At 59.9% G+C, this 57,046-nt stretch carries 51 protein-coding genes (2 of these 51 only partly in view); 12 read left to right on the forward strand and 39 right to left on the reverse strand.

The window, feature by feature from the left end; translation table 11 throughout:
* The 9 genes from ACYVAC_RS09080 to ACYVAC_RS09120 form a co-directional block, all read right to left on the reverse strand.
* Positions 1 to 3,955, reverse strand: the 5' portion of a protein-coding gene (locus ACYVAC_RS09080) for an amino acid adenylation domain-containing protein (RefSeq protein ID WP_461097309.1). It extends 2,723 nt beyond the left edge of the window; the window shows 3,955 of its 6,678 coding nt (coding positions 1-3,955); the start codon lies at positions 3,953 to 3,955; its stop codon lies beyond the left edge, outside the window.
* A 106-nt stretch (positions 3,956 to 4,061) separates the two neighbouring features.
* Complete coding sequence (locus ACYVAC_RS09085; protein WP_461097310.1) at positions 4,062 to 6,251, reverse strand: GumC family protein; 2,190 nt, start codon at positions 6,249 to 6,251, stop codon at positions 4,062 to 4,064.
* Position 6,252: 1 nt separating this feature from the next.
* Positions 6,253 to 7,017: a TolC family protein gene (locus ACYVAC_RS09090; RefSeq protein ID WP_461097311.1), complete on the reverse strand. Its 765-nt coding sequence runs from the start codon at positions 7,015 to 7,017 to the stop codon at positions 6,253 to 6,255.
* A 226-nt stretch (positions 7,018 to 7,243) separates the two neighbouring features.
* Positions 7,244 to 8,437 (reverse strand): glycosyltransferase family 2 protein, encoded by a 1,194-nt coding sequence (locus tag ACYVAC_RS09095; protein WP_461097312.1) that lies wholly within the window; start codon positions 8,435 to 8,437, stop codon positions 7,244 to 7,246.
* A gap of 336 nt (positions 8,438 to 8,773) precedes the next feature.
* Positions 8,774 to 10,696: a CocE/NonD family hydrolase gene (locus ACYVAC_RS09100; protein WP_461097314.1), complete on the reverse strand. Its 1,923-nt coding sequence runs from the start codon at positions 10,694 to 10,696 to the stop codon at positions 8,774 to 8,776.
* A gap of 459 nt (positions 10,697 to 11,155) precedes the next feature.
* Positions 11,156 to 11,482: an L-rhamnose mutarotase gene (locus ACYVAC_RS09105; RefSeq protein WP_461097315.1), complete on the reverse strand. Its 327-nt coding sequence runs from the start codon at positions 11,480 to 11,482 to the stop codon at positions 11,156 to 11,158.
* Positions 11,483 to 11,484: 2 nt separating this feature from the next.
* On the reverse strand, positions 11,485 to 12,876 hold the full coding sequence (gene fucP / locus ACYVAC_RS09110) for an L-fucose:H+ symporter permease (RefSeq protein WP_461097316.1): 1,392 nt from the start codon (positions 12,874 to 12,876) through the stop codon (positions 11,485 to 11,487).
* A 116-nt stretch (positions 12,877 to 12,992) separates the two neighbouring features.
* Entirely contained in the window at positions 12,993 to 13,817 is an 825-nt protein-coding gene (locus ACYVAC_RS09115) for an amidohydrolase family protein (RefSeq protein WP_461097317.1), read from the reverse strand.
* A gap of 237 nt (positions 13,818 to 14,054) precedes the next feature.
* A complete protein-coding gene (locus ACYVAC_RS09120) occupies positions 14,055 to 14,909 on the reverse strand; it encodes a fumarylacetoacetate hydrolase family protein (protein WP_461097318.1) in 855 nt (284 codons plus the stop codon).
* 194 nt (positions 14,910 to 15,103) lie between these two features.
* On the opposite strand from ACYVAC_RS09120, the gene ACYVAC_RS09125 reads away from it, so the two are divergent.
* The 4 genes from ACYVAC_RS09125 (at position 15,104) to ACYVAC_RS09140 (ending at position 19,448) form a co-directional block, all read left to right on the forward strand.
* Entirely contained in the window at positions 15,104 to 15,895 is a 792-nt protein-coding gene (locus ACYVAC_RS09125) for an OmpA family protein (protein WP_461097319.1), read from the forward strand.
* A gap of 197 nt (positions 15,896 to 16,092) precedes the next feature.
* A complete protein-coding gene (locus tag ACYVAC_RS09130) occupies positions 16,093 to 16,854 on the forward strand; it encodes an oxygenase MpaB family protein (protein WP_461097320.1) in 762 nt (253 codons plus the stop codon).
* A 39-nt stretch (positions 16,855 to 16,893) separates the two neighbouring features.
* Entirely contained in the window at positions 16,894 to 18,294 is a 1,401-nt protein-coding gene (locus ACYVAC_RS09135) for an L-serine ammonia-lyase (RefSeq protein WP_461097321.1), read from the forward strand.
* 86 nt (positions 18,295 to 18,380) lie between these two features.
* Complete coding sequence (locus tag ACYVAC_RS09140; protein WP_461097323.1) at positions 18,381 to 19,448, forward strand: AI-2E family transporter; 1,068 nt, start codon at positions 18,381 to 18,383, stop codon at positions 19,446 to 19,448.
* Positions 19,449 to 19,525: 77 nt separating this feature from the next.
* Here ACYVAC_RS09140 and ACYVAC_RS09145 read toward each other — a convergent pair whose 3' ends face one another.
* Entirely contained in the window at positions 19,526 to 22,057 is a 2,532-nt protein-coding gene (locus ACYVAC_RS09145; RefSeq protein ID WP_461097324.1) for a PspC domain-containing protein, read from the reverse strand.
* Between the two features lie 21 nt (positions 22,058 to 22,078).
* Positions 22,079 to 22,498, reverse strand: a complete 420-nt coding sequence (locus ACYVAC_RS09150) for a PadR family transcriptional regulator (RefSeq protein ID WP_461097325.1) — start codon at positions 22,496 to 22,498, stop codon at positions 22,079 to 22,081.
* 249 nt (positions 22,499 to 22,747) lie between these two features.
* On the opposite strand from ACYVAC_RS09150, the gene porU2 reads away from it, so the two are divergent.
* Both porU2 and ACYVAC_RS09160 read left to right on the forward strand, forming a co-directional pair.
* Complete coding sequence (gene porU2, locus ACYVAC_RS09155; protein WP_461097326.1) at positions 22,748 to 26,107, forward strand: putative type IX secretion system sortase PorU2; 3,360 nt, start codon at positions 22,748 to 22,750, stop codon at positions 26,105 to 26,107.
* Positions 26,104 to 27,333 carry a hypothetical protein gene (locus ACYVAC_RS09160; RefSeq protein ID WP_461097327.1) on the forward strand — a complete coding sequence of 410 codons (1,230 nt, stop codon included), beginning with the start codon at positions 26,104 to 26,106 and terminating at the stop codon, positions 27,331 to 27,333. The genes porU2 and ACYVAC_RS09160 overlap by 4 nt, the downstream gene beginning before the upstream one ends.
* Here ACYVAC_RS09160 and ACYVAC_RS09165 read toward each other — a convergent pair.
* The 16 genes from ACYVAC_RS09165 to moaC form a co-directional block, all read right to left on the reverse strand.
* A complete protein-coding gene (locus tag ACYVAC_RS09165; RefSeq protein ID WP_461097328.1) occupies positions 27,330 to 28,715 on the reverse strand; it encodes a cellulase family glycosylhydrolase in 1,386 nt (461 codons plus the stop codon). The genes ACYVAC_RS09160 and ACYVAC_RS09165 overlap by 4 nt on opposite strands.
* A gap of 69 nt (positions 28,716 to 28,784) precedes the next feature.
* Entirely contained in the window at positions 28,785 to 29,447 is a 663-nt protein-coding gene (locus ACYVAC_RS09170; protein ID WP_461097329.1) for a thiamine diphosphokinase, read from the reverse strand.
* 331 nt (positions 29,448 to 29,778) lie between these two features.
* Positions 29,779 to 30,534, reverse strand: coding sequence for a 3-deoxy-manno-octulosonate cytidylyltransferase (kdsB, locus tag ACYVAC_RS09175; RefSeq protein WP_461097330.1), 756 nt, complete (start codon positions 30,532 to 30,534; stop codon positions 29,779 to 29,781).
* An 88-nt stretch (positions 30,535 to 30,622) separates the two neighbouring features.
* On the reverse strand, positions 30,623 to 31,324 hold the full coding sequence (locus ACYVAC_RS09180; protein ID WP_461097331.1) for a phosphatase: 702 nt from the start codon (positions 31,322 to 31,324) through the stop codon (positions 30,623 to 30,625).
* A 49-nt stretch (positions 31,325 to 31,373) separates the two neighbouring features.
* On the reverse strand, positions 31,374 to 32,225 hold the full coding sequence (kdsA, locus tag ACYVAC_RS09185; RefSeq protein WP_461097332.1) for a 3-deoxy-8-phosphooctulonate synthase: 852 nt from the start codon (positions 32,223 to 32,225) through the stop codon (positions 31,374 to 31,376).
* Between the two features lie 72 nt (positions 32,226 to 32,297).
* On the reverse strand, positions 32,298 to 33,383 hold the full coding sequence (locus ACYVAC_RS09190; RefSeq protein ID WP_461097333.1) for an iron-containing alcohol dehydrogenase family protein: 1,086 nt from the start codon (positions 33,381 to 33,383) through the stop codon (positions 32,298 to 32,300).
* A gap of 5 nt (positions 33,384 to 33,388) precedes the next feature.
* Positions 33,389 to 33,562, reverse strand: a complete 174-nt coding sequence (locus ACYVAC_RS09195; protein WP_461097601.1) for a PIN domain-containing protein — start codon at positions 33,560 to 33,562, stop codon at positions 33,389 to 33,391.
* Positions 33,563 to 33,577: 15 nt separating this feature from the next.
* Positions 33,578 to 33,784, reverse strand: a complete 207-nt coding sequence (locus ACYVAC_RS09200; protein WP_461097334.1) for a type II toxin-antitoxin system VapC family toxin — start codon at positions 33,782 to 33,784, stop codon at positions 33,578 to 33,580.
* The gene (gene vapB / locus ACYVAC_RS09205; RefSeq protein WP_461097335.1) at positions 33,781 to 33,984 is read right to left on the reverse strand and encodes a type II toxin-antitoxin system VapB family antitoxin; all 204 of its coding nucleotides are present in this window, start codon (positions 33,982 to 33,984) and stop codon (positions 33,781 to 33,783) included. The genes ACYVAC_RS09200 and vapB overlap by 4 nt, the downstream gene beginning before the upstream one ends.
* Positions 33,985 to 33,995: 11 nt before the next feature.
* Complete coding sequence (locus ACYVAC_RS09210) at positions 33,996 to 35,201, reverse strand: DegT/DnrJ/EryC1/StrS family aminotransferase (RefSeq protein WP_461097336.1); 1,206 nt, start codon at positions 35,199 to 35,201, stop codon at positions 33,996 to 33,998.
* A gap of 91 nt (positions 35,202 to 35,292) precedes the next feature.
* Positions 35,293 to 35,775, reverse strand: coding sequence for a nucleoside deaminase (locus tag ACYVAC_RS09215; RefSeq protein ID WP_461097337.1), 483 nt, complete (start codon positions 35,773 to 35,775; stop codon positions 35,293 to 35,295).
* A 151-nt stretch (positions 35,776 to 35,926) separates the two neighbouring features.
* Entirely contained in the window at positions 35,927 to 36,307 is a 381-nt protein-coding gene (locus ACYVAC_RS09220; RefSeq protein ID WP_461097338.1) for a type II toxin-antitoxin system VapC family toxin, read from the reverse strand.
* Positions 36,304 to 36,519 (reverse strand): hypothetical protein, encoded by a 216-nt coding sequence (locus ACYVAC_RS09225; RefSeq protein ID WP_461097339.1) that lies wholly within the window; start codon positions 36,517 to 36,519, stop codon positions 36,304 to 36,306. Before ACYVAC_RS09225 ends, ACYVAC_RS09220 begins: the two co-directional genes overlap by 4 nt.
* Before the next feature lie 59 nt (positions 36,520 to 36,578).
* Complete coding sequence (locus tag ACYVAC_RS09230; RefSeq protein WP_461097340.1) at positions 36,579 to 37,202, reverse strand: DUF6992 family protein; 624 nt, start codon at positions 37,200 to 37,202, stop codon at positions 36,579 to 36,581.
* Positions 37,203 to 37,245: 43 nt separating this feature from the next.
* Entirely contained in the window at positions 37,246 to 37,851 is a 606-nt protein-coding gene (locus ACYVAC_RS09235; protein ID WP_461097341.1) for an NTP transferase domain-containing protein, read from the reverse strand.
* Positions 37,829 to 38,305, reverse strand: coding sequence for a cyclic pyranopterin monophosphate synthase MoaC (moaC, locus tag ACYVAC_RS09240; protein ID WP_461097342.1), 477 nt, complete (start codon positions 38,303 to 38,305; stop codon positions 37,829 to 37,831). The genes ACYVAC_RS09235 and moaC overlap by 23 nt, the downstream gene beginning before the upstream one ends.
* Before the next feature lie 224 nt (positions 38,306 to 38,529).
* Here moaC and ACYVAC_RS09245 point away from each other — a divergent pair, with 224 nt between their 5' ends.
* Both ACYVAC_RS09245 and ACYVAC_RS09250 read left to right on the forward strand, forming a co-directional pair.
* Positions 38,530 to 39,738, forward strand: a complete 1,209-nt coding sequence (locus ACYVAC_RS09245; protein ID WP_461097343.1) for a molybdopterin molybdotransferase MoeA — start codon at positions 38,530 to 38,532, stop codon at positions 39,736 to 39,738.
* Between the two features lie 48 nt (positions 39,739 to 39,786).
* Entirely contained in the window at positions 39,787 to 40,626 is an 840-nt protein-coding gene (locus tag ACYVAC_RS09250) for a maleylpyruvate isomerase N-terminal domain-containing protein (protein ID WP_461097344.1), read from the forward strand.
* A 21-nt stretch (positions 40,627 to 40,647) separates the two neighbouring features.
* Here ACYVAC_RS09250 and ACYVAC_RS09255 read toward each other — a convergent pair whose 3' ends face one another.
* The 4 genes from ACYVAC_RS09255 to ACYVAC_RS09270 form a co-directional block, all read right to left on the reverse strand.
* Positions 40,648 to 41,646, reverse strand: coding sequence for a glycosyltransferase family 9 protein (locus tag ACYVAC_RS09255; protein ID WP_461097345.1), 999 nt, complete (start codon positions 41,644 to 41,646; stop codon positions 40,648 to 40,650).
* A 127-nt stretch (positions 41,647 to 41,773) separates the two neighbouring features.
* Positions 41,774 to 42,853: a DUF4249 domain-containing protein gene (locus ACYVAC_RS09260; RefSeq protein ID WP_461097346.1), complete on the reverse strand. Its 1,080-nt coding sequence runs from the start codon at positions 42,851 to 42,853 to the stop codon at positions 41,774 to 41,776.
* Positions 42,853 to 45,225, reverse strand: coding sequence for a TonB-dependent receptor (locus tag ACYVAC_RS09265; protein WP_461097347.1), 2,373 nt, complete (start codon positions 45,223 to 45,225; stop codon positions 42,853 to 42,855). The genes ACYVAC_RS09260 and ACYVAC_RS09265 overlap by 1 nt, the downstream gene beginning before the upstream one ends.
* Positions 45,226 to 45,410: 185 nt before the next feature.
* Entirely contained in the window at positions 45,411 to 46,124 is a 714-nt protein-coding gene (locus tag ACYVAC_RS09270) for a membrane or secreted protein (protein WP_461097348.1), read from the reverse strand.
* 134 nt (positions 46,125 to 46,258) lie between these two features.
* Here ACYVAC_RS09270 and ACYVAC_RS09275 point away from each other — a divergent pair, with 134 nt between their 5' ends.
* The 3 genes from ACYVAC_RS09275 (at position 46,259) to ACYVAC_RS09285 (ending at position 48,618) form a co-directional block, all read left to right on the forward strand.
* On the forward strand, positions 46,259 to 46,789 hold the full coding sequence (locus tag ACYVAC_RS09275) for an L-threonylcarbamoyladenylate synthase (protein ID WP_461097349.1): 531 nt from the start codon (positions 46,259 to 46,261) through the stop codon (positions 46,787 to 46,789).
* A gap of 85 nt (positions 46,790 to 46,874) precedes the next feature.
* Positions 46,875 to 48,359: a CCA tRNA nucleotidyltransferase gene (locus ACYVAC_RS09280; protein ID WP_461097350.1), complete on the forward strand. Its 1,485-nt coding sequence runs from the start codon at positions 46,875 to 46,877 to the stop codon at positions 48,357 to 48,359.
* Positions 48,360 to 48,411: 52 nt separating this feature from the next.
* Positions 48,412 to 48,618 carry a hypothetical protein gene (locus ACYVAC_RS09285; RefSeq protein ID WP_461097351.1) on the forward strand — a complete coding sequence of 69 codons (207 nt, stop codon included), beginning with the start codon at positions 48,412 to 48,414 and terminating at the stop codon, positions 48,616 to 48,618.
* A gap of 172 nt (positions 48,619 to 48,790) precedes the next feature.
* Here ACYVAC_RS09285 and ACYVAC_RS09290 read toward each other — a convergent pair whose 3' ends face one another.
* The 7 genes from ACYVAC_RS09290 to ACYVAC_RS09320 form a co-directional block, all read right to left on the reverse strand.
* Complete coding sequence (locus ACYVAC_RS09290; RefSeq protein WP_461097602.1) at positions 48,791 to 49,582, reverse strand: M23 family metallopeptidase; 792 nt, start codon at positions 49,580 to 49,582, stop codon at positions 48,791 to 48,793.
* Positions 49,583 to 49,683: 101 nt separating this feature from the next.
* Positions 49,684 to 50,358 (reverse strand): type IX secretion system protein PorG, encoded by a 675-nt coding sequence (gene porG, locus ACYVAC_RS09295; protein WP_461097352.1) that lies wholly within the window; start codon positions 50,356 to 50,358, stop codon positions 49,684 to 49,686.
* 3 nt (positions 50,359 to 50,361) lie between these two features.
* Entirely contained in the window at positions 50,362 to 51,363 is a 1,002-nt protein-coding gene (locus ACYVAC_RS09300; protein WP_461097353.1) for a DUF6089 family protein, read from the reverse strand.
* Positions 51,364 to 51,492: 129 nt separating this feature from the next.
* Positions 51,493 to 52,368: an NAD kinase gene (locus tag ACYVAC_RS09305; RefSeq protein WP_461097354.1), complete on the reverse strand. Its 876-nt coding sequence runs from the start codon at positions 52,366 to 52,368 to the stop codon at positions 51,493 to 51,495.
* A 95-nt stretch (positions 52,369 to 52,463) separates the two neighbouring features.
* Positions 52,464 to 53,132 (reverse strand): CBS domain-containing protein, encoded by a 669-nt coding sequence (locus ACYVAC_RS09310; protein WP_461097355.1) that lies wholly within the window; start codon positions 53,130 to 53,132, stop codon positions 52,464 to 52,466.
* Positions 53,133 to 53,272: 140 nt separating this feature from the next.
* On the reverse strand, positions 53,273 to 54,049 hold the full coding sequence (locus tag ACYVAC_RS09315; protein ID WP_461097356.1) for an alpha/beta fold hydrolase: 777 nt from the start codon (positions 54,047 to 54,049) through the stop codon (positions 53,273 to 53,275).
* Complete coding sequence (locus ACYVAC_RS09320; protein ID WP_461097357.1) at positions 54,046 to 54,675, reverse strand: anthranilate synthase component II; 630 nt, start codon at positions 54,673 to 54,675, stop codon at positions 54,046 to 54,048. The genes ACYVAC_RS09315 and ACYVAC_RS09320 overlap by 4 nt, the downstream gene beginning before the upstream one ends.
* A gap of 217 nt (positions 54,676 to 54,892) precedes the next feature.
* Between ACYVAC_RS09320 and ACYVAC_RS09325 the strand changes: the two genes are divergently transcribed.
* The gene (locus ACYVAC_RS09325) at positions 54,893 to 56,203 is read left to right on the forward strand and encodes a protoporphyrinogen/coproporphyrinogen oxidase (RefSeq protein ID WP_461097359.1); all 1,311 of its coding nucleotides are present in this window, start codon (positions 54,893 to 54,895) and stop codon (positions 56,201 to 56,203) included.
* Here the strand turns inward: ACYVAC_RS09325 and ACYVAC_RS09330 are convergent, their stop codons facing one another.
* Positions 56,204 to 57,046 carry the 3' portion of an NAD(P)/FAD-dependent oxidoreductase gene (locus ACYVAC_RS09330; protein ID WP_461097360.1) on the reverse strand. 141 nt of this gene lie beyond the right edge of the window, so only the last 843 of its 984 coding nucleotides appear in the window; its start codon lies beyond the right edge, outside the window — the gene reads right to left on this strand; its stop codon occupies positions 56,204 to 56,206. It abuts the gene before it with no gap.

Raw genomic sequence — 57,046 nt, forward strand, 5'->3', positions numbered from 1 at the left:
CCTGGCCGTCGAGCAGGCGGGCGAAATCGGCAATATGTTCATCGGGGCCGGCCACCACGCACAGGCTGCGGCTGTTGACAGCGGCCACCGACAGCGTGTCGGGCAGCATAGCCCGCACGGCATCGGCCCCCAGCCGTACCGACAGCATACTGCCTGTGGGCTGTTCGCTCACCAGCTGTCCACGCGTGGCAATGAGCATAAGGGCATCCTCCAGCGTAAAGATTCCCGCCAGCTGTGCTGCTACGAACTCGCCCACACTGTGCCCACACAGGATAGTAGGCCGAATGCCCCAGCTCATCCAGAGCTGGGCCAGTGCATACTCTACCACAAACAGCGCGGGCTGGGTGTAGCGCGTGTTGCGCAGCCGCTGCTCGGCCTCTGCATCGGCCCGATCGGGGTAGATCACCGACCGGATATCGAGCCCCAGCCGGGTTTGCAGCAGAGCCGTGCACCGATCGACCGCATCCCGGTATACCGGTTCGTTTTCGTACAGCGCCCGCCCCATGTTCAGGCTTTGGGCGCCCTGCCCCGGAAACAGAAACACAACATCATCGGGGGCCGTCTCGGGCGATGCCCCCGCAGCCGGCGCCGACAGCTCGGTGGCGGGGTCGGTATCCGTATCAACTACGGCAAAGCGCCGAAACCGAAAATCGGCCCGGGTGGTCTGGAGCGTATAGGCAACATCGGCCAGCGCTACGGCCGGATTAGCCTTCAGCCAGTCGGCCAGGCGTTCGGCGTAGGCATCGCGGCTCGTGGCTGTCTTAGCCGACCAGGTCAGCAGCTGCGCCGGCCGCGCCGACACGCTGGGTTCGGATTCGGGAGTTGTATGGGCTTCCTCCACAATAACGTGGACGTTGGTGCCCCCCACCCCAAACGAACTGACACCCGCCCGGCGGGGTTGCCCGCTGGCTGGCGACGGCCAGTCGGCGAGCCGGGTATTGACAAAAAACGGACTGTCGACAAAATTGATGGCCGGGTTGGGCCGCTCGAAGCCCAGCGAGGGCAACAGTTGCCGGTGGTGCAGCCCCAGCAGGGTTTTGATCAGACCAGCGACCCCGGCGGCCTGCGTCAGGTGGCCCATGTTGCTTTTGATGGAGCCCAGGGCGCAGTACTGGTGGTGCGCCTGTTCGCCAAACGCCATGGTCAGCCCCTCGATCTCAATGGGATCGCCGAGCGGAGTAGCCGTGCCGTGTGCTTCGACATAGCTGATGGTAGCCGGTGCTACGCCGGCATCGTCGAGCGCCATGCGGATAGCGCCCGCCTGCCCATCGGCACTGGGGGCCGAGAATCCGGCTTTTCCGCCCCCGTCGTTGTTGACGCCTACACCCCGAATCAGGCCGTAGATCGTGTCGCCGTCGCGCCGGGCGGCCTCGGCTTCTTTCAGCAGTACCACGCCGGCCCCGTCGCTGAAAACGGTGCCCCGGGCATCAGCGTCGAACGAGCGGCAGTGCCCGTCGGCGCTGAGCATGGCCCCATCCTGATACAGGTGGCCACTCCGTACCGGCGTCGTTACGCTGGCACCACCGGCCAGGGCCAGTTCGCACTGCCCGCTCCGGATGCTCTGTACGGCCTGTGCCACCGCCAGCAGCGACGTCGAACAGGCCGAGTAAACGCTGACGGCGGGGCCTTTCAGGTTTAGCTGATAAGCCGTCCGCGACGCGATGTAATCTTTCTCATTGACAGTCGAAACCTGAAAGGCTCCCACCCGATCGATCAGTTGCCGCTGCCCCTGCACATTGTTGAGGTAGTACGTGTTATTGCCGCAACCGGCAAATACGCCCACCCGGCCGCTGTAGCGTTGAGGCAGGTAACCCGTCTGTTCGAGCGCTTCCCAGGCTATCTCCAGAAAGAGCCGCTGCTGCGGATCCATCAGCTGAGCCAGTGCCGGCGTGAGTCCGAAAAACAGGGGGTCGAACTCATCTACACCCTCGACAATGCCGCGCGCTTTTACGTAAAGCGGATCGCGGGTGAGGGCCGGCGGCAGCGAGGCATCGAGTTCGGCATCGCTGAAAAACCGGATGGTTTCGCGACCCGCCGTCAGTACCTCCCACAGGGCGTCGATCGTGTCGGCGCCGGGGAATCGCCCCGCCATACCGATCACGGCAATATCGGCCTGGGGCTTTTTGCGGGCCGTAGGCTGTTCGGCAACCGGCGCAGCGTTGGGCTGCAGGTACTGCACCAGACCGGCAATGGTTGGAAACTGGTAGAGTTTGGTGATGGGCATCGGCAAACCCGCCTGGCCCAGGGCCGCTACGCTCCGCTGCGCCAGCAGTGAATTACCACCCAGATCAAAAAAATTATCGTCGACGCCCACCGCGTCGATCTGCAGCAGTTCGCTCCAGATACGGGCCATGGTCTGCTCCAGGCCGGTTTTGGGTTTGCGGTAGGCAACACCCAGCTCGGGCCGTTTGCGGTCGGGGTCGGGCAGTAATTTGCGGTCGACCTTACCGCTCGTCGTTTTCGGAAAGTCGTCCAGCCAGACAAAGGCCGACGGCATCATAAAGTCGGGCAACTGCTGTTCAACAGCCTGCCGGACAGCCGGTGTATCCGGCACGCCGGCGGCAATCAGGTAAGCCAGCAATCGTTTCTGCCCATTGCTGCCTTCGCGGGCAATGACGACCGCCTGTTTTACGCCGGGGCAATGGTTGAGTACCACTTCGACTTCACCCAGTTCGACCCGGTAGCCCCGAATCTTGACCTGATCGTCGCGACGGCCCAGAAAGTCGACGTTGACGCCATCGGGCAAAAGCCTTCCCAGATCGCCGGTCCGATAGATGCGGACCGACTCCGGACCAGCCGGGCCGGGCACCAAAAGCTGAATAAACTTTTCGCGGGTCAGGTCGGGTCGGTTGAGGTAGCCCTCGGCCACGCAGACCCCGCCGAAGCACAGTTCGCCTACTTCGCCATCGGGCAACACGTTGAGTTGCTCATCGACCAGGTACATAGTAGTGTTGTCGATAAGCTTACCGATACTGGGCAGCCGTGGCCAGGTGCTGGGGTGGCCTTCCAGCCGTAGCTGCGTAACCACGTGGCACTCGGTAGGCCCGTACTGGTTGAACAGCACGCAGTCGGGCAGGGCGGTAAAAAACTGCTCGACCTGCGGAGTGATCTTGAGTTGTTCGCCCGCCGTCATCACTTCCTGCAGCGCGTGCGGAAAACGCTGCTGCCGGATAGCAGCTTCGGCCAGATACTGGAGCGCCACAAAGGGCAGAAAGAGCCGGTTGATGCGCTGCTCGTCGATGAACACCAGCAGACTATCGAGATCGAGTCGCTGCTCTTCGGTAATCAGCACGAGTGTACCGCCGGTGGCAAACGTGGCCAGAAACTCCAGGAACGAGGGATCGAAGCTGAGCGGAGAAAACTGCAGGGTGCGGGTGCCAAACCCGGCCACCGACTCACGGATCTGCCAGTGAAGCAGGTTAAGCAGGGGCGCATGGCCCATGCACACGCCCTTGGGCTTACCCGTTGATCCGGAGGTATACAGCACAAATGCCCGGTTACCCTGCACCGGCACGAGCTGATCTGGATAGCGGGGAGGCTGGTCGGATTCGATAAGCGTGATGGGCAGGCTGCTGAACAGGGCCTTGTCGTGCCCGGTGGTCAGACACGAGCGCATCCCCGAATCGCTGATGATCTGCTCGAGCCGCTGCGGGGGGTAGGCCGGATCGAGCGGCAGATACGCTTTGCCAGCCCGCAGAATGGCCATCACGCCAATTACCATCTCTACGGTCCGTGTTGTGCTGATGCCGATCTGCAGCGAGTCGGGATCCGTGTACAGAATAGCCTGACACAGCACCTCGGTACGTTCGTCGAGTTCCCGGTAGGTGATCTGCTGCCCCTGGGCCTCGATGGCGATGGCGTCTGGATGCTGCCGAACGGTTTGCTCGGCCAGCAGGTGAACAAAGTGGGGCTCACCGGATTCCGGGTTCGTATCAACGTCTGTAAAAACCGACATAGGCCTTTTCAGTTTAAGGTGTGTTCAGGCGGGAACGTGTTTTTATGGCCACGTCCCGTTCTTCACCAATCGTCCCACGCCACCATGCTGTCTGGCTTTCGTTGGCTCAGCGTTCGTAGCGGGTCGGCTGCAACGTCCGTTCAGACCGGGGCGATACCTCGCTGGCATCGGCCCGTCCCGGCACATCGACGTAGTTATCATCGACCCGGTTCAGCACCGTTAGCAGGGGCTGATTGGTAACCCGAATGTATAAACTCAACAGTTGCTTCTCGGCCCGGCCCCATGCGCTCTGCGCATCAACGACCAGGACCGACAGCACACTCGATTTCAGCAGGTAAACCGGAATCTGGTGGCTCATCAGCGACGGCAGTTCGAGAATGATCCGGTCGTACTGCGACGCATCGAACGACTGCTCGGCGTCGATCAGGTAGTCGATGCCGGTCACGTTCATAAAGTCGGGGCGGATGGTATACGGGAAATACGTGACGCCGGGCCGATCCTGCCGGCGATCCCGTGCCGACGCCCGGGGGTAGCAATAGGCCACCTGCTGATCGGCGTTGGCGTACAGATCAATCAGCCCGTTGGCCAGCCAGGTTTTGCCCTGTTTGGCCCGTACGCTGAAAATGGTCATGATGGGCGGATAGGGCTTGCCCGATGCCTGCGCGATTTCGATGTTGATGGCGTTGAGCAGTTGCTCGAACATGGCCCGCGAGGCCCGCGTAACCTTCGAATACACCTGCGGCTTGCGCACCGTTGGGAACAGGGCCGTTACGGGCCGCCCAATCAGACGTTCGGCCTGCTCGGGCGACTGAATTCGCTTGTCGAGCCAGAACCGGATAGCCATCAGCAACAGCGCCAGAAAAATGCCCACGCCAGCGCCCAGCCCTACCAGCTGCATCCGTTTCGACGACAGGGGCACCAGCGGGTAGTCGGGCGCATCGAGTACTTCGAGCTTACCCCCGACGGCTACATCCTGCCGACGGGTGCGCGACTGCTCTACGTTCTGGAGCAGCGCAAAATATTCCTTTTCAGCTACTTCCACATCCCGGTTCAGCTGCCGAAGCTGCGAACCCAGCGGGCTGTAGGCATTTGTTTTAACCTGGTATTCGCCCCGCTGCTTCTCGTATGATTTAAGCCGCGCCGACGATTCTTCGTATTCGAGCGTCTTCTGCATCCACTCGTTCACCATCGTCTGCTGCGGTACAGCTTCGGGCGAGTTGTTGGCCGAGTAATACTTCTGTGCGCTGGACTTCAGATCTTCCGACATCTGATCGACATTGGCCTGCAGCCGGGTCAGCACTGATCTGGGCTGTCCATAGGCTTTGGCGTTAGCCAGCTGGCTTTCGGCCTGTGTCAGTTTGCGCTGCTTCTCGTTCAGATCGTTGGTTACGGTCGAGAGCTTGCCCTGCTGGGCCATTTGCCGGGCCAGCGCATCCACAGCCGCTTTGGCCGCGTTGCGTCGCATCAGTTCCTGGTTATAGGCCTGATCGAGCGATTCGCGTCCGGAAGCTACGGTCCGGGCCTCTTCGTCGTAGTCGAGCACCTTGTGCTGCACCTGAAACGCGCGGAGCCGACCCTCAGCTGCGTCCAGGGTCGCCTTGGCTTTTTTCAGCCGGTCTTCGTAGTAGGTGACAACCGAGTTCGTTTCGGAGGTTTTGAAGAATGAGTTCCGCCGATTGAGCACGTCGATGGTGTAGCGAAGCGTTTGCTGGGCAACAGCCGGATCGTTGGCTTCGTACTCCATCAGCAGCACGTCGTTGGTATTCTTGCGGGCTTCGGCTTTCAGCTTGTCGGCCTGCGTATTGATCGAATACGGCAGCGATGATTTGAGCAGCAGCTCCTTCACAGGGTTATCGCCCGGCGTTTTCGACAAACTGTCGAGCCGGGTCCAGAGCCGAACCGAGTCGCTTTCGTTCAGCAGAAACGGCTGCCAGTCGGCCGGAATGGCTTTGTGCAGCGCGTCGAATCCGGCGGCACCCAGCACAAGCGTATCGGGCTGGCGCAGGCGGAGGTGGTCGTTGAGGAGGCTTACCCCTACCTGCAACCGGTTCTCTTTGGAGTACAGCGTTGAGAGCAGGTTATCGAAGGCACTGGCCGAACGGTCCATCGACTGACCGAGCCGGTCGGTCAGCAGCGTATAGCCCGAGGCCAGCCCGGTATACAGCGACGCATCGGACCGGTAGGTTTTGAGTGTGTCGCGCGTCACAAACCAGGCCGTTCCGGCCGTGATGACCGGAAACAGGATAAACCAGAGCAGACTCTGTTTAAAGAGACGCAGTAATGCCTCGAATGTCATGTTAGTTGACGCGTTTCAAACGTTGGATCGGAACACCCATCAGGGTTTCAAAATAATGCACATTCTTCAAAAATTCGCCCTTCACCTGTTCCGATACCGATTTCGTTTCGACGTAGCGGTTGGTGGCGCCGGCCAGTAGTTCAGCCGTACCGCGCCCCCGCTGCAGCTCAACCTCGGCAATGCGGTAAGCCGCCAGCGACGCCTGCTCATCGAGCAGCCGGGTCTTGAGCACCTGCTGCGCCGTAATCATGTCCTGATAGATACCGATCAGCTGCCGTTTCAGATCCAGAATCGCGATGTCGCGCTGAATCAGAGATGCTTTGTGGTTGGCGGTCGCCTGCCGGATCAGGTGTTTGCGCCCAAACACTTCGTAGATCGGCAGCCGCACATCGACCCCGACACGGTAGCCGTTGGCGATCTGGTTGCCCCGCGTATCGGCGGTGGTTCCTCCCGTCGACAAAATCGCCTGGTTGCCGTTGGAGTAGGTCGCGTAGCCCGATACGTTCTGCAGAATCTGGGTCTTGGTCACATCGGTTGCGGCCGACAGGGCGTTCGACACCTCGTTGTAGTATTTCAGCAGGGGCGAATAGTTGGTGGCAATTTTGACCAGTTCATCGAATGGCAGCAACTGTACGGCAATGTCTTTATCGATGTCCAGAAAAAGCGTATCGCCCGCCAGACCCGCCGACTGACCGAAGGAAACCAGCCCCCGTACACTGCGCTGCTGGGCCTGCGCCCCGGTTAGCGTCAAACCACCAAGCATCATACACAGTATCAACCAGCCACTACGTTTTGTCACTCTCCTACCCCAAACCGATTTCATACTCCTTGTTTTGTGATTCACGTGGTTCAGTCCGATTCATTGCGGACTGGTTCAATGCTGGTTTGAGGATTTTGCTCTATTAGTTCGATAGGCGTATCTGCTCTTATGACGCTTGTTCCCTACACCTGTCACACCTGGTCTCTTTTTTACCCTCCGGCGGGCGAACCCCTCAGGGAACCCGTACGTCGGGCGAGCCCGTGTGTGGCGTGTGCATGAATCGTTTGAACGCCTTTCGCATATTCAGCACGGCTCTGGCGAAGCTCAGCATGAGCACCGGAATCAGCAACAATTCCCGCAGCGTCAGCCGTTTCCAGAGGTAGGCCGGTACCGACAGCAGCAGGGCCATACCCAGCAGCAGCAACAGGACAGGCGCCATCAGTTGCACGGTGGGGTTTGGATCAAGCAAACCGATTACCGAACAGATTCCCATTATTCCCAGCAGCAACACTTTAGGCAAAATTAATGCCTGTAGCATTTTAAACCCGCCGTGCAGCCGGCCCGCAGCCAGTTCGATCAGGCCGGGGCGGAAATAATGGGTCAGAAACTGCCACTGTGCGGCAATCCAGCGGGTACGCTGGTTTTCAAACACCGCCTTGTTGGCTACTTTTTCATCGAAGATATACGCATCTTCGAGATAGCCGATGGGGTTGCCCGCCAGAATCACGTTCATTTCCAGTTCCTTGTCGTACCCACCCATGGTATGCAGGCTGGCCATACCGGCCCGCATCAGTTCAGCCTCGAACGCCATGCCCGAGCCGATAATCGACGACGACAGACCAAGCGCCCGGCTTCCCTTGCGCCACATGTGGTTGTTGATTTCTTCGCTGATCGCATCGAGAACGGCCACGCCCGTATTGGTATTCTTGGCCACGCGGTGGCCCTGCACGGCCCGCCAGCCCTGGCTGAAGGCCGTGTTGATACGCTCCAGAAAGTCGGTAGCCATGTGGTTATCCGCATCGGCAACCATCAGGATATCGTACTGCCCGGCCGGAATCTGCGCCAGGGCAGCATTGATGGCTTTCGATACGGTCGATACCTCAAACGAAACGGGAATGACGCGGATGGGCATGTCGGCCAGTTGTTTCAGCACGGCGGGCTGGATCGAATCGGCAATCACAATCAGTTCGAACCGATCGGCCGGGTAACGCTGCCGCAGGTTGGCCGTCACGGATTCGACAATAACGGCATCTTCTTTGTAGGCCGGAATCAGCACACCGATTTTGCGGTGCGTCACGGGCAGCGTGGCCGGGTAGGCATCATCGGCGCGGCCCAGCCGACCCGCCATGGCGAATACAGCCAGGTAAAGCACGTTGAGTGCCAGAAACGTAAGAATGAGCAGGTAAACGCAATGAAGTGCAAACATGGCTAAGGCCTTTCGGTTCGATGGGTTTGGCGCCGGCTTTCGTCGTCGGCATGACGCTTAGATCAGATCAGAATACAAGCACTAACGCGGGGCAGTAACGACTTCCAATTCGAAATTTGGACTTTTATTTGGCACCGAACCAACAAAATCTGCTAACCGGTCTCTGCAGCGGCTCCGTATGAGTAAACGGTGCCTTGGTCTGTCCTGAAACTATCATTAGGACTTTACATTCGCGTCCAGGTTACACAAATCCCGTTTTCAGACAAAAAATAGGCAGGAAGCTCCAATTGTGGTGCCCCCTGCCTTGTCTGTAGCCGCCAAAGCGGTCCTTTTATGTTACTTCAGCACCGAAAACTCGACCACCGAGTTGTCGTAGACCCGGTGCGTAGCTTTTTGAAAATCAGCGGCATCGGCCTTGTAGATATTCTCGACATACTTCTGCGGGTTCCGGTCGATCAGCGGGAACCAGGTGCTTTGTACCTGCACCATCATGCGGTGTCCTTTCCGGAACGTATGCAGCACGTCCTGCAGTTTGACCGTCACGGGGGTTGGCTGGTTGGCTACGAACGGTTCGGGTTTTTCGAACGAATTGCGGAACCGACCGCGCATCACTTCCGACCGTACCATCTGCTGATAATTGCCCAGCACCACGTTCTTGTTAGGCATATAGGGGTGGTTGGGCTCGTCGGGCGGATACACGTCGATTACTTTCACGACCCAGTCGGCGTCGGTGCCGGTGGTGCTCACGTTCAGTTTGGCCAGAATTTCGCCCGCCACGGTCATGTCTTCGGTCAGCACGTCGGTCTGGAACGTCAGTACATCGGGACGCCGGCTCGCAAACCGCTGGTCTTCCGACATGTAGTTGTGGGGGGTGAAGCCCGTAGTGGTGGTGTTGTCTTCGGTATACGGCACCGGCTTCATCGGATCGCTGACAAACTCCGAAAACGTACTGGTACTGCCGGTGTTACCGGTCTGCAGCCGGCCGCTGCTGCTGAGCGCGAACTGCATGGGCTGGGCAGCCGCAGCCGGCCATTTATCGAAGGTTTTCCAGGCTTTGGCCCCCGTGTCGAACAGGTAAGCTTCGGGTAGGCCGGTTTTACCATCGCCCGCCCCTTTCAGGAAGTGGTCGAAGAATTTCGCTTCGATGTTGCGCTGATAGAAGGTGGCAATGCTATCGCCAAAATACACGTTGCTGTGCAGTGTGTGGCCCGTTTCGCGCGACCAGCGGCCGTGACCGAAGGGCCCCATGACCAGCGTGTTGTAGGTATTGGGGTTATTTTTCTCGACCGTTTTGTAGATCGTCAGCGGACCGTAGAGATCTTCGGCGTCGAACCAGCCACCCACCGTCATGAGCGCCGGCCGCATGTTGTTCAGGTGCGGAATGATGCTGCGCTTCTGCCAGAATTCGTCGTAGTTGGGATGCTCCACGGTCTCCTGCCAGTAAAAGTTGTCTTTGTAGTATTTGTCGGCGTTTTTGAGGGGGCCAAGGTCATACTGCCACTGATAACCGTCTTTCGTGCCAGTATTGATTACCTGACTGGCGTACCAGGGCTTAGTGGTTGGCCCAGGGTGCTGCACGCCGAATACGGGGAAGGTGAACAGATAAGCCTGAATGAAAGCGCCATTGTGGTGGAAATCGTCGAAGAAGAAATCCGACACGGGGGCCTGGGGCGACGAGGCTTTCAGCGCCGGGTGTGCGGCCACCGCCCCGGCAATGGTGTAGAAACCAGGATAGCTGATACCCCACTGCCCGACCCGGCCGTTGTTGTTCGGCACATTTTTGAGCAGCCATTCGATGGTGTCGTACGTATCCGAGCTTTCGTCGACGGCCATAGCCGACTGCCGGGCCGGGGCTTTACCCCGCTTCTTCTGCGTAGCATCCGACGGGCCATCCGTTACGGTCGGGGTCATGTTGGTCCAGGTGCCTTCCGACATCCAGCGGCCGCGCACATCCTGGTACACAAAAATGTATTTGTCGCGCATCAGCGTACCCGACGGGCCCAGACTGTTGGGGTAGGCATCGGCCCCGTAGGGAGCCACGCTGTAGCAGGTGCGCTGCATCAGAAACGGATACTTGTTGCTGCCCGACGCGTCTTTGGGCACGTAGATATTGGTGTGCAGCTTGACTCCGTCGCGCATGGGAATATCGACTTCCATCTTCTGAAAGTTGTCGCGTACGAAGGGGTTGGCGGGAGGGGTCTGCGCCCGGGCTGTCACAGACAGCGCGAACACCGACAGGCTAAGCAGCCATCGTTTCATGGAGTTGATGTTTTTAGAGGGTATTGGATGGGGGGTAAAGATAAGACGCCCGCCCGGTTTCGGTTAACAAATAGCGCCGGCTCACCCGGATAAATGGCCGTTCATCCTCAGTCTGTCTCGTCTAACTGGAACAAGGCTTCGACGGGGCACTCGAAAACCGGGGCTAGTTTGAGCGCCAGCACTGTCGACGGTACATAGCGGCCCGGTTTCGATTGAGTTGATGGTCTGGCGGCTACCTTTCATTGAGGAGGTTAGTATACTGGTGCTGCGGTTTGTAGTCAGTAATCACCGCCGAGGGGATAACCAGCCAGTCGATAGCGAAAACCCCAAAAGTGCGCTCACAGGCCAGCAGTGGGGTTTATACATGACATGGCCCGCAGATTGAGCGAATGGTACGGATCGTCGCTGCTACATAGCTACGTTACTCCGCACCATCTGCCCCCATCCGCGGGCCAACGATCAAAGCGAAAAAATCGGCTGCATCAGCACCCACTTCTCGCCGTCTTTGGCGAAGGGCAGACGCTGCTGAAACTGATCGACGAAGGTTTCCCAGGCCTGCACGGCGGGGTTGGCTGCGTCCATGGCGGCCTTCCGTTCGAACGAGAACGTCTCGTCGGTTTCCATAATCATGAACAGCCGCGTGCCGACCCGGAAAATCTGCATATCGGTGATACCCGCATCGCGGATGCTGGCTTCAATAGCCGGGCTGATTTTCTCGTGCTGGCGCTCGTATTCGGCAATAAGGGCCGGATCGTCTTTTAGGTCGAGAGCAAGACAGTAGCGCATACTTACGGAACGAGTTCGGCCGGACTATCGGCGTTAAACACATCACCCGACTTGATCTGCGAGCCGTTGGCCGCAAAAAACACGATGTAGGCAAAGCACACCAGCGGCACGATCAGCGCATACACAGCCCCACTGGCAAACAGGGCACCGGCCACCAGCGGCATAACAGCCCCGCCCACAATGCTCATGATGACCAGCGATGACGCAATTTTCGACTCGACGCCCAGATTTTTGGTGGCCAGCGCGAAGATCGTCGGGAACATGATGCTCTGGAAGAAATAAGTGAAGCTCAGCGCGATTACGGCTACCAGCCCACCAAACGCGATGGCAATGGCCACCATGACCACGGCACCAATGGCGAAGATGGTCAGTACCCGGTTGGGCTTCATGCGGGTCATCAGAAACGTACCGACAAACCGGCCAAGCATGAGCAGCACCAGCGCAAACGACGCGTGGAAGCCGGCGATCTGCGTGGCCGACAATTCATTCGATCCGCCCGTCAGGCCATTGATCAGGTGCATGTAGCCTTCGGCCAGCGCCCAGTGGGTATCGCGGGAGAAGTCGAGTTTGAGGTCGACGAAATAGCCCCACAACACGGCCTGCGCACCCACGTTGGCAAACTGCGCGATCACGCCGAGGGTCAGGTGGCGATGGCGAAACAACCCCAGAATGGGGATATTGCCCGCAGCCTGCTCTTCTTCGGCACCCACTTCGGGCATCTTGGTAATGGCAAAGAGCAGCGTTACGAGCGCGATGATGGTTCCGATCACGAGGTACGGCCCCTGCACCGACAGGGCCTCCTGCACCCGAATGGCTTCGGCTTCGGCGGGCGCCATGCTCGTCAGCATCTCGGGGGTGTATTCGGTTTTAGAGAAGATAAACAGCGCGCCGATGATGGGGCCCATGATAATACTGATGCCATTGAACGACTGCGAGAAATTCAGTCGCCACTCCGATTTAGCCGGATCGCCAAGCACCGTTACGTAGAGGTTAGCCGCCGTTTCGAGGCAGGCAATGCCACAGGCCATGGTGAACAGGGCGACCAGAAAAAAGCCGTAGACGCGGGCTTCGGCCGCCGGGTAGAATAGAAAGGCTCCGCCCCCGTAGAGAATCAGGCCCAGCAGAATACCCCGCTTGTAGCCAAACCGACGCATGACATAGCCCGCCGGCAACGCCATAAAAAAGTAACCCAGGTAAAACGCGAAATCGACGATACCGGCCTGGAACCGGTTGAGGTCGAGCGCAATCTGAAACTGCTTGATCAGCGAGCCGTTGAGGCTGTTGGCCAGGCCCCACAGAAAAAACAAACTGGTTACAAGCGCGAACGCCAGGCCATAGTTGCCGCCGGCACCCGACTTGAGTTTAACTGGCGTTGTTGGCGTTGGTAATGCCATAATCGACCGATTGGTTTAGGATGAGTAATTTGGGTAAAAGTAATACGTGCGCACTGGGGCCACGCGGATCGAACTAATGCGATCCGGCCAGCGTGGCCCGGCCAGCGTGGCGGGTGCTACAACCGATAAAAGGCCATAGCGTTGTCGCCGAATATCCGGCTCCGTACGTCGTCGCCCCAGGGTGCGAGGTAGTCTTCGATCAGGGTTTTGACCTGCGTGTAATCGGCTGCGACCAGACAAACCGGCCAGTCGGAACCAAACAGCAGCCGGTCGGGGCCAAATTGCTCGAAAACCACGTCGAGGTACGGAAAAAAGGTTTTCTTGTTCCAGTGCTGCCAATCGGCTTCGGTAACTAGCCCCGACAGCTTGCAGCTGACGTTGGGTTGACGGGCCAGTTCGGTCATGAAATTCGACCAGCGGTTGATCTCTCCCGTCCGGACATACGGTTTGGCCAGGTGGTCGACCACGAAACGCACCTCGGGCAGGGCCCGAACGAGGTGCAGGGCGGCTTTCAGCTGGGTCGGGTAAATCAGAATATCGTAGCTGAATCCGAACGGGGCCAGTTGCCCGATACCGGCTACCACAGCAGGGCGGGTCAGAAAATCGACGGGCTCACCCTGCGCCACGTGCCGGAACCCTTTTAGCTTCGGGTACGTCGACCAGCGGCTTAGCTGTTCGCTCAGGTCGGGCGCCTGCAAATCGACCCAACCCACCACGCCTTTGATTATGTCGTACGCACTGGCCAGGTTGAGCAGAAATTCGGTTTCGGCCGGCGACTGATCGGCCTGCACCGCTACGCAGCCATCGATCCCATTCTGAGCCAGCACCGGCTCCAGATCGGCCGGCATAAAATCGCGTTGAATAATCGCCATATCGTCGGTTATCCAGCTGTCGCGTACCGGATCATACTGCCAGAAATGCTGGTGAGCGTCGATGGTCATGAGCAAAGAGCGAAAGAGTGAAAGAATGAAAGAGCGTAAACAGGCGAACGAGTGAACGGGTGTGAGCTTGGTGGAGCGGTCACCGGTGGGTTTTTACCCGACAGGCGTCGAGTTTACCAGAAGCCCAATCGCAACTACCGATGCCGGTGACCGAGCAAGCCAGAGGATAAACAAGCGACCAGGCACGAAACAGGAAACGGCTACTTTCGCTCATTCACTCTTTCGCCCGTTCACTCTTTAGACGTAACCTACCGCAACCTGCCGTTGCTGGCCCAGGCCATCGATACCCAGTTCGACCACGTCGCCGGGTTTGAGGTAGCGCTGTGGTTTCAGCCCCAGACCAACGCCGGCGGGGGTACCGGTCGAAATCACGTCGCCCGGCAGCAGGGTCATAAACTGACTGATGTAACTGACGAGCGTTGGCACGTCGAAAATCATATCGTCGGTATTGGAATCCTGCAGCCGCTCGCCGTTCAGCGTGAGCCACAGTGGCAGTTTGTTCGGATCGGCAATCTCATCGGTCGTAACCAGGTAGGGGCCCAGGGGGGCAAACGTATCGGCGCTTTTACCCTTCACCCACTGGCCACCGCGTTCGAGTTGCCAGGCCCGTTCGCTGTAGTCGTTATGCAGGGCGTAGCCGGCAATGTAATCCATAGCCTCGTCGCGTTCGACGTAGCTGGCTTTCTTGCCGATGATGATGGCCAGCTCGACCTCCCAGTCGGTCTTCTCTGACCCTTTTGGAATCACCACATCGTCATTGGGGCCACACAGGGCCGTGGTAGCCTTAAAGAATAGAATGGGTTCGGCCGGAATGGGTGCGTTGGTTTCAGCCGCGTGTTTGGCGTAGTTGAGGCCCACGCAGACAATTTTGGAGGGGCGTTTGACGCAGGGGCCAAACCGCGTATCGGGATCGACGGCCGGGCAGTTGGGGGCGTGGGCCGTGAGCCAGTGGGCCAGCCGGGCGGGGCCGTCGGTGGCGAAAAACGACTCGTCGTAGTCTTCACCGAAATGCGTTACATCGATCGATTGACCCGTCGACAGGACCACACCCGGACGTTCGTGCCCCTCGGGGCCAAAGCGGAAAAGTTTCATGCGTAAATTCAGGCTTTTGCCCAAAAGTAAACCAGCCGGATGCTTTAACCATAACCGGGTCAATAATCTGAGGAAGCAACCCGCCCGGGCACACGGGCGCCGGTGGTCGGTCCGGCTTTTTTTACCGTACTTAGGTGCCTGATTCAGACGGGCAACCGAACCGCGCCGGGCCCGCGCAACCAACACGTGCCGTTATGCTTGTTTTTTACCGTTTCCGGTTCGACAGCCGGATGTTCTGTGTGTTACTGGCTGGTTTCCTGCTGGCGTTTGCGGCTGGTGCTCAGCCCAGGAAACCGGCCCGAAGCCAGCCAACAACCTTTTCGCTCAAAGCAGTCGACAGCCAGACGGCCGCCCTGCTGACGGCTCAGTTCTCGGTAACGGCCCTGCAGGCCCATAAAACATTTTCGGGCCGCAGTCAGGGCAACACCGGCTTCACGTTTGTACTTACCCGAACCGATACGCTGAACGTGGTGGCCGCGTCGCCCGGCTATCAGGAGGCCGAAGAGCTGATGGTCGTGTCGTGCGATACCTGCCCCGACTACGAATACATTATCCGACTCGACCGGGCTACGGCCGTAGTGACCAGCAAAGCCTCGCCCCCACCCGCCAGACCCGACTCGGTATTTCGGAACCTGCGTGTCAACGCAGCCGTCCGGCTCGATAATGTGTATTTCGACCAGAGCAGCTACGTACTGCGCCCCGAATCGTACCCCCAGCTCGATAAACTGGTGAAGACCCTGCGCAGTCAGCCCACGCTGGTGATCATGGTGGCCGGCCATACCGATAATGTAGGCGATCGCCGGCTGAATCAGGCCCTGTCTGAAAACCGAGCCAAGGTTATCCAGTCGTATCTGATTCGGGCGGGCATCGCCGAAAAGCGACTGGAAGCCCGGGGCCTTGGCGATACCCAGCCCGTAGCCCCCAACGATACCGAAGAAAACAAACGTATGAATCGGCGGGTCGAATTCGTTGTATTAGCCATGTAAGGTCGGTTTTCAGTGTGCGGTACACGGTATACTGTATACAGTTTTCAGTATACCGTTTTCGGTTCTTCGGGCGTGGTCAGGCGCGCTGCGCTACCCGGCCACTACCCTGCCCCTGCCAACACTGAAAACCCCAAACCACAGCCGAAAACCGTAAACTGAAAAGTCCAAACTAAAAACTGTAAACTGAACCCTGCCCCATGACCTACTTCGTTCGGCCCGGCTCCATTGTACGCCGTATCTGGGGCGATGCCGATGTGATTCTGCTCGTTTTTGCCGGATCGGCCGCTGAGTTTGCGCTCAATAAGGCTGTCGACTGGCTTTTTTTTACCGGTAAACTCCCCGCTGACCCGATCGCCCGGCTTTTCTCAACGGTTCGTTACGCGCAGGAGATCGTGTTTGCGCCCGACGCGCAGGCCCGGCAGGCCATTGCCCGCATGAGCGCCATTCATGCGGGCGTAGAAACCAAACGCGGGTACGCCATTCCCGACTGGGCCTACCGCGATGTACTGTATATGCTGATCGATTATTCGGAGCGCGCCTACACCCTGCTGCACCGCCCCCTGACCGACGCCGAACGGACCGAGCTGTTCGATACCTTCCGGGCGGTTGGGGCAGGCATGGGCGTTCCCGACCTGCCCATCACCTATGCCGACTGGGTAGCAGACCGGGCCATTCACCTGCAGCACGACCTGGCGCCCTCAGCCTTTACCGACCAACTCTTCGCGCGCTATCGCGAGCAGCTAGGCAGCTGGCGCTATAACCTGCTGCGGCAGGTACAGTCGATTCTGGTGCCCGATGTTGTGCGGCAACACCTGGCCATGCAGCCCGATCCGGTACTGCCCCACACCCTTGGTTTGTATAAACTCCTGAATGCCCTGCGACTCCGGTCGGTTGTACAGCGTATCCTGTTGCCCACGGCCTATCTGGCCCAGATTCGTGACCTTGACCGGGCTGCCTGACGGTGACCCGGCAAGCATTTACCCTTTTCTCACTTCATCATGACCCATTTACCCATTACCACCTCGCTCTTTGACCTGTTCAAGGTTGGGCCGGGGCCATCGAGTTCACACACGATTGGCCCCATGAAAGCAGCCTTCGATTTCCGGCAGCGACTGGCCAGCCTGCCTGCCCCGGTGCAGGCCCGCGCTACGGCCATCCACGTACATCTCTACGGCTCCCTGGCGGCCACGGGCAAAGGCCACGGCACCGACCGCGCCGTAGTGGCGGGGCTGCTGGGCTGGCAGCCCGAGTCGACCGATCCCGCTGCGCTCATGGACCTGCTGAGCGACCCGACCCGGCAATACTCCGTGCCGGTGGGCGATCATACGCTGGGCGTTGGCCCGGCCCACATTCACTTCGAACGCATTCGTTACGACTCGCCCTTTCACAACACGCTGGTGCTGCGGCTTACGGCCGACGATACCGAAACCCTGCATGCCGACGAATATTATTCGGTGGGCGGGGGCTTCATCAGCCGCAAGGGCGAGCCCGAACCCGACCCTTCGACCCTGCAGGTACCCTACCCCTACAGTACCATGGCCGAGCTGAAAGCCCAGCTCACGACCCACAACATCGGGCTCGACACGCTGCTGCTGGCCAACGAGATGGCGCTCACCGGCGCCAGCCTGCGCACCATCAACCAGCGGCTCGATCAGGTACTCGACTTCATGCACAAGGCCGTTCGGCGGGGCCTGCGCCAGCAGGGCACACTGCCCGGCTCCATCCGCCTGACCCGCAAAGCCCCCCAGCTCTACAGGCAGGCCCGGGGCATGCTGCAGCCCGGAGCGGCCCTCCGCTCCGACAGTTTCCTGATTTTCCTGAACGCCTACTGCCTGGCCGCATCGGAAGAGAACGCGGCTGGCGGCATCGTTGTCACGGCCCCCACCTCGGGCGCATCGGGCGTGATTCCCGGCATTACGTATCTGGCCCGCCAGCACTTTCACTACGACCGGGCCCGGCTGCGCAGTGGCATGCTGGCTGCGGCTATGATCGGCTTTCTGGTCAAACACAACGCCAGCATTTCGGGCGCCGAGATGGGCTGCATGGGCGAAATCGGTACGGCCTCGGCTATGGGAGCCGCTTTTCTGACTCATTGCGCGCAGCCCGACGGCCCCATTCGCTCCATCGAGGCCGCGGCCGAAATCGCCATCGAGCACCACCTTGGCATGACCTGCGACCCCATTGGGGGGTACGTGCAGATTCCGTGTATCGAGCGCAACGCGATGGGCGCCGTTAAAGCCTACAACGCGTATTTGCTGGCCACCGCCGGCTCCGCTTCGGCCCAGAAGATATCGCTCGATGCGGTGGTAAAGGTGATGAAAGCGACCGGCCGCGACATGTCGACGCGCTACAAGGAAACCTCCGAAGCCGGGCTGGCCCTCAGCGCAACGGAGTGCTGACGAGTAAGGCATTTAAAACAATTAGCGGCTGGCCAAGGGTTTATAGGGATAATTCAACGCAGGCACCGGGCTTGTCATCGTAACACATGGATAATATCTATACTCCCAGGCAGCAGCGCGTGCTGCTCATCACCAGCCTGATTATCATCGCTGGTTTCATTATTTTCGGGCTTAGCGGCTACATCTCCGCTTTTCTGGGCGCGGCTATTCTGTACGTTGTGCTGCGCCCCTGGTTCGAAGCGCTGGCCATCAAGCGGGGCTGGAACCGGTCGCTGGTGGTAACGCTGCTGATTCTGTTCTCGCTGCTGGTCATCATCATGCCGTTTCTGACGCTGAGTCTGCTGCTGGTCGGCCGGATTCAGTACTACATTCAGCATAGCGACGAAATTCTCGGCCTGGCCAAGAAACTGGAAGATTTGACGGGCTTCGAGATTACCAGCCAGGCCAATATCAAGGCGGGGATACAGCAGGCCGGTACGTATGCCAGCAAGCTACTACCGTCGGTGGCCGGTAGCGCACTCGACTTTCTGGTGATTATGGGTCTGATGTTCTTCACGATGTGGTATATGTTTACCCAGCAGGAAGACTTCCAGAAGGGTTTACAGAAATACCTGCCTTTCAAGCGGGAAACGCAGCGCGAACTGGGCGAATCGCTGAAAAACAACGTCAATGCCAACGTGATCGGTCAGGCACTGGTTTGTCTGGTTCAGGGTGTACTGACGGGATTGACACTATGGATCTTCGGCGTACCCGATGCGCCTTTCTGGGGGGTAGTATCGTTTTTCATGGCCTTTATTCCGGTACTGGGCACGCCACTGGTCTGGGTACCAGCCGGTCTGATCCAGATTTCGCAGGGCAATACCACCCAGGGTATTGGCATTCTGGTAGTCGGCGCCGTGGTCATCATCAACATCGACAACCTGCTGCGGATCGCACTGGCCAAACGCATGGGCGACATCCACCCGCTTATCACGCTGGCCGGTATTGTGCTGGGGGTACCCATTTTCGGTATTCTGGGGCTGGTGATGGGGCCGCTGCTGCTCTCGTACTTTGTGGTACTGATGCAGGTATTCGAGCGCCAGAACCGCGCGCAGGAAACAGAAATCAAACGCGATGAACTGGCCGTGACTAAAGAAGCGGCCCGCGAAAGCTGATCAGCTCATCAGACATAAAAAACGGGGGGAGCCAGTTTCGACTGGCTCCCCCCGTTTGCGTATAGCCCGTAGCGGTGTTACTGGCGCGTCACTTTACTGGCCCCCGACGTCTCAGACTCCAGCTGGTCGACTTTGCCCATGGTGGCGTGGCTGGCCCCCGAGGCATCGATCGTCGCGCGGGTCACGTTCATGCCCGTTCCCTCGATCTTGCTGGCCCCGCTCAGTTCGGCTTCGAGTTCATCGGCCTGGCCGCGCAGCTGCAGGTTCGACGCCCCCGACAGATCGATCGTCAGCTTTTTCACCGTTCCGTTGAACACCGTACGGCAGGCACCACTCATGTCGATATCGAGTACATCGAAGTTGCCGAAGCCCGACAGGTTTGCTTTCGACGCTCCCGACAGATGCAGCTCGTCGATCGCTGGCAGGGTAATGGTCAGGCCAATGCGTTTGTGGTTGTTCCAGTCGAACACGCCGGTTCGTTTCAGCGACACGTTCAGCGTGCGGCCGTCTACGTCTACCTCTACGTCGTCCAGATCGTCTTCATCGCCATCGGCCACCACTTTGTAGCTCGTGCCTTTCCGGAACCGCACAATGAAGGCCCCGCTCACGTCGACTTTCGAAAAATTGTCGGCGGCAAACTGCCGGGTGTTTGTACCCACCTCATCGAAATCGTCGCCCAGTTCGGAGGCTACCGCGTCCTGCACCTCGTCGGTCAGGTCGGTAACATCGTTGTCGTCGCTGTTGCCATCGCGTTCCCGTTCGCGGGGGTAGTTGAGACACACCAGTTCGTTTTCCGGCGAGAACATCCACACGCTCGACGCCATCCGGTCGAGTTCTTTCCGGCCAAATATGTTGCGGATGTAAAGCGCAAAGGATTCGGTCATGCGGAACGGTTTGTTATAGGGAATTCGAACTTTGATATCCAGATTCTGCGCCCGGAAACGAGCGCCCGGTACCAGTGTCATGCTGTTGTCGAACCGCACGGTCGAATCCTTTACCGTGTAGGCGTAAGCCAGTTGCCGGGCATTGGCCTGCGCGTCGGCGCGGGTTGCGCCCTGCGAACGCCGATCCTGAACGACTTCGATGGCCGTTCCTTCGTAGCCTTCCAGCTCGATCGAGGGCTGCCAGTTGTCGTTATCGTCGTTATCTTCATCGAGCGCAAATGTCGGAATCCGACCGCTCACGTTCAGCGTTCCCCGTTCTTCAACGTGCCCACGGCGCTGGAAACTCTGCAGAAGCGGCACGGCTGTGCCCGTGAATACCACCAGGCTCACCAGCCACACACCACCCAGCGTAAGCGCCGTCCGGCTGCTGATAATCGGACGCGTGGTAATCAGCATGATCCCCAGAATGGCCATTCCGAACGACGGCAGCAGGATGCCCAGCACAGCCGACAGCACCATGGGCAGCGTTACATCGGCCCGGAATACGTCGAGCGGAAAGTCACCGGTGTTGATGGGCAGGCCCGTTCCGAACCCGATACCGGCGCCGAGCATGGCCAGACTTACAATCATGCCGGCAAACGCGAAGACCAGGAGCAGAATACCGGCAAACACCCGGATAATCGATACCACACCGCTCAGGAAAGGGCCGAACGCTGAGCCAAGGCCTTTCAGAATCATGGCAATGGCCCGGAAGGGAAACAGCAGCGCGCGGGTCAGCCCACTTTCGTTGCTGGGCGTTTCGTTGATGTTCAGACTCTGCTTGATCGAATTTTCGATGTTATAGAGCGTGATGGGCTGTCCCTGCATCTCCATTTTCTCGGTGAGCGTGTTGGCCGCCGGCGAAATCATCCACAGCACAATGTAGAGCAGAAAGCCTACGAAGAACACGATGCCCAACACGAACAGGAGCCGTACCACCCCGATGTCGATACCGAAGTAAGCCGCGATACCGGACGCAACGCCCCCCAGGACCTTGTCGTCAGGGTTGCGGAAAAACTTCTTCACCGACTTATCTTCCTCGATGCCGACCGAGCCGGGCAGCGCAATCCACATGGCAATGTAGGCGATGACCGTGAAACCCGACAGCCCGCCGAAGAACCCGTTCTCGTGATTCGATGCGCCCACCAGCGCCGGCAAGCCCACAACCAGGGCCACGAAAATGAGCCGGATCCAGACAACGTCGACGTTGAAGTAGTGGGCCAGCCCAGCCGCTACGCCACCCAGCGTTTTCCGGCGCAGGTCGCGTACCAGCCGGCGCGGTCCGCTGTCGGCAGCTGCCGACGACGGGGCGGGTGAGCCAAATGCGGCCGAGCCGGTGTTTTCGGCCGGGCCCGTACCGGGACGGACACCCGTAGCCGAGCCGCGGCCGCCGTTGGTTACCAGCACTTCCTCTTCCTCAACGGCTTCGAAGTCGGCTACCGTGCCCATGGCCGTCACCAGTTCGTTCACATCCTCGAGCGAAACGGCCTGTTTGCTGGCAGCTTTGAGCTTGGCCCACAGTTTTTCGGCAATGCGGTTTTCGATGTCGGTAATGATTTCCTGACTGTCTTCGTAGGTCGAGAAATACTGCTGTACCGATGATAAATATTGTTTGAGCTTATCATAGCCATCTTCTTCGATGTGGAAGATGACTCCACTGATATTGATGCTGATTGTCTTTTTCATGGCGTTTCGTGCAGGAAGATGTCAAGCGTTGGAGGAGGAAGAAGAAGGCAGCGATTCGGGCGTTGGTGGTATGCCAACCGTAACCGCTTCGGTGCCGGGTCGGGCGTGCTGCCCGGTTTTACTGATGATGGCGTCGACCGATGCGGCCAGTTCGAGCCAGGTATCGTTGAGCGCATCGAGCGAGTTGCGGCCCAGCTCGGTGAGCAGGTAATACTTGCGCGGGGGCCCCGAGGTCGACTCAACCCACTTGTAATCGAGCAGGCCGGCGTTCTTAAGCCGCGTCAGCAGCGGGTAGAGCGTTCCCTCCACCACCATAATGCGGGCGGAGGTCAACTCATCGAGCATATCGGAGGCATAAATTTCGCCCCGCGATATGATGTGTAGAATGCAGAATTCCAGAATTCCTTTCCGCATCTGCACCTGAGCGTTTTCTATATTCATTTTGCCTACTATTGAAAGTGTGAAGGAGCGGAAAGAGCCAGTGCAGTAACCGAAGCGCCAGTGGTCGCTCCGTTGTTTGCGCTTTCCCGCTCTGATGAATCAAAGGTAGCATAAGGTACTATGCAATGCAAAGTACCTTATAAATATTTTTTTTGCGTGATGACAAAAGGCGATTTTTAACGCCAGGCGGTCGAAAAACCGGATAATCCCGGCATGAAGTATGTAGCTTTTTTGGCAACACCCAGCACAATGTATCGCCTTCTCGTCCTACTGCTTGTTTTGGGGCTGGCGCAACCAGTAACAGCCCAGCCCAGCCGACCCGGCAATGAATGGATCAGCTACCGGCAACCCTATATCCGGATACCGGTTGTGCGTACCGCACTCTACCGCCTTCTCCCGGCCGATCTGCAGCGGGCGGGGCTGCCCATAGCGACCCTCAACCCCACCACGCTCCAGCTCTTTCACCGCGGTGTCGAACAGGCCATGCTGGTAGCGGGCGAAGCCGACGGCCGGCTCGACGACACCGACTACATCGACTTCTACGGGCAGGGTAACGATGGCGCGCCCGACTCGCTTCTCTACAGGCCGGCGGGCAGTATGCCCCACCCCTACTACAGCCTCTTCAGTGACACAACGGCTTATTTTCTGACCTGGCGCACCGACGGCCGGCCCGGCAAACGTATGGCTGTGACCACCGATGCCGACGCAACGGGGCTGCTGCCCGAACCGTGGCACTGGCAGGAAGAACGTCGGGTGTTTACGGATACGTACCCGGCCGGCACCATCTACCCGCTCGGCGCGGGCTACGGCAACGGCGCCATTCTGACCAGTTACGATACCGGCGAAGGCTGGACCGGACCGGCCATTAAATCGGGGGGGCAGTACGACCAAACGTTTACACTGACCAATGCCCTGCTGTCGGCCGAGGCCCCGCCCCGCCTGACCGGTCTGGTGGTGGGCCGCACCCCCACCGCTCACCGCGTGGACCTGCTGTCGGGACGTAATGCGGCTACGCTGAAGACTACCCAGACCACTACGTTTCGCGACTATACCCTGGGCCGCATCGATGCCGATCTGCCCACGGCCGATATGACGGATGGGCAACTGCTGGTGCGGATGCAGCCGCGCGAACCGGGCGAAGAAGCATCGCTGTCGTACCTGACGCTTCGCTATCCGCAGCGGCCCGATCTGGGCGGAGCCGCGCAGGCCGGACTAACCCTGCGGGCCAACCCCACCGGCCGGTCGCTGATCGATCTGAGCGGAGTGCCCCCCGGCAGCCGGCTCTTCGACATTACGAACCCCGATGCACCCATACTGCTGACCGGTACCAGCACCGGTACGCGCTGGCGCGGCCTTGTCGCGAATACCCAGACCGAACGCCGGCTGCTGACGACCAGTCAGGTGTTGCCGGCTACGGGCCTTCGACTGGTACGGTTCCGGCTTATCGACCCGAAACGCCACAACTACCTCATCGTTACCCACCCGCTGCTCCGGCAGCCGGCAGGGGGCAGCGCCGATCCGGTGCAGACCTACGCAGCCTACCGGGCGTCGGCAGCGGGTGGCAGCTACGATACGCTCACCATCGACATTGGCCAGCTGTTCGACCAGTTCAGCTACGGCGAACGACATGCCCTGGCCATTCGGCGCTTCGCCGACTACATGCTGCGGGGTAATCCGGGCGCAACGCCCTATCTGTTTCTGGTTGGTCAGTCGCGCGACCCGCAGGGCATCCGAAAAGCCGCCAATGGCCCCCTGCTCGATTTGATCCCCAATGCCGGCTGGCCTGGCTCCGACCTGGGGCTGGTCGAAGGGCTCAACGGCGAACCGGCCAACGTGCCGGCCATGCCCGTCGGCCGGCTCAACGCCCTCCGGTCGCAGAGTGTGCTCGACTACCTGAACAAGGTAAAGGAACACGAGAATACGGGCGAGCCCGCGCTCTGGCGCAAAAACAACCTACACCTGAGTGGCGGGGCCAACCTGGCCGAACTGCAGCTGTTCCGCTCGTACGTCGACGACTTTCAGCGCACGGTGTCGCAGCGGTACGTGGGGGCCCGGGTCACCACAATCGCCAAACAAACCGACAATCCGGTGGAGATCCTGCAGGTGACCAGCCTCATCAACCAGGGCTTCGGCATGATCTCCATGTTTGGCCACTCCGGGCTCGACGTGTCGGATATCGACATCGGCTTCGTAAGCGACGATCGGCTGGGTTACCGCAACAAGGGGCGATACCCGTTTCTGCTGGCCAATGGCTGTGCGTCCGGCAATTTCTACTTCGGTCGCCCCACCTACGGCACCGACTGGATCCTGACGCCCGACCGCGGAGCAGTGCTGTTTCTGGCGCATACCTACAATGGATTTCCCTTTGCGCTGAAGAGCTACAGCGATCAGCTGTATGCCCTGCTGGCCGACAGTCAGTACGTGGCCCGGCCGATTGGCCTGCTGCAGCGCGAAGCTATCCGGCGCTACCTGCGCAGCAATGCTACAATTTACCACGTTACTACCGCGCAGCAGCTTACCCTGCAGGGCGACCCGGCCGTGGCGGTGTTCCCCTTTTCCCGGCCCGACCTGGCCGTACTGCCCAACACCCTGCAGGTAAGCGGGCGGGGTGGTCAGCCCGTCGCCACGGCCGACTCGCTGGCCATTACTGCCGTGGTGGCCAACTACGGCCGTACAACCGGCCTGCCGCTCAGCATCCGGCTCCGGCGCTTCGATGCCAATGGGCTGCTGCTGCGCGAGCAGCGCTACATCCGCCCGGCTCCCCTCTACGCCGACAGCCTGCGCTGGACCCTGCCCAACGATCGCAGCACCACCGCCACCACATACGTCGAACTGGTGCTCGACCCCGACGACCGCCTGGCCGAACTCCTAGAAACCAACAACAGCGCCCGCATCGGTTCCGACGGACAGACCGACGCGCTGCCCTTTCCGGCCGATGGAGTGGCACCCCAGCTCGAAGTCGCCTTCGACGGCCGGCGCCTGGCCGATGGCGACATTGTGGCCCCTCAACCGCTGATCGATGTGCTGCTGCAGGACGACAACCGCCGGCTGCTGCGTACCGATACCACGGGGCTCGACCTTTACCTGCAGTACCCCTGCGCCAGTCAGCCCTGCCCTTATCGCCGGCTGAGCCTGCGCACGCCCGGCACCCACTGGCAGGCCGCCGGCCCCGACAACCGCTTCCGGCTGACCTACCAGCCGGCTACACCCTTGCCCGATGGGCCGTACACCTTCGAGGTGCGGGGCAGTGATCTGAGCGGAAACCAGGCGCCCCCCTATCAGATTCATTTTATGGTTCAGACCGAACCGGGTGTGCAGCAACTGATCGCCTATCCAAACCCGTTTGGCAAACAGACCCGTTTTTCGCTCATCCTGACCGGTGTCGCGCCACCACCCGCACTGCGTATCGTGCTTACCGACCTTGCCGGCCGCCCTGTCCGCACGCTGCAGCAGCCGGCCCGCGTGGGCCTGACCGAATGGGTCTGGGACGGCACCGACGACCGGGGCGCTGCGCTGCCGGCTGGTGCCTACCTCTACCGCGTCGACGGGTACGCCGGTTCACTGACTGAGGGCACCCGTGCCACCGGCCGAATCGTACTGAACCGATGAGCCGGGCCGGGCAGCTGCTGAGCCAGTTTGGGCTAACGGTGGGCCTGGTGCTGATCCTGTGCTGGCTCAACCCAAACCGCGGCACCAGCCCCGACTCAGTTTATTACCTGGCTTCGGCCAAACACCTGCTGGCAGGCAACGGCTATACGGTGTTGCAGGAAGGCAAACTGTTCTGGAACAGCATCTTCCCCCCGGCCTACTCAGCCCTGATTGCCGCCGTGGCGGGTATGACTTCCTTACCCCTGCTGTGGGCGTCGAAGGTGGTCAATCTGCTGGCGCTGGGTGCGTCGGGCTGGCTATGGCTACGGCGGCTGCAGAGCCGGCGGGCCACCTGGTTACTGTCGATCTGGTGGCTCGGCAGTTTCATTAGAATCAGTACCTACACCTGGTCAGAAACCGTTTTTCTGGTCCTGCTGGCCGAATGGACCTGGGCACTCTACCGCCTGTTCAACAGGCCAGCCTTCGGGCGCATGCTGGGCCTGCTGGCGCTGGGCAGCGCGCTTTTTCTGGATCGTTATGTGGGGGGCTTCGTCTTCGGCCTGGCGGGGCTGCTGGCGTTTGCCGCCTGGTGGCAACCGGCGTGGCTGGGCCAGCAGCTGGGTCTGCCGGTATCGGCCAGGCTGGTTCGGCTGCTGCTTATCCTGTCGGTGGCCGGCCTGACGCTTATCCGGTTCTATTTCAGTCTCAACGCCCACCTGGCCGGCTCCATGTTCGGGGGAGAGCGCTTCGTTCCGACCGAGCCTCTGCCTGCGTTGCTGACCCTGCTTGGCCGATCAGTGCTCAACGAGCTGCTGCTCCTGCGCGACATCGTACCCGGCGAGGCCGACCCGCTGGTGTGGATGGGCGTGGCGGTGGAAGCACTCGTGCTGGGGCTGGCCATCCGGCGGTGGCACCGCACGCCGGTCGAGAAACCGCTGCACCCGGTCGTCAATTCACTGAGCCGGTTTTTTGTGCTGACGGGTGGACTCTATATCGTTCTGCTGCTGGGGTTGCGCGTGGTGAGTCCGTTCAGTGGCCCCAACCTACGGCTTATGGCCCCGGGCACCTACTGTCTGCTCATGGCGCTCCTGCTCTGGATAAGCCGATTACCAGCCATACGCCAGCGTTCGCTGCGTCCCTACTGGCTGCTGCTGCTCATGGGATCGTGGTTACAGCTGCTCCCTCAGCTCGACAGCGGGCGCAAGCTCAGCCAGGTCTGGCACCAGGTGCAGGCCCACTGGCCTTAAGGCTTCAGGAGCCGATGTGTCCCCAGAACGGTACCGTTTCGATCGTACACGGTCAGGAGATACGTGCCGGCGGGTACAGTACCGATCGACACCTGCCCCTGATGCAGGGGCGACGACAGTACTCGGCGACCATTCGCGTCGGTGAGCAGCACAGCCGCAGGCGTAGCCCCGCCCGATACTACCCGGATTGTATCGTACGTAGGGTTCGGATAAACCTGTAAAGCCTCACCCTGACCCGGCGCGGTGCCCAGCACATGTAGCTGCCCGGTGGCGTAGGTTTCAAGCGCTTGTTCCATACAGGGCATGAGCTGCCTGCTGTTGGCGCCAAACATGGAAAAGCCCCCGTCCCACTCCCACCAGGCCGACGGTATCTGCAGTTTTCCAAGCGCCAGGTAGATGGCTTCGGCGTGGCGGCACCGGCTGTCGGGATCGGCGCGGAGATTATACGAGCCAAACTCACCCAGAAAAATCGGCACCTGCTTCGCTACCGACCAGTTTTTGGCAGCTGCCAGACTGTTGTAGAGCGCGGCATACGTAGCCTCAGCAGGGTACTTGTTCAGTGCGTTCTCGATCCAGGTGCCTTTGGCAGCCGCTGGAACCGTCAGTGATTCGGCCGGGTTGGCCGGAAACGGTACGCCTTTCAGATCGGGCAGTCCATCGCTCGACCAGGTAGCGCCCTGGTGGGTAAATACAAACGGATCGTAGAAATGAAAGGTGTAGATGATGTTCGGATCGGCGAAAGGCTCCGACTGCTCCATAGCTGCGCGGCTGTTCCAGTCGTGGAAGCCAACGATCAGCGTATGCTCGGGCACAATGGCCCGCACCGTCTGAATCAGCTGGGTGGCCTGCGCCCGCCAGGCCGCACCCGTCATGTTGTGGGGCTCGTTGCGCAGTTCAAACATTACCCGTTCGGGATCGGTGTTGCGGTAGCGGGTGGCAATCTGCTGCCAGAGCCATACCAGCCGCGCCGTAGAATCGGCGCCCGGCACCGATCCATCGAATTCAACATGGTGCAGGTCGATCACGACCCGGAGGTTATTGTCCAGCGCCCAGCGCACGAGGGAATCGGGGGCGGCCAGGCCGTCGGGCGCGTCCCAGCGGTAGGGTGCATTGACGTTGGCCCAGGCCCCGAAAGTAACGGGAAGCCGCACGGTCTGGAAGCCGGCCCGGGCCATAGCCGCCAGTTCGGTTTTGCGCCGGGCCAGCTCGGCCGGCTTCACAAAATCGCTGAAATGACGGGCTTTGGTGCCGTTCCAGTACTGTTCGAGGTACGACAGGTTCATACCCAGCCCCAGTTCAGCCGCCCGTTGTGAGGCAACCGACTGGGCGAAAACGGGCGACAGACACAGGGCCAGCAGCCATACACTACCAAGAATACGCATGCACAGGGCCCTTGCCGGGCGAACAGGTAAGTCAGGTCGTAAACCAGAAACGGCTCCGCTTTTACCCATTTAATCCCAGCACTCCATAATGAGCAGGTCGCCTGAGCGGGCTTCGATCCGGACAAAGCCGTCGCGGGCGGCTTCGTTGCTGCTGCCGGTGCGATACCCCAACGTCAGGGCTTCGTCGGCCAGGTTATACGTTAGCCCGTCGGTTACGATGCCCGACACCGTGCCGACCGGAATTAGTGAGATGGGGGTGCTGGCTTCATACCATTTCTCGAAACGGCCCACCAGCGGAAAAATCCTGGAGTGATCGTCAAACATCACCGTCCGGATCCGGTCTTTATAGCGCACCAGACTGGTCATGTTGGTGATAGAATGATCGGCGCGCCGACCCGTGGCCCACACGATGTTGACCGCCGGATAGCCGCGCTCGATCAAAAACTCGATGCCTTTGTCGAGATCGGTTTTGTTCTGGTCGGGCGTATGAACGATCTCGATGGGGTACTGCCGTTCCCGCACGGCGTCGAGGTCGAGCCGCCGGTCGAAATCGCCGAGCAACACATCGACCTTGATCCCCAGGTCGAGTACCCGCCAGATGGCACTATCGAGCACCACTACGGTCGGGCTCCACTCCAGCAGCTGCCCCAGCAGTTCGGGCTGGCAGGCTTCGCCATTGGCAATCAGCAGCGCCGGCTCCTGTTTCTCACGAACGATGTGGTGGGAGGACATGGGAAATTCGGTTTGTCGTTTTCAGTATTCAGTTTTCAGTTTGTGGTTTTCAGTTTACGGTATACGGTATCCGGCGGGGATTTCAGTTTACGGTATTCAGTCTACGGTTTACAGTATCCGGCGGGGATTTCAGTTTGTGGTTTTCAGTTTACGGTTTACGGTATCCGGCGGGGATTACGGTGGGGTTTTCAGTGTACCGTAGGGCAGGCTTTCGTAGAGACCAGGCTTGCCCTTCGCAACGAGCCTGCAAACCGAATACTGCAAACTGAATACTGAATACCGAATACCGAATACTGAATACTGAATACTATAAACTCAATACTCTCCCACCTTACAACGCGCTGCGCAGGGCTTTTTCGACATCGTCGGGCTCGTCGACGGCCTGTGCCTGGTATTGGGTTTCGACCAGTTTGATGCAGTAGCCCGCTTCGAGCCACCGCAGCTGTTCGAGCGATTCGGCCTGTTCGAGGGGCGAAATGGGCAGTTGGGTGATCTGGGCCAGAATATCGGCGCGGTAGGCATAAAGCCCCACGTGCCGGTGATAAACGTGGTGCTGGTGCCAGTTCATGGGGTTGATACCCCGGAGGTACGGAATAGGCTGCCGGCTGAAATACAGGGCCTCCTGCCGGGCATTCATCGTAATCTTGACCTCGCTCGAACTGAGCAGAATCTCGGCCGAATCGACCGGGGCCATCTGCGTAGCCAGTTCGACCGAACCATCCAGCACCGAAGCCAGCTCGTCGATCTGGTTCGGATCGAGAAAGGGTTCATCGCCCTGGATGTTGATGATGTACGTCGTCGGATCGTCGGGCAGCGTACCGTCGGTCACCAGTTTGCGGTAAGCCTCCTGGCAGCGATCGGTACCGCTGGGCAACTCGGTGCGGGTCATGACGGCCCGCCCGCCCACGGCCCGCACGGCATCGACAATGCGTTCGTCGTCGGTAGCGACCACCACCAGGTCGAGCTTTTTAGCCTGCCGGGCCTGCTCCAGCACCCGCTGGATCATGGGTTTCCCCCCGATATCGGTGAGGGGCTTGCCGGGAAAACGCGTCGACCCATAGCGGGCGGGAATGATGCCAATGATCATGGTTCGTGTTGGATTTGAGGTGGTCCGGTTGTGCAGTACGCCGGGGCAAAAACGGCCGAAAACCGGCTACGGAAAAACCGGGAACGGATTATTGCTGAACGGGGCCATCGGGCCCAACTGTCCAGTATGTGGGTGTAATGGCCTGCCGCTGCCGGTAATACTGGTCGTAGACGGGTCGGTAGCGCAGCCGCTCGGCCATAACCGTATCGAACTGTCCCAGCAGCCCCAGCAGCACCTCGCAGCCTTCGCGCACGGCCCACTGACCGCTCTCGGCGCCCGTTACGTAATCGACCAGCCCGTGGCGCACCACGTAGTCGATCAGCAGCGGGTTGGCGCGCCGACGCACCATGACCCGCACACCGGCCACCTCGGCCACCGACAGGTCGAGCGCATCGTCGAAGAAAAAAGCGACTTCGTGGGGTTGCAGCTGGTGCTGTTCGAGCAGGTGGTGCAGCACGTCGATCTTATGCTTGGCCTGCGAGTAGCAGGCGTGAAAATGCTCGCGGCCCACCAGCGTATCGGCCAGCGTATTGGTCACACCCGTAATCACGGCCATCAGCGGCAGCCGGCCACCGTGGTGCAGCCAGAAGCCAAACCGCAGCAGGTTGGTCCCCATTGAATCGACCTCGCTGAAACTGCTGCTGCCGGCTTCGGTCTTGACCCCGTCGTTAAACACCCCGTCCCAGTCGAACACCACGGCCCGGATGTGGCGCAGCTTGTCGGTCAGCACATCGACCGGGGTGATAAACTGACCGCCCAGGGCGGTAAACGTTTGTTCGGTAGTGGTCATAAAATAGCCCCTCTCCGGGCTGGAGAGGGGTTTAGGTAGTCAGCAGCCGTTAGGCCAGTTCGGGCAGCGTATTGCGGTATTTTACTTCTACCGCGTGCAGTTCGAGCAGCGGTTTCAGGAATTCCTCGAGGTACTTGATGTCGAGCTGGCTGGCCGCGTCGCACAGAGCCTCCGAAGGGCAGGTATGCGTTTCCACAAACAGACCGTCGACCCCGGCAGCCACCCCGGCGCGGGCCAGTACGGGCAGGTATTCGCGGGCACCCCCTTTGGCATCGGCAGACGGGATACCGTATTTCCGGATCGCGTGCGTCACGTCGAACACCACGGGGTAGTTGGTGCGGGCCATGTGGTAGAACGACCGCGGATCGACCACCAGGTCATTGTAGCCGAAGGTGAAGCCGCGCTCGGTCAGGATAATCTGCTCGTTGCCCGAGTCTTCGATTTTCTTGACCGGGTGCTTCATGTTCTCGGGCGCCAAGAACTGACCGTGCTTTACGTTGACTACCCGGCCCGTCTGGGCAGCAGCCACCACCAGCATAGTTTGCATGCAGAGGTAAGCCGGAATCTGAATCACGTCGACCACGTCGGCCACAGCCGCGCACTGATCGGGATAGTGTACGTCGGTCAGGATCGGGAAGCCAAACTGCTCCTTCACCCTGGCCAGCACCTGAATGCCTTTTTCCAGGCCGGGGCCGTTGTAATAGTTCAGGCTCGAGCGGTTGTCTTTCTGGAACGACGATTTGTAGATGATCTTGATACCGACCCGCTCCTGGATTTCGCGGAGCTGCTCGGCCACCGTCATCATGATTTTTTCGTCTTCAATGACGCAGGGCCCCGAGATGAGAAACAACTCATCCGAACCACATTCGATCTCGCCAACGCGAACGATTTTCTGAGACATAGTTTTTTGCTGATTTGAAACATGACCGGCCACTGAACCCTCAGCGGCCGGGACTAAACCACGGGGCCGACCCTACATCCGGCGGAACAGGTCTTTCAGCACGTCGATCGTGATGACCTCTTTCCAGTTATCGCCGATGGCGTGGAGCCACATGTGGGGCAAGCCATACGATACGTGGGCCATCTGCGTGAGCACCTCGTCGCTCCAGTCGTTCGACAGGCCCTGCGGCAGGTCGATCTGGTGATAGGCTACCATCTCCTTGAACTCCTTCACACCCTCCGGGTAGTAGTCGCCGAGGTGGTTCATGGCAATACAGTTGGCGTAGCAGTGGCGCATGCCCAGAATTTTCGACAGACCGTAGCTCAGCGCGTGGCATACGCCCACCTCCGAGTACGTCAGGCTCAGCCCGCCCATCAGCGAGGCTACCATCAGCTTGTCGTCGTTTTCGGGCGTTTGCCCCGAGGTCGGCCCGAGGTAGATTTCGCGGCAGAGTTTCATCGACTGTTCGGCGAAGGCATGCGAGTAGGCATTGTTCAGCCGTCCGTTTTCCGATTCCACGCAGTGGATGTAGGTATCCATACCGGTATAGAACCACCAGTTGCGCGGCACCGAGGCAATGAGTTCGGGGTCAAGCACGATCTGGTTAAAGACCGTCCATTCGCACTTCAGACCCAGCTTTTTCTCCGGCCCCGTCAGCACGGCGGTCATCGACACTTCGGCCCCCGTGCCCGAAATGGTGGGCACGCCTACATGGTAGATACCGGGCTTTTTGATCAGATCGAGGCCCTGGTACAGGGTAGACGAGCCTTCGTTGGTCAGCATTAGCGACAGTGCCTTGGCAATATCCATGATGCTGCCCCCGCCAATGCCGACCACCCCCGACGGCAGGCCTTTGGTAGCCAGAATCTCGTCGCGCAGGCTGTCGATCTGTTCGGTGGTAGGCTCGTGTTCTTCCACGCTGATGTAGTACACCAGATCGTGGGGATGGGCGGGCACCCGGTTTTCGAGGGGCTGGCCTTTAAAATAGTTGTCGACCAGAAAAACGAAGTACTGGTTGTTGTCGGCCCGGCGGGGCGCCAGAATATCGTCGAGCTGGTTGAAGCTCCCCCGTCCGTAGACGGTTTTCTCGACGCCTTTGAAGTTTTTGTGCACTGTCATAATTACTACGTTAGCGACCAGCTGTTTTCTACGCCATAGAGGCCAAACATCCGGTCCCGGCTGGCAATGGGTACTGTTTCGGTGAGCGCCTGGGCAATCAGCATCCTGTCGAACGGATCCCGATGATGCAGCGGCAGCTGACTCAGGGTAAGCAAATGACTGGCTTCTATGCCCAGTATCTCGAACCGGTTCCGCTATAAAAACCGAAAAAACTCCGGCAGGGATGTTCCCAGATCGAGTTTGCCCAACCCACTCTTTATCGTAATCTCCCAAAGGCTGGCTACGCTCACGTAGCATCGATTGGCGGGATTAGGAATGAACTGCTGAATGGCTTCGGGTAGCTCGTCGCTACCGTCGTAAAACCAGAGCAGCGTATGCGTATCGAGCAACCAGGGCTTCATTGGTAATCAGCAAAGTCATCGAGGGGTGCATCGAAATCGGCAGCCATCGTTACTTTACCGTTCGCATACCCAAATTCACGTTCCCCGTCCGGCTGGCGCTGCCTTTGTTTCAGCCGTAAGAACTGAACAAAATGCTCCACCTCCTGACGCAGGTCCGGCGGTAATGCCTGAATTTCAGCCAGCAAACCAGTTGTCGACATGAGTAGGTTGTTTACGCTTCAACGGGCAACGCTTTGGTTACAGCGGCCGCAATTGCATCGGCCAGGGTGCTTACCTCATCGGCGGTCCAGCTCGCCCGGATGCCGAACGAAATCAGCCGCCCGATGGTCTGCTGCGCGCCGGGCAGATCGAGGGCATTGTAGTCCTGCGGAGCGCCCAGTTTTTCAATAGGCAGCGCCGACGCCGTCCGCATCGCCTTAATATGGTCCCACTGGTTGATGAAGTGGTACATGTTGGTGTACCAGTAGTTGAAGCCACCCACGCCGGCCGCATTCAGCTCGGCCACCACACGCCCGGCCGACTCGGTATCGGGCAGCAGCATGTTCAGGAACGTAGCCGAATCGCCATCGGGATCGGGCAGGCGGGCAAACGATACGCCCGGTACCTGACCCAGTGTCTGCATCAGTTGTTTCTTGTGCCCGTTGTTTTTCCGGATCACCTCGGGCACCCGGCGGGTCTGTACCAGCCCAACGGCCGCGTGCAGTTCGCTGATGCGGTAGTTGAAGCCCAGAATGGGGTGCTGCTCCATACCCCGGTTGCTGCCGATGTGATCGTGTCCGTGGTCGGAATAAGAATCGGCGTTTTTATAGATGGCCTCGTCATTGGTGACCATTACGCCCCCTTCGCCGGCCGTGGCAATCTTGAAGAAGTCGAACGAGTAGGCGCCGGCCTTACCCCATAGACCCGTATAAACGCCTTTGTAATGGGCTCCCATGGCCTGACCGGCATCTTCGATCAGCACCAGATTGTGCTCCTCGATAACGGCCATGATCGCGTCCATGTCGGCCATCTGCCCGCACATGTGTACCAGACAGACACCCTTGGTTTTCGGGGTAATGGCTTTCCGGATGCCTTCTGCGCTGAGGCAGAGCGTATCGTCGATATCGGCAAATACGGGCAGAGCACCGGCCATCAGCACCGCTTCGATGGTGGCGATGTAGGTAAAGGGCGGCACGATGATTTCGTCGCCCGTGCCAACGCCGGCGGCTACCATGGCACATAGGGCGGCCGTCGACCCGCTCGACACGGCGTGGGCGTAGTTGGCCTTGACCAGACCGGCCACTTCGGCTTCAAATTCGCGGGCTTTATAGATATTGTTGCGTTGCGCTTCGTGGTTGTAGCGAAACAGAATGCCGGTTTCCAGCACATCGTTGATTTCGCTGCGCTCGTCGGCGCCGAAAAACTCCATTCCAGGCATAATCAGGACGGTTTACGTTGGTTTGTTGTCCGTAAAATGATTCGGCAAAAGTACGGCATTTTAGCGACTTCACCCGACCAGCGCCGGAACGTCAGTACGGAATGCGCTTGTCGAGCCGGTCCCACTCCTCGAAAACCATGTTGGCTTCCTCGCGCAGGGCCTGCTGCATCGGAATGTGGCGCTGCTCGCGGGGCTTGTCGAGTTCTTCGTAAATAAACTGATCATCGAAGCCGGCCTGGGCAGCGTCGGAGTGGAATGCCCCGTACACAATGCGGTCGGGCCGGGCCCAGTAAATAGCCCCCAGACACATGGGGCACGGTTCGCACGATGCGTAGAGGGTGCAGCCGTCGAGCTGGAACGTGCCCAGCCGCTGGCAGGCGTCGCGAATGGCTACTACTTCGGCATGCGCCGTAGGGTCGTTGGTCGAGGTAACGCGGTTGCAGCCCTGCCCCACGATCTCGCCATCGCGCACGATCACGGCGCCGAACGGGCCACCCTCGTTGGTAGTCATGCCAGTGCGGGCCAGTTCGATAGCCAGCCGCATAAACTCATCGTCGGTTTTCAAAGACGTCATCGGTAACAGAATATACAGGTAAAAGAAATCAGGGATTCGGGCCTGCCGGATGGGCATCACCAGGCCCACGCCGTCGGGCCCTGCCCCCAGCAACAGCCCTTCCTGCCGGTCGCCCCGACATTCAGTAGGTAGGTGGCTAAAACGCGACGGTTTACGTACCAACCAGCTGGATAGGGTACCGGCCAAATTTCGCATCGTCTGACATAATAGGGACGTTACGGGCAATGGCCTGGGCAATAATGAGCCGGTCGAACGGATCACCGTGGTAGAACGGAAGTCGGTGCAGCATACGCAGATCAGCCAGGTCGATATCCAGTAACTGAAACCCCTGACGGGGCAGTTCATCGAAGAACTGATCGAACGCCATACCAAGATCCAGCTTTCCCAACGCAGCCTTGATCGTGATTTCCCACAAACTAGCCTTACTCACAAAACAAGGCGTCTGGCTCTGCTCGATATGGTCTCGTAGGGCCGGTGCCAGGCGTTCGTCTCCTTTGGCATACCAGAGCAGTATGTGCGTGTCGATAATCATGGCTGATAATCGGCAAATACATCGAGCGGCTCATTGAAGTCATCCGCAATCTGGCCGATCATGGTCCTGGCAAATCCAAAGCGGGGTTTGCCTGCTTCCGGCGTAGTCGTAGCCGGAACAGGCGGATGAATACGGATAATATTCAGTTCCGCCAGGTCTTCCAGCAGCCGGTACGCCTTTTCATCGATTAAGTCAACGGTGATCGTAGTCATAGCGCTCGTTAGTGGCCAAAAGGAGGCCAATCAATATACGTTTTTTTGAGCAATTCCCCCTACCGGATGGGCATCACCAGGCCCACGCCGTCGGGCCCTGCCCCCAGCAACAGCCCTTCCTGCCGGTCGCCCCGACGCTTAAAGATCAGGTAGTTGACCAGATCGAAGGCGAACAGAAAACCGCCCTGCAGCATAATCGACCGGCCGTAGCCCCGTTGCTGGGCCGCCTTGTCGGTGGCACCGCCCGGCGCATCGGCCCGGCCGCGTTCGCGCAGGTACAGGCCGCCCATCACGTAGGCCACATCGAGCCCGGCGTTGACCAGCAGCACCTGCTTCATGGTTTCGTGCTGCCGAACGGCGGTGGCCAGCGACTCGCCCTCGCCGGTCTTGTGGCGCAGCGCCAGCAGCGTAGCCCCCGACAGGCCCAGGTTGACCAGGTTCCAGTAGGCGTTCATGCGGTGAAACGCGTTCGTTTCGCCGGTGGTTCGGCTCGCGCCAATGGCCCCGGCCACCACGTTGGCCAGCGCATAACTGCCCAGCGTATAGCCCACGGCCCGCTGGTGCCGGATGCGCTGCTCGCTGAACGCGCGGAGGGTGGGTGCGGGCGTGGCCCGCTGGGCCGAGGTGGGCGGGGCGATCAGCAGAGAGCCGGCCGCCAGCAGCCAGTAACGAAGTGAGGGCATAGCCAGAGCGTTTGCGGTACAACCACGCCCGAAAGCGGATGTTTCAGAATCCCAGCTGGCTGCGTTCGTCGGGGCTGTTAATGTTGGTCAGCTCGCGCGGATCGGGTGGGGGCAGCAGCGTCACGGCGTTCATCATCAGAATTTTTCGGGGCGACACCATGCCGCTGGCAAAAGCCGCCTGTAGCACGGGCCCACTGCCGGGCTCCCACAGGCACAGCAGCGGTTCGGGGTAGCGGCCATCGGTATCGTAAAACGCCGTGGCTATCGTTTCCGACCGGCGCCCGGCCAGCAGCGCGTCGAACGAACGGGCCGACAGCAGCGGCATATCACAGGCCACCACCAGCCACGCACAGGTCGGATCGTGGGCAACGGCCGACAGCATACCGTTGAGTGGCCCCGGTCGTTCACTCACCACATCGATCAGCCGGGGCGGGCCGCCGGGAGGCAGCGTAGCCGCCTGCTCCGCATTGACCGACCAGTACACCTGCCGGCAAAAGGGTTGCAGCAACGCCGTCAGGTAGTCGCGCTGGGGTTGCCCGTGGTAGGCCAGCTCCGACTTATCGGTGCCCATCCGTGTGCTGAGCCCCCCCATCAGTACCAGTCCGTCGACGGGGGGCAGCCCGGCGTTAGTCGGCTCGGTTGAAATCACGTTTACCGCCGGTTTTGGCCATCAGTTTGGTTTCTTCGATCACGATATCGTGCGAAAACGCCTTGCACATATCGTAAATGGTCAGGGCCGCTATAGAAGCGCCTACCAGCGCTTCCATCTCCACGCCGGTCTTTCCTTCGGTCGACACGGTACAGTCGACAATAGCGTGCAGGCCCTCCGTCTGGATGTTGATCCGGCAGTTGTCGAGGCCCAGCGAGTGGCAGAGCGGAATGAGCGAGTCGGTGCGCTTGGCCGCCATGGTGCCGGCAATGATGGCCGTCTGAAACACGGGGCCCTTTTTGGTGGCAATGTCCTGTCCGGCCAAGTGGCTCATGATTTCGTCGTTGAGCCGCACAATGCTGCGGGCGCGGGCCGTACGCCGGCTGATGGCTTTGGCCCCTACGTCGACCATCGCGGGGTCGCCTTCGGGGCTGATGTGGGAAAAACTATGCATAGCACGCCTGTGGGTTGCTGGGGTTGATTGGTTGGGCGGGGCCGGGCGTTTTGCATAAAGCCATAACCTAATCCGTACTTCGGTTGTACTAGATTCGGGGATAATCCACTTCGGATCAATTTCCCGCCGGCCCGACATGACAAACTCGCCCGACCGGGCTTGTAAGCTGGGGCCGAAGTTCGTTATTCGCCTATCAATTTCATTATTTTCTACCGCTGATTCCTATGCTTACCGTTGCCGACGCGTATGACCTGGTCCTGCAGAACCGCCTGACACTACCAACCGAAACTGTACCGCTGGGGGAAGCGCTGGGCCGGGTACTGCGGGCGCCCGTCCGGGCCGACCGCGATTTTCCACCTTTCGACCGGGTGGCCATGGATGGTATCGCCATTCGTTTTTCGGATTATGAAAACCAGCGGACCGACGGCGACTTTGTGTTTCGGGTGGTGGGGATGCAGCGGGCCGGACAGCCGCAGCAGCGCCTGAGCGAACCCAACACCTGCCTCGAAGTAATGACCGGGGCCATGCTCCCCACCGGTGCCGACACGGTCATTCGATACGAAGACATACTGATTCGCGACGGCCAGGCGCTGGTGACCATCAGCGATGCGGCTTACCGGCAGAACGTGCACCACCAGGCTACCGACCGCCGGGCGGGCGACGAGCTACTCTCAGCCGGCATGCGGATGGGACCCGCCGAAGTGGCGGTAGCCGCATCGGTCGGACAAACCGAACTGGTCGTGAGTGCGCTCCCGCGGGTAGCACTGATCTCGACCGGCGACGAGCTGGTGGGCGTGGCCGATACACCCCTGCCCTACCAGATCCGGCAGTCGAACACGTACCTGCTGCAGGCCGCGCTGCGATCGCTGGGCATCAACGCCACTCTGCACCGCATCGTCGACGACGAAGGACTGATGGCCGAGCGGCTGGGTGCCCTGCTGGCCGACAACGATTTGCTGCTGCTGAGTGGCGGAGTTTCGGCGGGCAAAGCCGATTTTGTACCGAGTGTACTGGTTGGGCTGGGCGTCGAGCAGCGTTTCCACAAGATCGATCAGCGGCCGGGCAAGCCACTCTGGTTTGGTACGGCGCCGGGGGGCAAAACGGTATTCGGGCTGCCCGGCAACCCCGTTTCGACGGTGCTCTGCGCCTACCGCTACGTGATGCCGTATCTCCGAGCTTCCCTCGGTTTGCCGGCATCGGCCCCCGAATACGCACAGCTGGCCTCACCGTTTACGTTCCGTCCCGACCTTACGTATTTCCTGACCGTTCGGCTTAGCTCGGCGCCCGATGGCCGACTGCTGGCCCATCCGCTGCCGGGCTCCGGCTCGGCCGACTTTGCCAACCTGCTCGATACCAACGCCTTTATGGAACTGCCCCCCGACCAGTCGACGTTCGATGCCGGTCAGGCCTTTCCCATCTGGCGTACCCTCTGAACCCGTCAATGGCCCACCGCTACAGGCAGGTGGGCCACCCGTTAGCCCATGACGACCCTCCCTGCCCTCGATACGGCACCCCTGTTTCCGGTGCTGCACCAACACCTGCTCGACCTGCTGCAGAGCCTCACCCCGGCCGACTGGCACCGCCCGACGGTGTGCCGCGGCTGGTCGGTAAAAGATATCACGGCGCACCTGCTCGACGGGCAGCTGCGGCAGATCAGCCTTTACCGCGATCACTACCAGGCCCCCGACGGTCCGGTTATTACCTCCTACGCCGACCTGGTGCAGTACCTGAATAAACTCAACCACGACTGGGTCGTGGCGACCCGGCGCTTGAGCCCGGCGCTGCTGGTGTCGATGCTGGCTCAGACTGGCCCTGAGGTGCAGGCGCTGCTCACGGCCTTGGACCCTGACGAACCGGCCCTCTTTTCGGTAGCCTGGGCCGGCGAAACAACATCGCCCAACTGGTTTCACGTAGCCCGCGAATACACCGAGCAGTGGCACCACCAGCAGCAGATTCGGCTGGCCCTCGGGCAAACCGAGCCGCTGCTCCGTCCGGCGCTCTACCATCCCCTGCTCGACACCTTCATGCGGGCACTGCCCCATACCTACCGCCACACCGATGCCCCCGCCGGTACGGGGGTGGCCATTACGGTTACGGGCGACGGGGGCGGCACCTGGTGGCTCCAGCGCACCGAAACCGCCTGGCAGCTACGTGCCGATGCCCCGCCAGGGGTGGCAACGACGGTACAGATCGACGGGCCAATGGCGTGGCGACTTGTTACGAAGGGTCTTTCGGCCGGGGAGCAGGCACAGTGTGTAACAATCGCCGGCGACCGGGCGCTGGGACAGCCTGTGCTGGGTATGACGGCCGTGATGGCCTGACTGAGCCGGTACAGGCAGGGGTTACTCGAGTTTTTTGCGGGCGCGCAGTTCGCGCAGATCAAAATCGAAGGCCAGCTCGTTCATGCACCGAAAATGCTTGAGCGGGCAGGCGTCGAACCCGATCTTAGAGCAGGGGCGACACGCCAGGCCCTTTTTCTCGAGAACCTCGAACGCCGTTTTATAGGGATACATACCCAGTTGGGGCGTAGTGTTTCCCCAGATCGAGTACACCTTTTTTTTGAGGGCTGCGGCAATGTGCATCAGGCCCGTATCGTGGCTGAATACCAGCCGGGCCCGCTGCAGCAGCGCGGCCGATTGGTTGAGGTTATACTGCCCGCAGGCGTTGTAAATCAGCCCGGTGCCAAGCGCCTGGGCAATGGCGTCGCCGGCTTCGCGGTCTTCGCGGCCACCCAGCAACACAATCGGATAGTCTATTTTCCGACACAGCTCAATCATGCGCGGCACGGGTAGCTTCTTAGTGGCGTGCTGCCCCCCAATGGCGTATGCAATGTAGTCGCGCTGATGACTGGCGGGCAGCCAGTCGGTTTCGATCTGGTCTTTGTAGGGAATAAAATAATCGAGTCCGCGCTCGTCGTTCAGGACACCCAGCGGCCGCACCGTTGCTAGGTAGCGATCCACGATGTGCACATCGGGCATGGCGTTTACTTTCCAGCGCACGTACATAAACTTGCGCAGGTTGAGCTTATCGAAGCTGTACGACCGCACCCCCATCAGCCCCAGCTTGATCATGCGGGTGCGGAGGTTATTATGCAGATCGATAATGTAGTCGAAGCGTTCGGGGCGCAGCTGTTTCAGCAAATCGGCCAGGCCCCCGTCGAGGTAGTGCACCTTATCGATATACGGGTTGTGCTCCACCAACGTCTGGTAGCTGCGTTTCGTGCAGAAGTGCACCTCCGCCCCGGGCAACTGCTGTTTCAGACACCGCACAACGGGCGTCGTCAGCACAATGTCGCCGATGGAGGAAAAACGAAGAACCAGAATTTTTACCGGGGATGCCATAACGTGCGGGAAAACAGCAGGGGGGCTAGCCGCGAGCCCGGTGCAGACGATCGCCCGAAACCGGCCGGCAGTGGCCGCTACGCCCTTTCTGCAAAGCTATGGCATCTGTTCCGACTCGCCAAACCGTTCAGTAGACCCACCCCGCCGGCTGACTGGATGTCTGGTAGCGATTGTTCTGACACGGAATGCACGATGGGTTGGTTGGAAACGGAATCTCGACCGGCAGATCGGTCAGGGGGGGACCCTGCCCCGCACTTCGGTCTACGTAAATCACTTTGCTCGACAGCCCCGTGGCCCCAAAGTAGCCATAGACCTGCAGCGCGGGGTCGCTGACACAGCGCATGTTGCCCACCATGGGGCCGGGCGCGGCATCGAACAATCCGCCCGTGTTACTTACCAGCTGCCGCACACTTTTCCAGAACTGATAGGCTCCGGCACTGAGGGCCTGCTGCTCAACGGCGATGTAGTAGCGGCTCAGGGAGGTGTATGGCACCCGTGTGATGAGTTGCCGGCTGATGGCCTGGCCGTTGACGTTGGCGTCGGAATTGATCGAAATGCAGTTGTAGCAACGATCGATACTCCAGCAGTTCGAACAACAGCTGATCCCCTGGTACCGGTTGAGCCGCTGAACAAACGTTTTCTGACAGGCCTGCAGCAGTTCGTAGTGTGTCCAGGTCCAGCGGTAGTAATTACCCAGCGTATCGGGGTCTTTTGAGTCGATGTACACATCCCAGCCCTGGTCCCGCTGCGGCAGCGTCGGGTTAGGCTCGTTGCGGTATTCGTAGTAGACCCGCTCGATGAGCGGCACGGCCGGCAGAACCTCCGCGCTCGACTCGTAGCGCTGCCCGCTTTTGGTCTGGATGCGCAGCGTATAGCGACGACCAGCCACACCCCGGATGCCGTTGGCGCGGCCGGGCACGGTCTGGTACACCCCGCCCCCCGTCTGTTCAACCAGCGTTTCCTGGTTGCCGGCGTTATCGCTGATAACCACCACCGCTCCGGTTTCGAGCAGGTTCAGGCTACGGATGCTATAGTCGGCCGTGCGGGTCAGGCGGATGGTGTAGGGGCCGGGCTGATCGGTTACTTCGCCCTCCACCACCAGCGCCGGCGGCAGGCTGATGACGTCGGGCTGAAACTCGGTTACGCAGCCGGTCAGCCCCCCCAGACAAACGAAACCAACGGCCAGAAAACGGATGAATGACAGCATCAGAATTTAAAATTATACGTCAGCGACGGAAAGATCGTCCCAAAAATCGACAGCTTGTAGGCGTCTTTATTAGCCGCGTTGTTAAGCCGATAAAAGACTGAATACGCATTTTTGCGGGCGTAGACGTTGTAGATCGAGAAGACCCAGCTGCTCTGGTTCCGTTTCTTTTTAAGCGGATTCTGCTCGAACAACATGGAGAAATCGAGCCGGTGGTAATCGGGAATGCGCTGCTGGTTCCGGTCGACATAGATCGGGATGTAGACCCCGTTGATAAAGGCTTTGGCGTATGGCTGCGTAATGGGTCGGCCGGTGCTGTAGGTAAAGTTGAGCGACAGACTGAACCAGGCCGTGGGCCGGTACGTAGCGAGCATGTTCAGCGTGTGGGGCTTGTCGAAGTTGGCCGGATACGGATTACCCCGGTTAACCTGCTCAGCGGCAAACGGGCTGTTCATCGTCAGCAGCGTGCGGGCGTAGGTGTAACTGGCAAAGCCGGTCCAGCGCCCTTTATTTTTCCGCACGAGTCCCTCAAACCCATACGCCTGCCCTTTTCCCTGCACCAGCTGCGTTTCGACAGCCTGGGCCAGCTGAATTTCGGCCCCGTCGCGGTAGTCGATGGCATTGGCAAGCGTTTTATAATACACTTCGCCCGAAGCCTCGTAGGCGTTATCGGCCGTGTTGCGGAAGTACCCCAGCGACCACTGATCGGCGATCTGGGGTTTGGTGTAGGGGTCGCTCAGGTGCCAGCGTGAGGTGGGCAGCGCAGCCGTGGTATTGGTGACCTGCTGAATGTATTGCCGCAAGCGGCTGTACCCCAGCTTTACCGCCTGCCCCGTGCCCACGGTCCAGCGCACGGCCAGCCGGGGCTCCAGACCACCCGCACTGTGGTAGATGGCACCCGATCCGTAGGTTTGCGTCGACACCACCGTTTCGTCCTGGCGGGGGCTGTTCTCGGCATAGGTGCGCACCGTGGCCGGCCCCCGGCTGAGCAGCTCGGAGTAGCGCAGCCCCACCAGCACCGACAGCGTGGGCGATACCGTCCATTCGTCCTGCGCGTAGGCAGCCAGCTCGTAGGCCCGTTCGGCCGCCAGATCGACCGGCAGCACGTTCGACAGGGGACCGGGGACGCGCGTGTTGGGCTGCACCCGGTAGTCGATCGCACTCAGGCCTGCCTGCACCTGATGGGCGTCGGACAGGGCATAGCTCAGATCGGTTTTCAGCTGCCGGTGCCACACGCCCGATTTCAGCGCAAAGGCATTGACCGGCTCGTCCGACGACAGATTGGCCGTGTAGCGGCTCAGCACCAGCGCGGTGTTGAGATTGGTGCGCCGGTTGATGGCATAATTCCAGCGCAGCGTACCGTTGAGGGTCTGGTAGTCGAACTGGGTCGACGATGCGTTGATTTCCTGGCCCGACAGCGAGTCGGCGGGCAGTTTGAAAACATCCTGACTGAGGTAGCCCGTCAGCGTGACGGTATGCTGTTCGCCGGGCTGGTATTTCAGCTTGCCCGTCAGGTCGTAGAACGATGCGCGGGTGTTGCGCAGGTTGGGGGGCGCCAGCCTGAACAGAACGTTGCTCAGAGCCGACCGGCCACCCAGCAGCACCGACAGTTTATTTTTGATCAGCGGCCCCTCGACGCCCAGTCGGCTCGCAATCAGCCCAATACCCCCGTTTACGTGCCACTGCCCCGCGTCGGGTTCACGCACTTTTACGTCGAGCACCGACGACGCCCGGCCACCGTAGGCAGCCGCCACGCCACCGCGGTTGAGCGTTACGTCGCGCACCACGTCGGGATTGAACGCCGAGAAAAAGCCCATCAGGTGGCTGGTGTTGAAGACCGGAGCGTCGTCGAACAGCACCAGGTTCTGATCCGTGCTGCCCCCGCGCACGTTGAAGCCCGGCGCCCCTTCGCCCACCGTACTCACGCCCGGCAGCAGCAACAGACTCCGAATCACGTCGACCTCGCCCAGCAGTGTCGGAATGCGCCGGATGCTCCGCATCGACAGCTGCGAGACGCCCAGCTCTACCTTGCGCACGTTGCGGTCGGGGGTTTCGCTCGTAACCGTTACCTCCTCCAGGTCTTTGGCGTCGTCCTGCATCTGTATCTCCCGAAACAGCATGCCCTGCACCTGAATGGTATCGAGGGTGGGACGAAATCCGACATGGGTGAATTTAAGCACGTAGGTACCCCGGGGGAGCGACAGCACGAAAAAGCCGTCCCGGGCCGTCACGTAGCCTTTCGAGACGTTGAGCACCACAATATTGGCTCCCTGAATGGGTTGGTTGTTACGCGCATCGCGCACGTAACCCGTCACTGAAAAGACCGGTCCCGCCGGCCGGATTGCCTGCCCGTAACAAAGGGTGTACCCGGACATGAATAAGAACAGTAAACCAATTCGGAGCATAGGCTGGTGTGAAACGCAACCCGCCGTTGGCGATCGGGTTGTCTGTAAATCAGACACTAAAGGCAGTTTCGGTGCGATTTACCCTCACCCCTACGGAATCCCGGTGTTTTTAGGGATTTTGGCCGGTTGCCCGATCCTGTACGCAGGGGTCTGGCTTACGGCTCACGACGCCAGACTTCGTCGACCCGGCCGCCGGTAGAGCTGGTGCCGGTATGGTGCCATTCGGTGGGCCCAGCCTCGGCACCGAAGGTCAGCGACCGGCCCACGCGGCTGTCGTCGCGCGAAAAAAAGTCGATCGTTTCGGTGTACTGCCCCCGCGTCAGGGTGTAGGTACCGCCCCCCGTTCCCGAAAACTGCCGGGTTTCAGGATTGATGGCTACCCACTGAAAGCGGGTACCGGTCAGCAGTTTGAGGGTTTTGCGGGGCCCGGCCGCCATGGGCGTTTGCTGACCGGCCTCGTTGGCCCGGCTCGTTATGCGCCACAGGCCGCACAGAACGGCACCCTGGGCCGGCTGGTCGACCCGGCGAAATGTTCTGGCGCCCGCGTTGGTGCTGACTCCCAGTTCGGTGGGCTGCAGATCGAGCCGGCTCAGTTCGGTAAAGCCTACCCGGCTGCTGTCCTGCGAATCGAATTCGACGATCAGGCTCAGGTAACCCCCGGTCCGTTTCCAGGTTCCTCCGCGGGTGCTGATAAAGTGGGTCGGGGTAAAGACGGTTTCGATCAGGTACGTATCGCTGATCATCAGTAGGCGCTTGCTGCCGTCGGGGGCGGTTTGCTGCCAGCTGCCTGTGGGGCTGAGCGTGGGTTTCTGGGCGTTGACGGTTGCCCACTGACCCAGCAGCAGGCACAAAATGATGAAGCGGTTCATAGGTACTAGCGGGGCCGAAGCCCCAACAGACTGTCGGCTCAAAAGCAACGGTGCCGGCCGGGCTACTCAACAAACCCGCCCCCCCTACGGCGCGATTTGCCAAACCTGAGCGTATCTTTGCAGTTTACGTTGTTATGGCAGCCACGATTCGCGACATCACTTATCAACTCCGGCAGGGCAACCTGGTTGCGCTGGCCGACGAAACCGGCTGGTCGGTAGCCGCCGACCCGATCAACGATGCTGCCGTGGCTAAACTGCTGACGCTCTTTTCGGTGATGCCCGACGGGGTGCGGCCCACGGTGCTGATTCAGAATACCGATCAGCTCATTCTGTATGTGGCCAAGTTGCCCGACGTAGCCTACGACGTGGTTGAATTTTCGGAAACGCCCCTCATCGTGGTGTTTGAACAGGGTAAAAACATTTCGCCGGCGCTGCTCGACCATGGTCCCGAGATTGCCGTTCGGCGGGCCCTCAACCCCGATCTCCAACGACTGATCGGTGGGTTTGGCCGGGGCCTGCTAACCATTCCGTTCGAAGCCCTCAAGCTGCCCCCGCCGGCCGAAGCCGCCGTCAGCGAATCCTTCGGGTCGCTGCCCGGTATGCCCCGCAAAGCCCGCATTATCCGGCTCGACCTCGACGGGGGCGTCGGATTTATCAGAAAATAGGTTTGCGGTTCGATGGGGTCATGGCTTTGCAGACAGCTTCTGCTCCGGTAGCCCCCGCTACGAACCCGGACACCAATAAACTAGTATGAATTTTAGCGACACACTCCAGACCAACCCCATTTTCGATACGCTCGCTCAGCAGGCCGATGCGCTGGGCGTGCGTGCCTACGTGGTGGGTGGGTTTGTGCGCGACCTGCTGCTGAAACGGCCCTCTCACGATATCGACGTGGTTTGCGTGGGCAGTGGCATTGCGCTGGCTGAGGCCGTCGGAAAAGCCCTGCGCACCCCCGTAGCGGTGTTTCCCAACTTCGGCACGGCCATGATCAGGGTCGAGCAGAATGACCAGACCTGGGAAGTTGAATTTGTGGGCGCGCGCAAAGAATCGTACCGCGCCGACTCCCGCAAACCGGTGGTCGAAGATGGTACGCTCGAAGACGATCAGAACCGGCGCGACTTCACCATCAACGCTATGGGTATCGGCCTCAACCGCACGGGCGGGCTCCCCTACGGCGAACTCATCGATCCCTTCGACGGGCAAACCGATCTTCGGCGCAAAATCATCCGGACGCCCCTCGATCCGGCCATTACGTTTTCCGACGATCCGCTGCGCATGATGCGGGCGATCCGTTTTGCCACCCAGCTCGGCTTCGACATCGAGCCCGATACGTTCGACGCCATTATCCGGATGAACGAACGCATCAGCATTGTCTCGCGCGAGCGCATTACCGACGAGCTGAACAAGATCGTTCTGGCCAAAACACCCTCGTACGGGTTTAAACTGCTCTATCACGCGGGCCTGCTCGACCGGATTTTTCCGGAGCTGGTGGCCCTGCGCGGGGTCGAGACCATTGAAGGGCGCGGCCATAAGGATAACTTTTACCATACCCTGCAGGTACTCGACAACATTGCGGCCCGAACCAAAACCACGCCGGCCCTCGATGCGCAGGAATTGTGGCTTCGCTGGGCGGCTCTGCTCCACGACATTGCCAAACCCGCCACCAAACGGTACGACAAAAAAGTGGGCTGGACGTTTCATGGCCATGAGGACATGGGCGCGCGCTGGGTACCGGGTATTTTCCGAACCATGAAGCTGCCGCTGCACGAGTCGATGCGGTTTGTGCAGAAGCTGGTTCGGCTGCACCTGCGCCCCATCGCGCTCACCAAAGAGCAGATTACCGATTCGGCGCTGCGCCGGCTGCTGTTCGATGCCGGCAACGACCTCGACGGGCTGATGGCGCTTTGCCGGGCCGATATCACCTCGAAAAACTACGAGAAAGTACAGAAACACCTGCGTAACTTCGACCGGGTCGAGCAGAAGCTGCATGATCTGGAGGAGCGCGATAAACTGCGCAATTTCCAGCCCGTGATTACCGGCGAACTGATTATGGAAACGTTTGGGCTGCCGCCCTCGCAGCTGGTGGGTGAACTGAAAACGCTGGTGCGCGAAGCTATTCTGGACGGTATTGTGCCCAACGTACTCGACGAAGCCTATCCGTTTCTGCTGGCCGAGGGCCAAAAGCGCAACCTGACACCGGTGCAGCCGCTGTCGGTCACTCCTGTATCGTCATAACACCTGATTAACAACCGGAGCCGGCACGGCCTGCTGGCTCCGCCCCTAACGTATGGATAACAATACCAACTTTCGGCGCTTCTTTGGCGCATCGCTCACCATCCTGGGCGTCTTTGTCGTGCTGTTTGCCCTGGTGGCTTTCCTCTCCGACAGCAAGCCCGTGCTGGGCATGAGCATCAACAAAGCCGAGTCGGCCGCGCCGTTCATCGTCGGCATGATTTTTCTCATCACCGGCGTCAACCTCGTTCGCGAATCGTAGGGCGTTGTGCAGCGCTAGCGTTATAGCAGGTTATAGTGGTAGGGTTTTAGGGTTGTAAGGTCGGTATGTTGGCTGTGGCGTGGCTGAACGGCCACTACCTGTCAACGCGACAGTAGCGTAACCATCCGACTCTGCAACTTTATAACTCGTCAACTATACCTCCCTCCACCTGTCACTTCGACAGGGAGGCAGTCAGGAGCCAGCGGTAGGTGTCCCCGGGTTCGGGGAGGCCATTGGGCTGTATCTGTAGGTACATCAGGTGCAGGTGAGTTGGCGAACGCGCTTTATAGGCGTTGAAGCCCGTGCGGCCCATCTCCGATATTTTCTGACCGGCCACGACCCACTGCCCCGGCACCACATCGACTTTGCTGTTGTGGGCGTAGTAGAACAACCCGTGCAGCACGGGATCATAAATCCAGATCCAGTTGCCCCCGCGGTATTCGGAGCCGGGCGTCCAGGCCGTTTCGATGGCCAGCACTACACCCTGGCTCATCGCCAGCACATCGGCCGGCCGGCCGGTCTGGTCGTCGATATAATCCTGATTGCGATCGCTGATGAAGATATCCTGCGCCGGGTGGCTGCCCTTCACCTTGTAATCGAACAGGTCGAATCCTTTGCCCCGGTAGCCTTCGCCGTGGGTGCCGCCGATGGCGCGGGCGTTGTAGCCCCGGATCGGAAAGGCAAAATAACGCCCCGTTCGCTGCAGACTGTCGCGCTGAAGACTATCGTTGCGCAGCCGGGTTACACTGCCGAAGCGTTCGTGTAGCCCGTTCATGATGCGGCTAAACTGCAGCCGGGCCGAATCGGGCGCTACGGTCTGCTCACGAATCTGAATGTAAAGGGTTTGAAACTGCTGGCAGTAGCCGTAAATCGTTGGGTCGTCGGACGGGCCGGTCACCGTCTGCGACGAGGCCGCGTTGATGCCCCCCATCAGTACCGCTACCACTACGCCCGCTAGTCGCATAAATACATACTCGTCAATCTTCACTACTGCCTGTTTTAGGGGTTACGACCCCAAAAATACGGAAACAATGGCAACGGAAGCCGACGCTGGCCAAATGAGCCTTACGGACAGACCACTTTGTAGAAGGTGTAGCTCAGGGTGATGGCTACGTAGCTGTAATTGTCCGACAAAGCTGTGTTGCTTTGGCCGGTCTTGGCCGCTGTTACGCCAAAGGTGCGTTCACCCAGACCATCGAGGTAATCGAAGCGGGTAAAGCGGGTGCCGAGCTCAGCGCCCACACTCCAGGGCCGTTTGATTTCGTACTTCACGCCCACCCCCAGCGGGAAACTAAGCATGCCCCGCGCCCGCACCACGCTGTTTTTACAGTTGAAAATACCCAGCCCGGCAAAGACGTAGGGCGTCCAGTTGCGGGCTTTCGGCAGGGGCTTGTAGTTTCGAAAGTTGTATTCGACATCGGCCGTCAGTTCACTGATCGTGCTGCGAAACGCGTAAGCTCGTGCCTGCTGCAGCGGGTCGTTGCTCAGGTTGTCGTCGCCTTTGATATGCCCCGTAGCCACGCCCGCCCGAAACGACAGCGAGCGCGTGGCGTTGTAGCGAAAAAACAGGCCGGCCGCCGGCTGAATCGTTCGCAGATCGGGCCGGGGCGACACATCGCCCTTGTAAAGCATGCCCCCCAGACTCCCCCCCACTTCGATTTTCTGCGCCTGCACAGTGCTCAGGCTTATAAAAAGCCCGGCTAGCAGCAGCCGGGCTCTATGGATCCGTTGTCTCGTCACGGCCTATTTAATAGGGGGGCATTTGATCTTACCCGGAATGATATAGTGAATCTGGAAGCTCGTCAGCAGGTACCCATCGGGCAGAACACCATCGGCTCCCCGTACCGAATAGGTTTGTAGCGCATCGGCGATCTGCGGCTGCAGGCCAGTGTTATTGTTATAGAGCTGCACCAGCGGATCGTAGCGATTGGGTGGGTTTTTCAGCCGCGACGCAAACTGCTCCTGCCGGCGATCGGCCATGGTAGCGGCCAGGCCCGTCAGTACGGCGGGGTCGGCGTAGTTGCCCCCTACATCATCGAGGTAGTCGGTAAAGGCGTAGCGATAGCCGATCTCAAAGCCCAGGTTGAAGTTGTCGTTGAGCCGGTAGCGCATCCCGAAACCGACCGGAATAGCCACCGTAACGAGCGAATACGGCTTGTCGTAGCCGGGCTGGCCCTGCCCTTCGGTATGCAGTGGCTGCAGTTTTACCCACCGCTGCGACTCGTCGGGGTTGGTCTCACTAAACGGCGTGCGGGCCTCAGGACTGTGGGCTACCAGCGCGACGCCCCCAAACAGATAGGGTGTGAATTTAGCCCGCACCGACGAGTTGCGCCCATCTTCGATGAAGTTATAAATTCCCGTAATGGCAAACTCTTTCAGGTCGTTGCGAAAATGCAGGTTGCGGGCGTACTGATACAGGTTTTGCTCAATGTTGTTTTTGTTGAACGTGTAGTCGTCGCCCGAAATCCGCGCCCAGGTAAACATGGCCCGGGCGGCAAAATGGGGCGTAAACTGCCGGGTGTAGCCAAGACCCGCGTTCCAGCGCGGCATGATATAGGTGGCTTTCAGTGCCTGGCGATACCCGGCCAGATCGCCGTAATAATGCGAAGAACCGACGCCGAAACTAACCGACGAGTAGGGAACAAAGCGGGTATTGATGCGCCGTTGCGCCAGACTGTCTGCCGTATGGGTCAGCAGCAATGCAGTCGACAGCACCCCTGCTGCCAGGTATTTAAGTTTCTTCATAAAATTTATGTGCGCGAATCAACCGGCTGGATATACTCAAGCGTAATCTCTTCGGAAACGGCCGGCAACGTGTTTTTATTGGCCAAATCCAAAAAAAACGCCCGAAACCAGCGCCTGTAAGCGGGGGGTCTAGTTTCGGATGTCCCAGCCCCAATTCAGTTTGCTGCGGAGCGTATTCAGGAAATTCTCATCGCCCAGTTTCACCAGCCGCGCCTTGAACTCTTCCTTCTGTACGCTGATCCGTACTGAAACATCGACCGTGTACGACCGCGAATCGAGGGCGGCCAGAAAATTACCGCTCCGGCTCTCCACCTCGAACGACATCTGGCAGCTGTCCATCACGATCATGGGCCGTACGTTGAGGTTGTGCGGACTGATGGGGGTGATAATGAAGTTGTTGGTCTGCGGCAGCAACACGGGGCCACCGCAGCTGAGCGAATAGCCCGTCGAGCCCGAAGGCGTCGAGATAATAAGCCCGTCGGCCCAGTACGAGTTTAGAAATTCGCCGTCGAGGTACGAGTGAACCGTAATCATCGACGAGGTCTGGGTGCGGGTAATGGTGAAGTCGTTCAGCCCGAACGGCAGTCCGCCGAAAATATCCTGACTGGAGCGAACACTGAGCAGGGTGCGCTCGTCGATGCTGTACTGCCCGTTGAATAACGAGTCGATCATCAGCCGGATGGAGGGGGGCGCCACGGTGGCCAGAAAACCCAGCCGCCCGATGTTGATGCCTACAATCGGAATCTGACGGGCTCCTACGTGCGTAACGGCATCGAGCAGTGTACCATCGCCCCCAAGGCTAAAGATAAAGTCAGCATCGGTAACCCCGTCTTCGGTGCGGTAGGTCGTATCGCTGTAATGCAGGATACCGGCGTTGTCGAGAAACTCGCGGTAGCCGGCCGAAATCTGCACCGCAACCTGTCGTTTGGCGAGTTCCTCAAACATCGCCTGCACGTAGGGACGGGCCGATTCGGGAAAGTTACGCCCGTGAATGGCAATTTTCATAAGGTAGCTTGGGCGGTTTCCCGCCAGGATTCGTAGTATCTGGGTCGTGCGTGCGCCGGCGCGACAACCCGCCCCAGCCAACCGCAACGGTCAGCCTACGTATTAAGGTAGCGGAGTAACGAATCGAGCCGCTCCTGATCAATACTTTCGACGGGGGCATTGGCGAAGGCAGCTTCGATCTGGTACCCAAACCGTTCGAGCGTCGACAGCACCGGGGTTATGTCGCGCCGGTTCAGCTTCAGCGTCAGCCGCGAGCGGTCGGGCATGCCATAGGCCGCGCTCGAAAAGTAGCTGCTGATGATTTTGACGTTGTTGGACTCGATGAGCCGGCTGATCTCGGCCATCGAGTAATCGCGCTCGTTGAGATTCAAAATCAGAATGGCGCCCGGCTCCTGCACACCCAGTTCCTGCGCAAACTGCCGCAGCAGCTCGGCGGCCGAAACCGTGCCGATAAAGTCGCGGCCTTCGTTGAGAACAGCCACCACTTCCATCCGGTGCTGAATCACCAGCCCCATCACTTCGAACAGATGCTGCCCTTCGTAGACATAAACCTGTTCGAAGAGGTGCATCAGGTCGCTCAGCGGCCGCGTGTCATCGGCAACATCCATCAGCAGTTCTTCGCTGATAATGCCCCGGTATTCAGTCTGATCGATCAGGACCAGTTGCCCGATGCGATGCTCCTGCATCCAATCCAGCGCCTGTCCAACCGAGTCGGTTGGTTTCAGGGCTGGCAGCATAGGGTCGATAAGTTCAGCAGCCAGCATAGTAATTGGTGTCGATGACGCTTGTATTGGTCAGAAAACTACGGAAAAAGCCAATATGTTGGTCAATACTGTTTCTGCCGGATCATGATTCAGCCCTGCGCGCTGCGACCGCCGGTCAGGCCACCCGTTGCCGGCACCGGCTACAGGGCCAGTTCGCGAACCGGGTGCCGTTCCAGCCAGCTTTCGAGCAGTTCATTGAAGCGGGCGGGGCATTCCATCATGGGGGCGTGGCAGCACTTGTCGATGAAGTACAATTCTGACTGAGCGATCAGCCGATTGAACTCATACCCAACTTCGGCCGGGGTAATGGTATCGTTGAGCCCCCATACCAGCAACGTCGGCACCTGAATCTTATGCAAATCTTTGGCCACATTATTACGCTGGGCCGATTTGGCGATGCCCACAATGCTCATGCATTTGGGAATGCTGCTCGTAATCTCGAACACCTCGTCGACCAGCTCTTTCGAGGCTACCTTCGGATCGTAGAATGTGTAGGCCACCCGCTCGGCAATGTAATCGTAGCTGCCGCGTTTAGGAAACGAGCCCCCCATGCCGTTTTCAAACAGGCCCGAGCTGCCCGTCAGCACCAGGCGCTGCACCCGGTCGGGATGGTTAAAGGTGTAGAGCAGCGCAATATGGCCCCCCAGCGAGTTCCCCAGCAGGGTCAGATCAGTGAGTTGCTGATGATTTACAAATCGTTCGATAAAGGCCAGCAGGCCCTCCAGACTGGCTTCGCGCACCGGCATTTCGTAGATCGGCATGAGCGGAATCACCACCCGATAGCGGTCGGCAAATCCCTGAATAACGGCATCCCAGTTGCTGAGTGCGCCAAACAACCCGTGCAGCAGCAGCAACACATCGCCCTGCCCTTCGTCTACATACTGAAATCCTGCGTCTTCCCGAATCTGATACGTCATAACGGTACAGTCTGATTGATAAACCGACTGAGCGACGGTTCATCACCGGCATTCCTGCCGTAGTTTACAAAATTTACCCAGTTTGCCAAAATAGTTAGTCCATTGTCGGACAAAGCCGCTTCGGGGTGAAACTGAACCCCCCAGAGCGGTAAATACTGGTGCCGCAGCGCCATAATCTCAGCCGTGTCGGTACGGGCCGTGCACACCAGGTCGGGTGGCAGCGCCTGCAGCACCAGCGAATGATAGCGGGTTACGCCAAACCGGTTGGTGGCCAGCCCCGCAAACAGCGGGTCGGCCGGGTCGGTCGTAATAACCGATACTTTCCCGTGCATGGGCCGGTCGGCCGTGGTGAGCTGCGCGCCGAAATACGTGCCGATGGCCTGATGCCCCAGGCAAACCCCCAGCATCGGTACGCGCCGGTGGTAGTGGTCGATAACGGCCATGAGCTGCCCGGCATCGGCCGGCCGGCCGGGTCCGGGCGACAGCACCACCCCATCGGCGGGCTGCCTCAGGGCCGACCAGCTGTCGTTGTTACGCACCACCCGACACCGGGCCCCCGCCTGGCGAAGGTAGTCGACAAGCATGTACGTAAACGAATCGAAGTTATCGACAACGAGCAGGTTCATACCGCTATAACAACTCAAGTGGTCACAAAATTAACATATTCACAAAAAAAGCACTTCTTAAATTACCTTATCTTCTGATAATCAGTCTATTATTTTTTTGTTATCTTTGAAATAGACAATTTTTATAAGAATAGTACCAGTCGAATCGCTCTGGACACGTGCCGGCTCACGGATTACCGCTATTTTTGGCCTTTCGTCTGGCATCATCGTTCCACTCATGTCTGCTTCACTCGCTGGTAGTTCATCGCCTGTTCTGATCATTGGTGCCGGTATGGCCGGCCTTACCTGTGCCGTTACGCTTAAGGCGGCCGGCATCGACGCCCGGCTGCTCGAAGCGGGCGACGGGCCCGGCGGGCGGGTACGTACCGACCAGGTCGATGGCTTTCGGCTCGACCGGGGGTTTCAGATTCTGCTGACAGCCTACCCCGAAGCCCGGCGTCTGCTCGACTACACGGCGCTCGATCTGAAACGGTTTCGATCGGGAGCGCTGATCCGTCACGAAAGCCCCGACACCGCTACCCCCTGGCTTACCCTGCTCAACCCGTTTCAGGAACCTCTCTCGGTCTTTCAGACACTCAGCTCGCCTATTGGCACCCTGGCCGACAAGCTGCGTATCGTTACGCTCCTGCGCCGGACCCAGGCACTGGGACTGAACGATCTTTTCCGGCAAACACCCACCACCACGCTGGCGTTGCTGCGCGAACTGGGTTTCTCCGATCAGATTATCGAGCGGTTCTTCCGGCCCTTTTTTGGCGGGGTATTTCTGGAAGACGCGCTTAGTACGTCGTCGACTTTTTTCGAATTCTGTTTCCGGATGTTTTTTACGGGCGATGCAGCCCTGCCGGCGCAGGGTATCGGGGCTATACCTGAGCAGCTTGCCAGGCGCCTGAGTCCCGGCCAGCTACACTACAACAGCCCCGTCGAACGGATCGACGGCGACCGGGTGTATCTGCGCAATGGGGAGTCGATGCGGTCGCAGCACATTGTGCTGGCCGTGGATGCGGCTTCGGCAGCCCGGCTGCTGGGGCAGGCCGCGCCGACCCCGCCAGCCTACAACCATACCACCTGCACGTATCTGGCGGCCCCCGCCGACTGGCGCTTACCAGCCGGGCTGCACCGCCGGATGCTGATGCTGAACACCCGGCGCAGTTCGGCCGTACACAACCTGACGGTACTGACAGATGTGGCGCCCGACCTGGCCCCCGCCGGCCAGCACCTGATTTCGGTGAGCACGCAGGGCCTCGAAACCGTTTACGAAGCGGCCCTCACCGAGCGCATCCTGCGCGAACTGGGCAACTGGTTCGGACCGTCGGTGCAGACATGGCGGCACCTGCGTACCTACCACATTCCGCAGGCCCTGCCCGCCTACCCGCCCGTAGCGCCGGTGGCGGGGCACCTGCACGCCCCACTTACGCTGCGCGAAGGGCTATACCAGTGTGGCGACCAAACCACGTATCCTTCGCTCAACGGCGCCATGGAAACGGGCCGGCTGGTAGGCGAGCAACTCGCGCGCCTGGTCAACCGGTAGCTACCGACTGGTGAGGGCTGCTGCCATGGCACAGCCCGACGCGTAGGCCCGCTCGACGCCCAGCCGGGGATCGAACGGCCCGACGCCCCCAAAGCCATCGCCCCCAAACAGCAGCGGGTGGGGCGCATCGGCTGCCCAGAACGGTGCGGGATGCCCCTGCCGGGTCTGGCTGTAGCGCCACCGGTGCATCTGGACGGTTTCGATTCGATCGGCCGGAATCCAGTCGGCCAGTTCAGCCAGCAGCACCCGGCCCGCTTCGGTCAGGTCGCCCTCCAGCCAGGTCTGGCTGAAGGCAGCCCCCGCCTGAACGGTTAGGGTGGGCAAATCGGGCGAAATGCCTTTTTGCTGGTTGTCGGCCACCCATTCGACCGCTCTGTCGCGCAGCCAGTGCCCACCGGGTGCCGGCACGTTGCTGGGGGCACTCAGTTGCACCAGCGCCGTCAGGCAGGGGTCATACGCGATACCCGCCAGCACAGCCAGATCGGCAGCAGTGGCCACGTACCCCCCCTGCTGAAACAGAGCCAGCGCCTGCGGGGCCGGCATGGTACACAGCAGCGCATCGGCCGAAAAGGCCGCCCCCGATTCGGTGGTGACGGTCCAGCCCGTAGCCGTAGCGGCCACCGCGTTCACCAGTTGACCCGTATGCACGGTCAGGTCAGCGGCCAGGTATTTGGCAACGGCGCTCAGGCCGGCAGGCGCAATCCATTCGCCGGTCCGGCCCGGCCAGGGCTGCAGCAGGCCCGTCTGGGCCGATTCGGCCAGCCAACTGGCAAAGGCAGAACTCTCGGCCCGCAGCGCCTGAGCGCCATGATCGGCCCGGCCCGCTGTCGAACGCCCGGTATC

Source organism: Spirosoma luteolum, assembly GCF_054778875.1.

What these genes read in the sequence shown, in the direction of transcription:
- ACYVAC_RS09310 (WP_461097355.1), bottom strand. Translation starts at nt 53,132, where the DNA reads ATGCTGGCTGCTGAACTTATCGACCCTATGCTGCCAGCCCTGAAACCA.
- kdsA (WP_461097332.1), bottom strand. Translation starts at nt 32,225, where the DNA reads ATGTCTCAGAAAATCGTTCGCGTTGGCGAGATCGAATGTGGTTCGGAT.
- ACYVAC_RS09130 (WP_461097320.1), top strand. Translation starts at nt 16,093, where the DNA reads ATGACCTACTTCGTTCGGCCCGGCTCCATTGTACGCCGTATCTGGGGC.
- ACYVAC_RS09300 (WP_461097353.1), bottom strand. Translation starts at nt 51,363, where the DNA reads ATGAAGAAACTTAAATACCTGGCAGCAGGGGTGCTGTCGACTGCATTG.
- ACYVAC_RS09190 (WP_461097333.1), bottom strand. Translation starts at nt 33,383, where the DNA reads ATGACAGTGCACAAAAACTTCAAAGGCGTCGAGAAAACCGTCTACGGA.
- ACYVAC_RS09285 (WP_461097351.1), top strand. Translation starts at nt 48,412, where the DNA reads ATGGATAACAATACCAACTTTCGGCGCTTCTTTGGCGCATCGCTCACC.
- ACYVAC_RS09085 (WP_461097310.1), bottom strand. Translation starts at nt 6,251, where the DNA reads ATGACATTCGAGGCATTACTGCGTCTCTTTAAACAGAGTCTGCTCTGG.
- ACYVAC_RS09090 (WP_461097311.1), bottom strand. Translation starts at nt 7,017, where the DNA reads ATGATGCTTGGTGGTTTGACGCTAACCGGGGCGCAGGCCCAGCAGCGC.
- ACYVAC_RS09245 (WP_461097343.1), top strand. Translation starts at nt 38,530, where the DNA reads ATGCTTACCGTTGCCGACGCGTATGACCTGGTCCTGCAGAACCGCCTG.
- ACYVAC_RS09325 (WP_461097359.1), top strand. Translation starts at nt 54,893, where the DNA reads ATGTCTGCTTCACTCGCTGGTAGTTCATCGCCTGTTCTGATCATTGGT.
- ACYVAC_RS09260 (WP_461097346.1), bottom strand. Translation starts at nt 42,853, where the DNA reads ATGCTGTCATTCATCCGTTTTCTGGCCGTTGGTTTCGTTTGTCTGGGG.
- porU2 (WP_461097326.1), top strand. Translation starts at nt 22,748, where the DNA reads ATGTATCGCCTTCTCGTCCTACTGCTTGTTTTGGGGCTGGCGCAACCA.
- ACYVAC_RS09210 (WP_461097336.1), bottom strand. Translation starts at nt 35,201, where the DNA reads ATGCCTGGAATGGAGTTTTTCGGCGCCGACGAGCGCAGCGAAATCAAC.
- ACYVAC_RS09145 (WP_461097324.1), bottom strand. Translation starts at nt 22,057, where the DNA reads ATGAAAAAGACAATCAGCATCAATATCAGTGGAGTCATCTTCCACATC.
- fucP (WP_461097316.1), bottom strand. Translation starts at nt 12,876, where the DNA reads ATGGCATTACCAACGCCAACAACGCCAGTTAAACTCAAGTCGGGTGCC.
- ACYVAC_RS09170 (WP_461097329.1), bottom strand. Translation starts at nt 29,447, where the DNA reads ATGTCCTCCCACCACATCGTTCGTGAGAAACAGGAGCCGGCGCTGCTG.
- ACYVAC_RS09255 (WP_461097345.1), bottom strand. Translation starts at nt 41,646, where the DNA reads ATGGCATCCCCGGTAAAAATTCTGGTTCTTCGTTTTTCCTCCATCGGC.
- ACYVAC_RS09165 (WP_461097328.1), bottom strand. Translation starts at nt 28,715, where the DNA reads ATGCGTATTCTTGGTAGTGTATGGCTGCTGGCCCTGTGTCTGTCGCCC.
- ACYVAC_RS09120 (WP_461097318.1), bottom strand. Translation starts at nt 14,909, where the DNA reads ATGAAACTTTTCCGCTTTGGCCCCGAGGGGCACGAACGTCCGGGTGTG.
- ACYVAC_RS09125 (WP_461097319.1), top strand. Translation starts at nt 15,104, where the DNA reads ATGCTTGTTTTTTACCGTTTCCGGTTCGACAGCCGGATGTTCTGTGTG.
- ACYVAC_RS09270 (WP_461097348.1), bottom strand. Translation starts at nt 46,124, where the DNA reads ATGAACCGCTTCATCATTTTGTGCCTGCTGCTGGGTCAGTGGGCAACC.
- ACYVAC_RS09200 (WP_461097334.1), bottom strand. Translation starts at nt 33,784, where the DNA reads ATGAAGCCCTGGTTGCTCGATACGCATACGCTGCTCTGGTTTTACGAC.
- ACYVAC_RS09150 (WP_461097325.1), bottom strand. Translation starts at nt 22,498, where the DNA reads ATGAATATAGAAAACGCTCAGGTGCAGATGCGGAAAGGAATTCTGGAA.
- ACYVAC_RS09265 (WP_461097347.1), bottom strand. Translation starts at nt 45,225, where the DNA reads ATGTCCGGGTACACCCTTTGTTACGGGCAGGCAATCCGGCCGGCGGGA.
- vapB (WP_461097335.1), bottom strand. Translation starts at nt 33,984, where the DNA reads ATGTCGACAACTGGTTTGCTGGCTGAAATTCAGGCATTACCGCCGGAC.
- ACYVAC_RS09225 (WP_461097339.1), bottom strand. Translation starts at nt 36,519, where the DNA reads ATGACTACGATCACCGTTGACTTAATCGATGAAAAGGCGTACCGGCTG.
- ACYVAC_RS09230 (WP_461097340.1), bottom strand. Translation starts at nt 37,202, where the DNA reads ATGCCCTCACTTCGTTACTGGCTGCTGGCGGCCGGCTCTCTGCTGATC.
- ACYVAC_RS09305 (WP_461097354.1), bottom strand. Translation starts at nt 52,368, where the DNA reads ATGAAAATTGCCATTCACGGGCGTAACTTTCCCGAATCGGCCCGTCCC.
- ACYVAC_RS09320 (WP_461097357.1), bottom strand. Translation starts at nt 54,675, where the DNA reads ATGAACCTGCTCGTTGTCGATAACTTCGATTCGTTTACGTACATGCTT.
- ACYVAC_RS09115 (WP_461097317.1), bottom strand. Translation starts at nt 13,817, where the DNA reads ATGACCATCGACGCTCACCAGCATTTCTGGCAGTATGATCCGGTACGC.
- ACYVAC_RS09250 (WP_461097344.1), top strand. Translation starts at nt 39,787, where the DNA reads ATGACGACCCTCCCTGCCCTCGATACGGCACCCCTGTTTCCGGTGCTG.
- ACYVAC_RS09135 (WP_461097321.1), top strand. Translation starts at nt 16,894, where the DNA reads ATGACCCATTTACCCATTACCACCTCGCTCTTTGACCTGTTCAAGGTT.
- ACYVAC_RS09290 (WP_461097602.1), bottom strand. Translation starts at nt 49,582, where the DNA reads ATGCGACTAGCGGGCGTAGTGGTAGCGGTACTGATGGGGGGCATCAAC.
- ACYVAC_RS09105 (WP_461097315.1), bottom strand. Translation starts at nt 11,482, where the DNA reads ATGCGCTACTGTCTTGCTCTCGACCTAAAAGACGATCCGGCCCTTATT.
- ACYVAC_RS09280 (WP_461097350.1), top strand. Translation starts at nt 46,875, where the DNA reads ATGAATTTTAGCGACACACTCCAGACCAACCCCATTTTCGATACGCTC.
- ACYVAC_RS09220 (WP_461097338.1), bottom strand. Translation starts at nt 36,307, where the DNA reads ATGATTATCGACACGCACATACTGCTCTGGTATGCCAAAGGAGACGAA.
- ACYVAC_RS09100 (WP_461097314.1), bottom strand. Translation starts at nt 10,696, where the DNA reads ATGAAACGATGGCTGCTTAGCCTGTCGGTGTTCGCGCTGTCTGTGACA.
- ACYVAC_RS09180 (WP_461097331.1), bottom strand. Translation starts at nt 31,324, where the DNA reads ATGACCACTACCGAACAAACGTTTACCGCCCTGGGCGGTCAGTTTATC.
- ACYVAC_RS09215 (WP_461097337.1), bottom strand. Translation starts at nt 35,775, where the DNA reads ATGACGTCTTTGAAAACCGACGATGAGTTTATGCGGCTGGCTATCGAA.
- ACYVAC_RS09275 (WP_461097349.1), top strand. Translation starts at nt 46,259, where the DNA reads ATGGCAGCCACGATTCGCGACATCACTTATCAACTCCGGCAGGGCAAC.
- ACYVAC_RS09140 (WP_461097323.1), top strand. Translation starts at nt 18,381, where the DNA reads ATGGATAATATCTATACTCCCAGGCAGCAGCGCGTGCTGCTCATCACC.
- ACYVAC_RS09160 (WP_461097327.1), top strand. Translation starts at nt 26,104, where the DNA reads ATGAGCCGGGCCGGGCAGCTGCTGAGCCAGTTTGGGCTAACGGTGGGC.
- moaC (WP_461097342.1), bottom strand. Translation starts at nt 38,305, where the DNA reads ATGCATAGTTTTTCCCACATCAGCCCCGAAGGCGACCCCGCGATGGTC.
- kdsB (WP_461097330.1), bottom strand. Translation starts at nt 30,534, where the DNA reads ATGATCATTGGCATCATTCCCGCCCGCTATGGGTCGACGCGTTTTCCC.
- ACYVAC_RS09095 (WP_461097312.1), bottom strand. Translation starts at nt 8,437, where the DNA reads ATGTTTGCACTTCATTGCGTTTACCTGCTCATTCTTACGTTTCTGGCA.
- ACYVAC_RS09315 (WP_461097356.1), bottom strand. Translation starts at nt 54,049, where the DNA reads ATGACGTATCAGATTCGGGAAGACGCAGGATTTCAGTATGTAGACGAA.